This is a genomic window from Conexibacter sp. DBS9H8 (assembly GCF_023330685.1).
In the GTDB taxonomy this organism is placed as follows: Bacteria; Actinomycetota; Thermoleophilia; order Solirubrobacterales; family Solirubrobacteraceae; genus Palsa-465.
Genome location: NZ_CP097128.1, coordinates 447105 through 504775, shown reverse-complemented (window position 1 = coordinate 504775; position 57671 = coordinate 447105). Strand labels below are relative to the sequence as shown.

The 57671-nt window shown below is 70.3% G+C and carries 50 protein-coding genes (2 of these 50 cut by a window edge); 11 read left to right on the top strand and 39 right to left on the bottom strand.

The annotated features are described in order from the left end of the window. A protein-coding gene (locus M3M55_RS02425) for an NAD(P)/FAD-dependent oxidoreductase (RefSeq protein ID WP_249011234.1) crosses the window boundary here: on the bottom strand, nt 1–230 show its 5' portion. The gene continues 943 nt to the left of window position 1, outside the view; 230 of the gene's 1173 nt are visible here — the first part of the coding sequence; its start codon is at nt 228–230; the stop codon falls past the left edge of the window. 11 nt (nt 231–241) lie between these two features. Next, complete coding sequence (locus M3M55_RS02420; RefSeq protein ID WP_249011233.1) at nt 242–1270, bottom strand: BtrH N-terminal domain-containing protein; 1029 nt, start codon at nt 1268–1270, stop codon at nt 242–244. A gap of 330 nt (nt 1271–1600) precedes the next feature. On the opposite strand from M3M55_RS02420, the gene M3M55_RS02415 reads away from it, so the two are divergent. The 7 genes from M3M55_RS02415 (at nt 1601) to M3M55_RS02385 (ending at nt 7464) form a co-directional block, all read left to right on the top strand. After that, the gene (locus tag M3M55_RS02415; RefSeq protein WP_249011232.1) at nt 1601–2806 is read left to right on the top strand and encodes an acyl-CoA dehydrogenase family protein; all 1206 of its coding nucleotides are present in this window, start codon (nt 1601–1603) and stop codon (nt 2804–2806) included. Further along, complete coding sequence (locus M3M55_RS02410) at nt 2803–3930, top strand: acyl-CoA dehydrogenase family protein (protein ID WP_249011231.1); 1128 nt, start codon at nt 2803–2805, stop codon at nt 3928–3930. The genes M3M55_RS02415 and M3M55_RS02410 overlap by 4 nt, the downstream gene beginning before the upstream one ends. Continuing rightward, complete coding sequence (locus M3M55_RS02405) at nt 3927–4622, top strand: transglutaminase-like domain-containing protein (protein WP_249011230.1); 696 nt, start codon at nt 3927–3929, stop codon at nt 4620–4622. Before M3M55_RS02410 ends, M3M55_RS02405 begins: the two co-directional genes overlap by 4 nt. A gap of 153 nt (nt 4623–4775) precedes the next feature. After that, nucleotides 4776–5294 (top strand): PaaI family thioesterase, encoded by a 519-nt coding sequence (locus tag M3M55_RS02400; RefSeq protein WP_249011229.1) that lies wholly within the window; start codon nt 4776–4778, stop codon nt 5292–5294. Continuing rightward, nucleotides 5291–5467, top strand: a complete 177-nt coding sequence (locus tag M3M55_RS02395; protein WP_249011228.1) for a hypothetical protein — start codon at nt 5291–5293, stop codon at nt 5465–5467. The genes M3M55_RS02400 and M3M55_RS02395 overlap by 4 nt, the downstream gene beginning before the upstream one ends. Nucleotides 5468–5570: 103 nt before the next feature. After that, nucleotides 5571–7034 carry an MFS transporter gene (locus M3M55_RS02390; protein ID WP_249011227.1) on the top strand — a complete coding sequence of 488 codons (1464 nt, stop codon included), beginning with the start codon at nt 5571–5573 and terminating at the stop codon, nt 7032–7034. 73 nt (nt 7035–7107) lie between these two features. After that, complete coding sequence (locus M3M55_RS02385; RefSeq protein ID WP_249011226.1) at nt 7108–7464, top strand: cytochrome P450; 357 nt, start codon at nt 7108–7110, stop codon at nt 7462–7464. Between the two features lie 284 nt (nt 7465–7748). Here M3M55_RS02385 and M3M55_RS02380 read toward each other — a convergent pair whose 3' ends face one another. From M3M55_RS02380 to M3M55_RS02370, 3 genes are read right to left on the bottom strand one after another with little or no spacing between them, the layout of a single operon-like run. Further along, nucleotides 7749–8192 (bottom strand): PaaI family thioesterase, encoded by a 444-nt coding sequence (locus M3M55_RS02380; RefSeq protein ID WP_249011225.1) that lies wholly within the window; start codon nt 8190–8192, stop codon nt 7749–7751. Beyond that, nucleotides 8189–9265: an LLM class flavin-dependent oxidoreductase gene (locus M3M55_RS02375; protein ID WP_249011224.1), complete on the bottom strand. Its 1077-nt coding sequence runs from the start codon at nt 9263–9265 to the stop codon at nt 8189–8191. The genes M3M55_RS02380 and M3M55_RS02375 overlap by 4 nt, the downstream gene beginning before the upstream one ends. A 15-nt stretch (nt 9266–9280) precedes the next feature. Further along, a complete protein-coding gene (locus M3M55_RS02370; protein WP_249011223.1) occupies nt 9281–10918 on the bottom strand; it encodes an NAD(P)/FAD-dependent oxidoreductase in 1638 nt (545 codons plus the stop codon). Between the two features lie 153 nt (nt 10919–11071). Between M3M55_RS02370 and M3M55_RS02365 the strand changes: the two genes are divergently transcribed. The 3 genes from M3M55_RS02365 (at nt 11072) to M3M55_RS02355 (ending at nt 14116) form a co-directional block, all read left to right on the top strand. After that, nucleotides 11072–12454: a cytochrome P450 gene (locus M3M55_RS02365; RefSeq protein ID WP_249011222.1), complete on the top strand. Its 1383-nt coding sequence runs from the start codon at nt 11072–11074 to the stop codon at nt 12452–12454. Then, a complete protein-coding gene (locus tag M3M55_RS02360) occupies nt 12447–13322 on the top strand; it encodes a short-chain dehydrogenase/reductase (protein WP_249011221.1) in 876 nt (291 codons plus the stop codon). The genes M3M55_RS02365 and M3M55_RS02360 overlap by 8 nt, the downstream gene beginning before the upstream one ends. A 155-nt stretch (nt 13323–13477) precedes the next feature. Further along, nucleotides 13478–14116, top strand: coding sequence for a TetR/AcrR family transcriptional regulator (locus M3M55_RS02355; RefSeq protein ID WP_256469033.1), 639 nt, complete (start codon nt 13478–13480; stop codon nt 14114–14116). A 227-nt stretch (nt 14117–14343) separates the two neighbouring features. Here M3M55_RS02355 and M3M55_RS02350 read toward each other — a convergent pair whose 3' ends face one another. From M3M55_RS02350 to M3M55_RS02280, 15 genes are all read right to left on the bottom strand, one after another. Further along, a complete protein-coding gene (locus M3M55_RS02350) occupies nt 14344–15315 on the bottom strand; it encodes an alpha/beta fold hydrolase (RefSeq protein WP_249011219.1) in 972 nt (323 codons plus the stop codon). Between the two features lie 609 nt (nt 15316–15924). Then, entirely contained in the window at nt 15925–17337 is a 1413-nt protein-coding gene (locus M3M55_RS02345) for an MlaD family protein (protein ID WP_249011218.1), read from the bottom strand. Then, the gene (locus tag M3M55_RS02340) at nt 17337–18602 is read right to left on the bottom strand and encodes an MlaD family protein (protein WP_249011217.1); all 1266 of its coding nucleotides are present in this window, start codon (nt 18600–18602) and stop codon (nt 17337–17339) included. Before M3M55_RS02340 ends, M3M55_RS02345 begins: the two co-directional genes overlap by 1 nt. Next, nucleotides 18599–20404 (bottom strand): MlaD family protein, encoded by a 1806-nt coding sequence (locus M3M55_RS02335; RefSeq protein WP_249011216.1) that lies wholly within the window; start codon nt 20402–20404, stop codon nt 18599–18601. Before M3M55_RS02335 ends, M3M55_RS02340 begins: the two co-directional genes overlap by 4 nt. Continuing rightward, nucleotides 20401–21837, bottom strand: a complete 1437-nt coding sequence (locus M3M55_RS02330) for an MlaD family protein (protein ID WP_249011215.1) — start codon at nt 21835–21837, stop codon at nt 20401–20403. The genes M3M55_RS02335 and M3M55_RS02330 overlap by 4 nt, the downstream gene beginning before the upstream one ends. Next, a complete protein-coding gene (locus tag M3M55_RS02325; RefSeq protein ID WP_249011214.1) occupies nt 21837–23210 on the bottom strand; it encodes an MlaD family protein in 1374 nt (457 codons plus the stop codon). The genes M3M55_RS02330 and M3M55_RS02325 overlap by 1 nt, the downstream gene beginning before the upstream one ends. An 8-nt stretch (nt 23211–23218) precedes the next feature. Beyond that, nucleotides 23219–24526 (bottom strand): MlaD family protein, encoded by a 1308-nt coding sequence (locus M3M55_RS02320; RefSeq protein ID WP_249011213.1) that lies wholly within the window; start codon nt 24524–24526, stop codon nt 23219–23221. Between the two features lie 116 nt (nt 24527–24642). After that, nucleotides 24643–25458 (bottom strand): ABC transporter permease, encoded by an 816-nt coding sequence (locus M3M55_RS02315; RefSeq protein WP_249011212.1) that lies wholly within the window; start codon nt 25456–25458, stop codon nt 24643–24645. Further along, entirely contained in the window at nt 25455–26225 is a 771-nt protein-coding gene (locus tag M3M55_RS02310) for an ABC transporter permease (RefSeq protein ID WP_249011211.1), read from the bottom strand. The genes M3M55_RS02315 and M3M55_RS02310 overlap by 4 nt, the downstream gene beginning before the upstream one ends. 678 nt (nt 26226–26903) lie before the next feature. Continuing rightward, nucleotides 26904–27848, bottom strand: a complete 945-nt coding sequence (locus M3M55_RS02305; protein ID WP_249011210.1) for an MBL fold metallo-hydrolase — start codon at nt 27846–27848, stop codon at nt 26904–26906. Further along, on the bottom strand, nt 27838–31104 hold the full coding sequence (locus tag M3M55_RS02300; RefSeq protein ID WP_249011209.1) for an MMPL family transporter: 3267 nt from the start codon (nt 31102–31104) through the stop codon (nt 27838–27840). The genes M3M55_RS02305 and M3M55_RS02300 overlap by 11 nt, the downstream gene beginning before the upstream one ends. Before the next feature lie 684 nt (nt 31105–31788). Continuing rightward, a complete protein-coding gene (locus M3M55_RS02295) occupies nt 31789–32298 on the bottom strand; it encodes a universal stress protein (RefSeq protein ID WP_249011208.1) in 510 nt (169 codons plus the stop codon). Nucleotides 32299–32301: 3 nt separating this feature from the next. Next, the gene (locus tag M3M55_RS02290) at nt 32302–33762 is read right to left on the bottom strand and encodes an MFS transporter (RefSeq protein ID WP_249011207.1); all 1461 of its coding nucleotides are present in this window, start codon (nt 33760–33762) and stop codon (nt 32302–32304) included. Continuing rightward, nucleotides 33759–34361: a TetR/AcrR family transcriptional regulator gene (locus M3M55_RS02285; RefSeq protein ID WP_249011206.1), complete on the bottom strand. Its 603-nt coding sequence runs from the start codon at nt 34359–34361 to the stop codon at nt 33759–33761. The genes M3M55_RS02290 and M3M55_RS02285 overlap by 4 nt, the downstream gene beginning before the upstream one ends. Nucleotides 34362–35121: 760 nt before the next feature. Beyond that, complete coding sequence (locus M3M55_RS02280) at nt 35122–35679, bottom strand: TetR/AcrR family transcriptional regulator (RefSeq protein WP_249011205.1); 558 nt, start codon at nt 35677–35679, stop codon at nt 35122–35124. 142 nt (nt 35680–35821) lie between these two features. On the opposite strand from M3M55_RS02280, the gene M3M55_RS02275 reads away from it, so the two are divergent. Then, nucleotides 35822–37576 (top strand): MFS transporter, encoded by a 1755-nt coding sequence (locus M3M55_RS02275; protein ID WP_249011204.1) that lies wholly within the window; start codon nt 35822–35824, stop codon nt 37574–37576. A 15-nt stretch (nt 37577–37591) separates the two neighbouring features. Here M3M55_RS02275 and M3M55_RS02270 read toward each other — a convergent pair whose 3' ends face one another. The 19 genes from M3M55_RS02270 to M3M55_RS02180 all read right to left on the bottom strand — a co-directional run. Then, complete coding sequence (locus tag M3M55_RS02270) at nt 37592–38206, bottom strand: TetR/AcrR family transcriptional regulator (protein WP_249011203.1); 615 nt, start codon at nt 38204–38206, stop codon at nt 37592–37594. A gap of 9 nt (nt 38207–38215) precedes the next feature. Beyond that, nucleotides 38216–39823: an adenylate/guanylate cyclase domain-containing protein gene (locus M3M55_RS02265; protein ID WP_249011202.1), complete on the bottom strand. Its 1608-nt coding sequence runs from the start codon at nt 39821–39823 to the stop codon at nt 38216–38218. A gap of 1121 nt (nt 39824–40944) precedes the next feature. Continuing rightward, entirely contained in the window at nt 40945–42630 is a 1686-nt protein-coding gene (locus M3M55_RS02260) for a helicase-related protein (RefSeq protein ID WP_249011201.1), read from the bottom strand. Beyond that, the gene (locus M3M55_RS02255) at nt 42627–42992 is read right to left on the bottom strand and encodes a hypothetical protein (protein WP_249011200.1); all 366 of its coding nucleotides are present in this window, start codon (nt 42990–42992) and stop codon (nt 42627–42629) included. Before M3M55_RS02255 ends, M3M55_RS02260 begins: the two co-directional genes overlap by 4 nt. Further along, nucleotides 42989–45670: a DEAD/DEAH box helicase family protein gene (locus M3M55_RS02250; RefSeq protein WP_249011199.1), complete on the bottom strand. Its 2682-nt coding sequence runs from the start codon at nt 45668–45670 to the stop codon at nt 42989–42991. Before M3M55_RS02250 ends, M3M55_RS02255 begins: the two co-directional genes overlap by 4 nt. Nucleotides 45671–45983: 313 nt before the next feature. Next, nucleotides 45984–46334 (bottom strand): hypothetical protein, encoded by a 351-nt coding sequence (locus M3M55_RS02245; RefSeq protein WP_249011198.1) that lies wholly within the window; start codon nt 46332–46334, stop codon nt 45984–45986. A 112-nt stretch (nt 46335–46446) separates the two neighbouring features. Beyond that, nucleotides 46447–46722 (bottom strand): hypothetical protein, encoded by a 276-nt coding sequence (locus M3M55_RS02240; protein WP_249011197.1) that lies wholly within the window; start codon nt 46720–46722, stop codon nt 46447–46449. Continuing rightward, on the bottom strand, nt 46719–47426 hold the full coding sequence (locus tag M3M55_RS02235) for a response regulator transcription factor (RefSeq protein WP_249011196.1): 708 nt from the start codon (nt 47424–47426) through the stop codon (nt 46719–46721). The genes M3M55_RS02240 and M3M55_RS02235 overlap by 4 nt, the downstream gene beginning before the upstream one ends. Beyond that, nucleotides 47423–48094, bottom strand: coding sequence for a hypothetical protein (locus tag M3M55_RS02230; RefSeq protein WP_249011195.1), 672 nt, complete (start codon nt 48092–48094; stop codon nt 47423–47425). The genes M3M55_RS02235 and M3M55_RS02230 overlap by 4 nt, the downstream gene beginning before the upstream one ends. Next, a complete protein-coding gene (locus tag M3M55_RS02225) occupies nt 48091–49116 on the bottom strand; it encodes a CHC2 zinc finger domain-containing protein (protein WP_249011194.1) in 1026 nt (341 codons plus the stop codon). The genes M3M55_RS02230 and M3M55_RS02225 overlap by 4 nt, the downstream gene beginning before the upstream one ends. A 72-nt stretch (nt 49117–49188) precedes the next feature. Next, nucleotides 49189–49653 (bottom strand): single-stranded DNA-binding protein, encoded by a 465-nt coding sequence (locus tag M3M55_RS02220; RefSeq protein ID WP_249011193.1) that lies wholly within the window; start codon nt 49651–49653, stop codon nt 49189–49191. 51 nt (nt 49654–49704) lie between these two features. Next, nucleotides 49705–50535 carry a hypothetical protein gene (locus M3M55_RS02215; protein ID WP_249011192.1) on the bottom strand — a complete coding sequence of 277 codons (831 nt, stop codon included), beginning with the start codon at nt 50533–50535 and terminating at the stop codon, nt 49705–49707. After that, nucleotides 50532–51761, bottom strand: a complete 1230-nt coding sequence (locus M3M55_RS02210) for a lytic transglycosylase domain-containing protein (RefSeq protein WP_249011191.1) — start codon at nt 51759–51761, stop codon at nt 50532–50534. The genes M3M55_RS02215 and M3M55_RS02210 overlap by 4 nt, the downstream gene beginning before the upstream one ends. After that, complete coding sequence (locus tag M3M55_RS02205; RefSeq protein ID WP_249011190.1) at nt 51761–52237, bottom strand: DUF4913 domain-containing protein; 477 nt, start codon at nt 52235–52237, stop codon at nt 51761–51763. Before M3M55_RS02205 ends, M3M55_RS02210 begins: the two co-directional genes overlap by 1 nt. Nucleotides 52238–52239: 2 nt before the next feature. Continuing rightward, complete coding sequence (locus M3M55_RS02200; protein WP_249011189.1) at nt 52240–53964, bottom strand: type IV secretory system conjugative DNA transfer family protein; 1725 nt, start codon at nt 53962–53964, stop codon at nt 52240–52242. Next, nucleotides 53961–54116 carry a hypothetical protein gene (locus M3M55_RS02195; RefSeq protein ID WP_249011188.1) on the bottom strand — a complete coding sequence of 52 codons (156 nt, stop codon included), beginning with the start codon at nt 54114–54116 and terminating at the stop codon, nt 53961–53963. The genes M3M55_RS02200 and M3M55_RS02195 overlap by 4 nt, the downstream gene beginning before the upstream one ends. Next, nucleotides 54106–55701: a hypothetical protein gene (locus M3M55_RS02190; protein ID WP_249011187.1), complete on the bottom strand. Its 1596-nt coding sequence runs from the start codon at nt 55699–55701 to the stop codon at nt 54106–54108. Before M3M55_RS02190 ends, M3M55_RS02195 begins: the two co-directional genes overlap by 11 nt. 68 nt (nt 55702–55769) lie before the next feature. Next, nucleotides 55770–57269: an SCO6880 family protein gene (locus M3M55_RS02185; RefSeq protein WP_371878721.1), complete on the bottom strand. Its 1500-nt coding sequence runs from the start codon at nt 57267–57269 to the stop codon at nt 55770–55772. Then, a protein-coding gene (locus M3M55_RS02180; protein WP_249011185.1) for a hypothetical protein crosses the window boundary here: on the bottom strand, nt 57269–57671 show its 3' portion. The gene runs 1085 nt beyond the window's last position; the window shows 403 of its 1488 coding nt (coding positions 1086–1488); its start codon lies beyond the right edge, outside the window; its stop codon occupies nt 57269–57271. The genes M3M55_RS02185 and M3M55_RS02180 overlap by 1 nt, the downstream gene beginning before the upstream one ends.

Below are 57671 nucleotides of genomic sequence, written 5' to 3'. Positions count from 1 at the left end.
GGGCCGGGCGAGAAGACATGCGTCCAGTCCGACTTGAGGTCGAAGGAGTACTGGTAGAAGCGGCTTGGGACGTCGCAGGTCAGGCCTGGGTAGCGGTTGTGCCACCAGGTTCCGCCCACGCCATCGGCCTTCTCATACACCGTGAAGTCCGGCAGTCCGGCCTCCTGCAACGCGCACGCCATGTCGATGCCGGAAAACCCTGCGCCGATGATCGCGACCCGGGGATCCATCAGTGGTGAACTCAGCCGCGCGCCATCGTGGCGGAGCCGGCGCCCTCAGCGAGCCACTGCTGCATGGCCGCCACCCCCGAGCGCTCCAGGCCGGCAAGCGCCGCCGCCGCGTCGAGCCCCGCGGCATGATCGAGGCTGGCTGCAGCGTCGGCGAGAGCGACCCAGGTCGCAGACAGCTCGTCGTAGATCGCCGCGGCCCGCCGCAGCTGCCGCGTTTCGAGCAGATCGGCCATGTCGTTCAGGAACCGTGCGTGCAGCGAGCGGAACATCGCACCGCCCGTGCCTGCCTTGACGATGAACACCCCCAGGCCCATCAGCGCCTGTGGCAGCGCCTCACCGAACATGACCGGCCAGTCCCTGTAGGCCGCGGCGAAGCGCTCGATCCCGACCAGGCCGGTGGCGCCGCTCGTTCCGGCCAGCGCCGCCCCCCCGCCGAGCATGTTGCTCACCGCGCGACGCACGGCCGCCGACGCCGCAACGCGCGGATCGTCGAGGGCGTCGGGCCAGTCGTAGATGAACGTCGTGTGCGCGTTTGGGCCGGGGAACCCCTGCGAGTTGCGTGCGGCCGCCAGCGACGCCAGCGAGCACCGCTGGAGCTCGTCGCGGTCGTTGTCGGCCACCCACGCGACCTGGTCGGCGTCGTCGTAGTCGACGATCACGATCACGTGGCGGGTGTTGGTCATCCGGACCCGCAGGTACTCGAGCTCGGCGATGTCCGCCAAAACCATCGTCGGACGTCCGGCATCGATCTCCTCGCGCACCCACCCCCAGCCCTCCACCGGATCGGCGGTGCTTCGAACCTCGAGGGCGATGCCCAGATGCTCGGCGAAGTCACGCTCCATGTCCGCCGTTCGCCCGACAACGTAGACGGGCGGAGTGAACCCGGGGATCTCCATGTAGAGGAACCCCAGCCCGGCGCCCAGCCCGAACGCCATCCCCTCGCTCAATACACCAGCGCCGAAGTCCAAGTGATGGAACTCGAGCAGGTCACACAACGCGCCCGACCCGCAATGGCCGGCGAGGTGATGGGGAAAGGGCAACGCCCGTCGACCAGTCATGTGCATGCAAACACCCTAACACGACTTTTGCACCATCTGGTGCTTAATTGGCAGCGACCCACTCTGCGTCTCACGGCGTCGACAGCGACCGTCAGCCGCTTCGGCCGCGGGCCCGCGACGTCCGGCGGGCCGCATCCGATGACAGCAAAAAGTGCACCGTCCGGATCATTTCGTGTGTTATCGTCGAGCGGCGATCGTTCGGACGAACGCAGGATCGGACGGGAGCATCCCGACCTCAAACCGCGTTCCCCTCCTGAGCGAAGCACGACCGCTCATGCGAAGCTCGACGCTCCCGACAGGAGGACCAGATTCATGGATCTTGACGACACTCCGGACCAGGCTGCATGGCGCACCGAGGTGCGCCAATGGCTGGCACGGCATCAGTCTGACGCGCCGCCGGCGCGCGGCGACTTCGAGGACCCGGCATACGTCGAGGTGCGCCGGAGCTGGCAGCGCAGTCTGACCGAGGCGGGCCTAGTGGGCGTTACGTGGCCGGAAGAGCACGGCGGGCGCGGCCGCGGTCCGGTCGACCAGGTGATCATCAACCAGGAGATGGCGCGCGCCGGAGTACCAGGACACCTCGACGTGATCGGCATCGGCCTGATGGGCCCGTGCATCATCGCTCACGGAAGCGATGAGCAGCGCGCACGGTATCTCGCCCCGATGCTCCACGGCGACGAGGTGTGGTGTCAGCTGTTCTCAGAGCCGGCCGCGGGGTCTGACCTCGCAGGCGTGCAGACACGGGCGGTCGAGCAAGCCGACGGGTCCTGGCGTCTCACGGGCCAGAAGGTGTGGACGACCAGCGCTCAGTTCGCCGCGTTCGGCATGTGCCTGGCCCGCACCGACCCCGACGCGGTCAAGCACCAAGGCCTGACGATGTTCATCGTCCCGATGGACGCCCCCGGGATCACGGTACGGGGCTTGCGCCAGATCTCGGGGGAGGCCGAGTTCAACGAGGTGTTCCTGGACGACGTCACGGTTACGGACGACATGGTCGTCGGCGGCGTCCGCGGCGGTTGGAAGGCGGCATTGACGGTGCTGATGTTCGAGCGGATGATGATCGGCGCCGGAGCCGAGACGATCGGTTTCAGGCCCGATCGGGTCGCAACCGCGCTGGCGGCGGCCGGCGCCGACGATCCGCGAGTGTGCCACCGGCTCGGAGAGCTGACCGCCGAGTTGCTGGCAGTGCGCTACGGCGGCTTTCGGTCGCTGACGGCACTTTCGCGCGGTCAGATTCCCGGCCCCGAGGCTGGGCTGGCCAAGATCACGACTGTCAACGCGCTCATCGCAGCAGCCGACCTGGTGTGCGACACCCTCGGTCCCGGCGCCCTGACCGACGAGGAATGGGGCTACATGACCTCGTTCTTGCCCGGGCTCAAGTCCGCGGGAGGCACCGAGCAGATCCTGCGCACGACGATCGGCGAGCGCGTGCTCGGGCTCCCAGCCGAGCCTCGGGTCGACAAGGGCGTGCCGTTCCGCGAACTGCGCACGCGGCAGATCGCCGAGGTGGCGGCATGAACTTCGCCCTCAGCGACGAGCAGGAGTTCCTGCGCGAGGCCGCCCGCGATGCGCTCGGGCGCGTTGCCACGCTGGCCGCCGCTCGCGACGCGCTGGAGGACCCGGCGGCGATCCTGGATCTGTGGCCGGTCGCCGTCAAGGCCGGGTGGCCGGGCCTGCTCATCTCCGAGCCTGCCGGAGGCGCTGGACTTGGCACCTTCGACGCTCTGCTGGTGGCCGAACGGCTCGGCGCTGTCCTCGCCCGCGTGCCGTTCATCGGCCTCATGCCAGCGACGGCGCTGCTCGACCGCGCCGCACACCCCTGCCTCGAAGCCGTCGCGACCGGTGAACGCAGGCCGGTCTTCGTGCCGGCGCGTCCCCCCGTCTCAGGCGCCGAGTCGTGGACGGTCGAGGACGGACACGGCCGCTCGGCACCGGCGCCGCGTGTGATCCGCTCCGGTGCGCACCCGCGTCTCGACGGGCAGGCCGCATACGTCATCGATGCTCCTGATGCCGACCTGCTCGTCGTCGCGGCTACCGACGCCACGGGCAGCCCGGTTGCCGCCGTGGTTGACGCGATGCAAGTGCAACCAGTCGCCGCCTACGACGCCTCGCGGTCCGTCGGCCATGTGACGTTCGACAACGTCCCTGCGGAACTGCTCGACGTCGACTCCGCGGAGCTAACCGATGCGTGGTACCTGGTGCAGGCGTTGATCGCCGCGGAGGCGGTCGGCACCGTCGAAGCCGCGCTTGGCGTCAGCGTGTCATACGCCAAGGACCGGTATGCCTTCGGCCGGGCGATCGGCTCCTACCAAGCCGTCAAGCATGAGATCGTCGAAGTCCTCCGCCGACTGGAGAACGCTCGAGCACTGCAGTTCTACGCAGGCTGGGCACGCGACTCACGACCTGCTGAGTTCCCGCTCGCCGCATCCGCGGCGCGCAGCGTGGCCGGCAACGCGCTCGACTTCGCTGCACGCGCGATGATCAACGTGCACGGCGGCATCGGCGCCACCTGGGAGCACGACGCGCCACTGGTCTTCCGCCGGGCCCAGTTGACCCGCAGGCTCGCCGGCGGGCACGCCGACGCCACCTATCGCGTCGGCCAGGCGGTCCTGCACAATCCGCGGCTGGTGACGGCAGCGTGAGTGTCACCCCTCGCCCGGCCGTGGCGGACTGCAGCCCCACCGCGTTCATCGACAGCGACCATGACCGGGTCGGGGCGTTCGTCGCCCGTGTCATCGACGGCGCGCACGACGATCGGACGCGCGCGCAACGGCTGTTCGCGGCCGTCCGCGACGAGATCCGCTACGACCCCTACTCGCTGGCGACCGACCCTACCGAGTACCGCGCGAGCACCGTGCTCGCGCGCGGCTCGGCGTACTGCGTGCCCAAGGCGGTGCTGCTCACCGCAGCGGCTCGCGCTGCCGGGATCCCGGCCCGGCTCGGGTTCGCGGACGTGCGCAACCACCTTCAGTCCGAGCGCCTGGCGGCAGCCATGACGACCGACCTATTCGTGTACCACGGCTTCAGTGTGTTGTGGATCGACGGCACGTGGCTGAAGGCGAGCCCCGCCTTCAACACGGACCTCTGTGTGCGATTCGGCGTCGCCCCGCTCGACTTCGACGGGCGGGGCCACGCGCTGCTACATGCATTCACCGGTGACGGCCGCCGCCACATGGAATACGTGCGAGACCGCGGAACCCGCCAAGACCTCCCTCTCGGCGAGATCCTGGCGACATACGCCGAGCACTACCCCGGCGTGGCCGCCACACTTGCCAAGGGCCACGACGCCGCTAAGGCGTTCAGCGAGCGATTGGGTGCCATTCCGCGGCGCTGACAGTCCGGATCTTCTTCGGGACTGGTAAGGCTGGCGGAAGGGGACCAGCGCCAGTCGGCCATGTGTTGCAGCGCCGGCGCCTCTCGCAGCCGGGCCTTACGAAATGCACCAGTTGGAGCATTTCTTGTGGTACGGTGGTCTGGTGAACGCCGGATGAGGGTCGGCCCTGAGGGCGAGGTGCCGCCGCACCACCCGAATTGCTTCGGGTGCGGGCCGGACAATCCCGCCGGACTGGGCTTGCAGATGCGGGTCGACGGGGAAGGCATTCGCGCCAATCTGACGCTCGACGCTCGGCACGAGGGCGCGCCCGGCCTGGCCCATGGCGGGGTGGTCGCGGCGGTGTTCGACGATCTGTTCGGCGGCATGCTGGTGGTGCTCGAGGCGCCGGCGGTGACAGCGAATCTAAACGTCGACTTCCGGTCGCCGGTGCCGCTCGGCGAGCCGCTGGTCTTGCGGGCGTCGAACACCGGCGCCGACGGGCGCAAGCTGATGTTCGGCGCGACGCTGGAGGCTGACGGGCGGCTGCTGGCGGAGGCGACGGCAGTGTTCGTCCGCGTGGATCTGGCTCATTTCAAGGGCACACGCGCGCCGATCCCGGAGGCATGGCGCCGGTGGGGGACGGCGCCGAGGCCACCGATGCACGGTTCGGCCCAGGCACGAGATCGCGCATGATCGGCGCGCATCGCTCGCCCCGCGCGCCGACCGTGCTCTGTGTCGCGGTCGGCTTGGTCGCCGCGTCGCTCAACCACACCGCTCGCGAAGTCAGCACCACCCTCGGCGTGGCGTTGTTCGGCGGTCTCTTCGCCGGGATCTACAGCGACCAGATGCATCGCGTCACCGCATGATCGCGGCCGCCATCGCGTCGGCACTCTGGGCCGCGGTACGGACGGTCGTAGGACCGCTCGGACCCGCCGGGCAAAACGTCCCGATCCCGTCCGCAGCGCCGGTATGAGCGCCACCCGCGCGACCGGAATCGACATGCATGAAGATGTCCCGGCGGTGCGGGTGGGACGTGGGCGGTGGGGGACCCTCGCGGCGGTCTGCCTCGCGCAGCTCGTGCTCATGCTCGACGTCACCGTGGTGATCGTGGCGCTCCCGAGCGTCGCCGGCTACCTCGGGGGCAGCCTGAGCTCGTTGCAGCTGATCATCGACGGATACGCGCTGACGCTGGCCGCGCTGCTGCTGAACGTCGGCGCCCTCGCTGACCGCATCGGCCATCGCCGTGTGTTCCTCGCGGGGCTGGCGTGGTTCGGCGCAGCCTCGGCACTGTGCGGCGCCGCGCCGAGCGCGACCCTGCTCGTCGCCGCCAGAGCGCTCCAGGGCATCGCCGCAGCGATGCTGTTCTCGACCGGCCTCGCGATGCTCGGCGCCGCCTACACCGGCACAGACCGGGCCAAGGCACTCGGCGCGTTCGGCGCCGTGTTCGGTGCCGCCGTCGCGCTCGGCCCGCTCGTCGGCGGCGCGATCCTGGAGATCGGCAGCTGGCGCTGGATCTTCTACGCCAACCTCCCGGTGATAGCCGTTGCGATCGGCATCACCATCCGCTACGCGAGCGAGAGCACCGACCCTAATCCGCGCGGTCTCGATCTCCCCGGTCAGGTCGCCTTCACCGTCGCGATCGCCGCGCTCGTCACCGCGCTGATCAAAGGACCCGACTGGGGCTGGTCATCACCGGTCACGCTCGGACTAGCGGCCCTAGCGGTCATCTCGCTCGGTCTGTTCTGGGCGATCGAGACCCGGAGCCGGGCCCCCATGTTCGACCTCGGCCTGTTGCGAAACCGGACGTTCACCGGCGCTGCGTGCGCCGCGTTCGCGACCTCAGCGTCGCTGTTCGGCATGTTCGTGTACCTCACCGCCTGGTTCCAGCGGGTCCAACGTCTCGACGGCCTGCACGCCGGCCTGCGACTCCTCCCCGTCACGATCGTCGCGTTCGTCGCGGCCGCCCGCTCCTCGAGCCGGATCTCCCCGCGGATCGTTCTCGCGCTCGCGCTGTCAAGCAGCACCGCCGGTCTGCTCCAGATGACCACGCTGGCGCCAACCGACCAGTGGACCGTGATCCTTCCCGGCCTCGTGCTCTGCGGCCTCGGATTCGGCCTCGCAAACCCGACCGTCGCCGCCGTCACGCTGACTGTCGCGCCGCCGGACCGAGCAGCGACCGCAGTGGGCATGAACTCCACCTTCCGCCAGGTCGGCGTCGCTTCCGGCGTCGCCGCCCTCGGCGCGGTGTTCAACACGGCCCTCGACCGAGCCGGCCACGCCACGCGCGTTCCCCTCATCGGAAGCCACCCCCTCCCGGGCCTGCAGAAGGTATTCACGACCGGACTTGGTCGCGTGTTCGTAGCCGGCGCGGCGATCGCCTTTCTCGGGGCGCTCGCTGCCGGCACGCTCGTACGACGCTCCCCCGGAGACTAGGCCGGCGATGTCGTCATCAGCCAGCGACCAGTCATGCCTCCCCGAGGTTCGAGCACCGTCGTGGGTGCAGACAGTGCAGTTCCTCACGCGCCCAGATCTGTTTCTGGAGCGCAACTGGCGTCGCTACGGAGACATCTTCCGTGCGCGCATCCGGGGCTTCGGCACCGGCACGAACGTCGTCGTATCGAACCCGAGACATGTCGAGCAGCTGTTCAAAGCAAGCCCGAACGACGTGCGCCTGGGAGAGATCGCCAAACGACCGCTGGTCCCGATCGCCGGCCCAAATTCCCTGCTCGTGCTCGATCAGCCCGAGCACCTACGGCACCGCAAGCTGCTGCTGCCGCACTTCCATGGCCAGCGCATGCTGGCCTACACCGACATCGGACAACGGCCAGACAGCAGGAGGCAGCGCGGCCAAGCGGGCACGTGACGCCGCTTGGGCGGCCGCTCAAGCACACCGACGACCTCCGGGACGCCCACTGGCAGCTACACGAGATCACCCAGCAAGCGCGACGCTCGGGAAAGGGGACGCGTCGCCGGCGGCCGCACGCGTCGACCGAGGAAACGCTGCCGGCTGCGGATCCCGCGAGGCGTCGCCGGGGAGTCGCGGCGCAGGCCCGCGACTCCCGGAGACCTCGGCCGCAGCGCTCTCGCCACCGGTGCCGGAGCCGCAGGCGGCGCGACCTGGAACTCGACAACGTCATTGCCGCCGCGTCACGCGCGCGGCGTCACGATCGTGATCGTGCCCTGCGCCGCGCACACCAGCCGCTCAGCGCTGTGGAGCTCGCCGCGCACCACGGCGCTGCGCTTGGTCATCGCCAGCACGCTCGCGTGCGCCTCGACTGCGCCGGCCTGGACGGCCGTGACGTAGTTGAGCTTCAGCTCGGTAGTCGCTCCCCAGCAGCCGGGCGCCATCAGCGGATACACGACCGCTCCGGTGACGTGATCGAGGATCGCCGCAAGCGCGCCTCCATGCACGTTCCCCGAGGGCGTGATCAACTCCGGTTCGAGGTTCGCTCGCGCCCACAGCCTTCCGGGCTCGATTCGGACCAGCTCGATCCCGAGATACGCGGGCAGCCCTCCGAGGGTGCTCCCAAACTGAAGCATCTGCGCTGCGATCCGCTCGTCATAGCGCTCCCCGAACTCGGTGGCGCTCATCGCTGGCCCGAGCGCTCGAACGCGCGGATCACGGCCCGCACGCCGTCGATCCCCAAAAACGCGGGCGGCCACAGCAACGGCCGCTCATACACGCCGGCCCACCGCTCCTGAAAGCGCGCGCGCACCTCCTCCGCGGTCCCGGCCAACGCGATCGTGTCGAGCATCTCGTCGCTCACCGCCTCGACCGCGGCGCCGAAATCACCAGCGAGCCAGCGCTCGCGGATCCGCTCCGCTTCGGACTCGAATCCGTGATGGCGGTGAACGATCCGGTAGGTCTTCACCGTGCTGTTGAACGCCACGACCGCGCGTGCGGCCTGACGCGCCGCATCGCGATCCTCGGCGACGCTGCACGTGATGTAACCGGCGATCGGGACCGGGGCGTCGCGCCGCGCGATCTGGGCACCACGCTCCAAGGCCGGACGTACCACGTCACGGACGTACTCCGGCGTGAACAGCGGATGGCCGATCAACCCGTCCCCGACCGTGCCCGCCGCCTGCACCATCCGCGGGTTGACACCCGCGAGATAAATCGGCAGATCGATCCGCGGCGGCGGGCCGACCGGCGCCGTCGGACGCACGTCGACCCGGTAGAAGCGCCCCTCATGACTCACCGGCCCCTCGTGCAACCGTAAAAGCCGCCGAATCAGTGGCACGAGCTCCTCCACCCGACTGGCCGGATGCTCGCCGTCCAATCCGTGCCAATCACGCTGCATCCGCCGCGTCCCCGTGCCAAGCCCGATGATCAACCGCCCGCCCGTGAGCTCGTCAAGATCCCGCGCCTCGGCGGCCCACACCAGCGGCGTGCGCCCAAACGCGTACGCGATCGCGCTCCCCAGCGTCAAGGAAGAGGTCGCCGCGGCCATCGCCGCGAGCGAGACCGTCGCCGACCGGTCGTAGAACTCCGTCGCCCACGCCGACGCGAACCCGGCCCGCTCGGCCAGACGGGCGGACTCGGCAATGTCGGCCAGGCCGGTCCCACCCGTCACCACGAGAGAAAGGGCGTCGCCGTTCACATCCCGAAACGTACCAGACGGTGCATTTATGTCGCGGTCCGGACCCCTACCTGTCCGCATGCGTCATGCTCCAGCTCAGACAAATGTTTCGGCAGGCTCTGCCGTCGGGGCGTGTCCACGCACACGCACGTTGTAGGGCTCAAGGCTGAAGCACGCGAGCCGCCGACGCATTGCTCGCATGGTCCACGGCCACGCGAGAGCAACACGTCCTGCATGGTCGATGTAGTAGCTCGTGCAGCCACCAGCGAGGAAGACTGAGTGCTGCAGCGCCTCATCCACCTCCGCTGTGAAGTCTCGCTGGCCCTGTTCGGTCACGTCGATGCTCGCCAGGTCTCGCTCGCGCATTGCCCGCAGCGCGCCGGTGATGTAGTCGAGCTGGGCCTCGGCCATCACGAAGCCTGAGGCAGTGCCGATGTTGGGTCCGAACATCATGAACATGTTCGGAAAGCCTGAGATCACCGTCCCCAAGTAGCCGCGCGGGCTGCCATGCCAGTACTCGGCCAGCGTCTCACCGCGGCGGCCTCGGATCCGCGCGGCGACCGGGTGATCGGTGAGCACGTGGAAGCCGGTCCCAAAGATGATTGTGTCGACCTCGTGCTCGCCGCCGTCGGCGGCAACGATTGAGTTCTCGCGGACCTCGGCGGCCGGGGATGTGATCACCTCGACGTTGGGGCTCGCAAGCGCGGGGTAGTAGCTGTTGGCTAACAACGTCCGCTTGCATCCCATCACGTAGTTCGGGGTGACCTTGTGCCGCAAGATCGGATCCTTGATCGCGCGACGGATGTGCCAGCGACCGACCGGGTGGGCGAGGCGTGCGAGGCGGGGATGTCGGACGACGACCCCGACCAGTAAGTCAAGTGGCGCCCACTGCGCCCACCGCTCGACGTGCATGAGGAACGGCATCTGGCGCAGTGCCCAACGCTCGAGGCGCGTCGTGCGCCAGTCCAGCCTCGGCATCACCCATGGAGGAGTGCGCTGAAAGATCGTCAGCTTCGCGACCTCCGGCTGAATCGCGGGGACGAACTGAATCGCCGAGGCTCCGGTACCGATCACGGCCACGCGCCGCCCCGACAGCTCGAAGTCCGCAGGCCAGTTCGAGGAGTGGAACATCTCGCCGCGGAAGGTCGACAGACCCGGTAGGTCGGGGATCACCGGCTCGTGCAGCGGGCCGGCGGCAACGATGAACACCCGCGAGATCAGGCGGCCGCGGTTGGTCTGCAACTCCCAGTGCTGATCGCGCTCCTCCCAGCGAGCGTCGAGCACCTCAGTGCCAAAGCGCACGTGCGAGCGGATGTCGAAGTCATCCGCGATCCGGTTTACGTACCGTTCGAGTTCCGGCTGCTCGGCGAAGATGCGCGACCAATCCGGGTTGAGTGCGAACGAGAACGAGTAGAGGTGCGAAGGGATGTCGACCGCGCACCCGGGATAGGTGTTGTGGTGCCAGCAGCCGCCGAGGTGCTCGGCGCGCTCGAGGACGAGGAAGTCGTCGACGCCCTCGCGCTTGAGCGCGACCGCGGCACCAACCCCGCATATCCCGCCGCCGAGGATCACTGCCTCGACCTCGCGGACCTCTGCCGCGTCGTCGGGCTCACGCGGCGCGCCCGCCCCTTCGGGCAAGGCCAGCCGCGCCGCGAGCCGCTCCTCAGCGTCGCGGGACTCGCCCGGAGTAGCCGTGCCTGCCCGAACGACCTTCGTTGACAGCTGCGCAGCCACGGCGGGGCTCGCAGTCTGAGTGTTGTCGCGGTTGGCCGATGCGCTCTCGAATCGCATTTCCGGACACCTCCCTCTTCTCGTTGATGAAACCCCGGTCAAGATCGGATACGATTGTAAGTCAAACTTTACTTCAGCGTCCAGAGGAGCAGCATCGTGGCTTCCACCACCGGTCCGACGACACCGAACGCGTCGTTTGCGTCGCTTAGCGAGCAGCTATCCGTACCCAAGCTTCGAACGCCGTCGTGGGTTCAGACGGCGCAGTTCCTAACTCGGCCAGACCTGTTCCTCGAACGGAACTGGCAGCGCTACGGCGATGTCTTCCGCGCGAGCATCAAGGGTTTCGGCACCGGTCGACACGTAGTCGTATCCGACCCGCGCTACGTCGAGCAGCTGTTCAAAGCCAGCCCGAAGGACGTTCGGCTCGGCGAGGTCGCAAAGCGGCCGCTGGTCCCGATCGCCGGCCCCAGTTCCCTGCTCGTGCTCGATCAGCCAGAGCATCTGCGGCACCGCAAGCTGCTGCTCCCGCATTTCCATGGGCAGCGCATGCTTGCCTACACGGACATCGTGAGGGACGCCACCGAGCGCTCGATACGACAGTGGCCGGCCGATCAGCCGTTCGCTCTGCGCCCGCACATGGCGAACATCACGCTGGAGGTGATCCTCCGCGCGGTGTTCGGAGTGGAGCACGGCAGCCGCTACGAGGAACTGCGGCGCCAGTTGATCAGAATCATCGACGACAACCTGCCGGTGGTCCTGGCGCTCGTCTTTCCGGCCTTGCGGCGGGATTTTGGCCCGATCCGCTCATGGTCGACGCTGCAGGACGCCAAGGCGCGGGTCGATGCGATCCTCTACGACGAGATCGCCAGGCGACGCCGTCCAGATGCCCCGACAGGGCAGGCGGACATCCTCTCGATGCTGATCGACGCCCGCGACGCCGACGGCGATGGGCTGACCGACGAGGAACTGCGCGACGAGCTCATCACCATGTTGCTCGCCGGGCACGAGACGACTGGCTCATCCCTTGCCTGGACCTTCGACCTTCTCTTGCATCACCCGGCGATCTTGCATCGTCTGCGCGACGAGCTCGCCGCCGGCGAGACCGGCTATCTCGACGCCGTTGTCACCGAGGCCCTCCGCGTCCGGCCCGTGGTCGTGACCTCGCAGCGCATCCTCACGGCGCCTCAGACCTTCGACGGCTTCGAGATCGAAGCGGGTACGACCGTGCTCGCTTCCATCTGGGTCGTCAACCGTCGACCGGATCTCTACGAAGACCCCGCTGCATTCAAGCCCGAGCGGTTCCTCGGGCAACGCCCGGCGACCTATGAATGGATCCCCTTCGGCGGCGGCGTGCGCCGGTGCATCGGCGCGAACTTCGCGCCAATGGAGATGCGTGAGGTCATCAAGCACGTCGTCCTCTCCACCGAGCTGACCGCAGCCACACCTGACCTCGAGAAACCACACAATCGGATCGTTTTGGTAACCCCCCGCAACGGCACGATGGTCACCTTCGCCGGGCGGCGTCGCGAGCATGCCTGACACGCCCTGGAACGTCGCGGGACGGACCGTCCTCGTGACCGGCGCGGCTCGCGGGATCGGTGAGAATGCTGCTCGGCGCCTGCATGCCCTCGGTATGAACGTGGTGCTGGCTGGCCTTGAGCCGAACCGGCTCGCCCGAATATCGGAGGAACTCGGCTCAGGCGCACTCGGGGTCGAGTGCGATGTAACGTCGCGCGAGGCTCTCAGACACGCCGTCGCTGTCGGCATTGAGCAGTTCGGCGGCATCGATGTCGTCGTCGCGAACGCAGGGGTCAACGCCATCGGCTCAGTGGCGGGCACTCCTCCGGAGAGGTGGGAGCGTGTCTTGGAGATCGACCTGCTCGGAGTTGTGCGCACAGTTCAAGCCACGCTTCCGCATGTCATCGAGCGCCGCGGCTACGTCTTGCCCGTCGCCTCGCTCGCAGCAGCGGTGCCGATTCCGTTGAGCGCGAACTACACCGCGGCCAAGCATGGCGTCAACGGTTTTGCGCACGCGTTGCGGGCGGAGGTGCGCTCGCTCGGCGTCGACGTCGGCTGCGCCTACTTCGGCCTCATCGACACCGACCTGGTTCGACGTTCAAGTGCCGACCCCGCAACAGAGGCCATGCGCGCGGCGATGCCGTCGTTCCTCGATCGTCCGATTCCCGTGGCGCGAGCCGGGGAAGCAATCGCGGAAGGCGTCATGCGACGCCGCAAACGTGTGTATGCGCCTCGCTGGATTCTCCCGGCGCTGGTCGCACCGGGTGTTTTCATACCAATCGTCGAGCGCATCGGGACACGCAGCACGGCACAGGCGATTGCGATCGCGATGGAACGCGAGCGCCGAGGAGACCACGGGGCGGACACCATCATGGTCGCCGACGACTGATCCAGATCCGCCCGAAGCGAGCCACAACGCACAGCACTGGTCGGCTCGCTGGCGGCGTCCCAGCCCCCGGCTCCATCCAGCGGGAACCGGTGCCTTCCCGCCACGGATACACTCGCCCTTGGCGTCGTGTGTCGCGTGCGGCACCGGAAAAGACCATGCGAGATCAAGGCCACACGTCCGACCGCGGTCAAGCCCGGCGCAGACTTCCAGCGTCCGAGCGTCGTGACCAGCTAATTGCCGCCGCACGCAGGGCATTCGCGGAGGGCGGCTTCTCTGGCACCCGCGTGAGCGACATCAGCAAGGCCGCCGGTGTCAACGACGCCTTGCTATATCGGCACTTCGAGTCCAAGGAGGCACTGTTTGACGCGGCGATCGTCGAGCCCCTGCACAGGCACGTCGAGCTCCTCCTCAGCTTCGAAAGTCGAGCCGGCGAGGCCCTGTCCGGAGACCGCGACGCCTACGTGACCGACCTGCTCGTCGCAGTGCTTGAGGCGGCCAAGGATCTCGCGCCGCTTCTGGGCGTGATGCTCTACGGCGGGGGCGGGTACGCGGAGCCGTTCTACACGTCACAGATCGAGCCCGCGATCGAACGCTTCGCCGCGGCGATCGAGGCACACGACGAGGAATGGGAGCACGCCGACTTCTCGGCGCGACTGCTGGTGCAACTCGCGATCGGTGCGTGCCTGATGATCGCCGCTGAAGAGCGGCTTTCGGGAAAGGCAGCAGACGCCGAGCGGATCCGCGAACTCGCCGAGTTTCTCCAGGCGGGTCTCGCGCCGCGCGTCAGCACCTGAAACCCCGGCCGAGTCGCTCCGCATTGCGCGCCAAACGCCGTGCGCAACCGCGTAGCAACGTGACGGATCGTGCTCCGCGGCCGCGCGGCGCACCGGAGGCCGTTCTACGTCCCCCGAACCAAGTGCCACCGGCGGGGCCGCTCACCGGCCGGCCGACGAGTCCCTTCCAGGGTCGCAGTAACGCTGTCGACCCGCGCAATGCGAAGTGAGAGCGCTGCGAGTCGCGCTCAATTCGTCTGCTCTCGATCCGGCCGTTGGTCGGGGGCGGGTGGGGGCGGATCTTCACCGTGACGAGCGCCGAGGAACTCGAGCAACGTCGTGTTGAAGCGCGCGGGCCGCTCGAGCATCGGCATGTGGCCAGTGTCCTCGAAAACGACCACGCGGCTCGCGGGAATGACCCGGGCGAACTCGTAGGCGTCGCGCACTGGAACGAGCCTGTCCTGTCGTCCGTGCACGATGAGCGTTGGGGCGGCTATGGTCCGCAGTTCATGGCGGAAGTCGTGAACGATGATCGCATCCATCGCTGTCGTGAACCAGGGCGCTCCCGTCCCGTCGGAGATCTCGCTCAGCAGGTCGACCCTTAGGAGGGCGGGATGGCGCCAGATCGCACCGAACGCGAGACTCCGCGCCCGCGGCCGGCGTGCCAGGCCGCGATGCCCCAGCGGGGCTGTCGTGCCGACCGCGGCGAGCGTCCTCACGAGCAGCCGGTACCGGGACCGGGGAAGCTCGCAGGTGCTGAAGCCGGCGGCGTCGACGAGCACCAAACGCTCGACCCGAGACCGCACTGAGATCGCAAGCTGGGCGGCGATCTGACCGCCCATCGAGTTTCCCACCAGCGCAACCGGCCCCGTGTCGAGACGCTCGCAGAACGTCTCGATGGCGCGGGCGAAGGCCTCGATCGAGCAGCCATGAGCGAGGGATGCCGAGGCTCCGAAGCCAGGTAGGTCGAGCGCGATCACACGCCGGTGCCGCGCGGCCACCGCGATGTTCTCGAGCCAATGCTGCCAGCAGCCCGCGAGGCCGTGGATGAACACGATCGGCGGATCAGAGCCCGACCCGAGATCGACATAGCGTATCATGCAGCCGTCGACCTCCATCTCCTTGATCATCCGGCTCCACGTAACCGTGCGCCAGTCGGGGTGGTCGCTCAACCCGTAGTCCGCCCCGGGGTCGATGCGGTCCCTGAGCCTAAGCGCCACGCCCGGAACCCGCGAGTGCCGTAAGGGGGTCATTGCTCAGGATCGCCGCCAACGGTCGCTAACCCAGCTTCCCGTGAGCTGCGCTTGCGGGGGGCTGATCGAGCAGTCATTCGAGGCAAGCCCATGAGCATTCCTTTGGTGAGGCGGCCACGCCTGCGATCCCGCTGACAGGCCCGAACTTGCTGCCGGCAGTAGGTGAGCCGCTGGTCGCACAGGTTGGGTCTGCTGGACGCGAAGCCCATGATGTGCGCCCTGAGCATGTCTCCATCCATACCGCCCCCCAGTTGCGCTCGAGGAATACGTCGGGACAAGCCAGGAACCGAGCTGTCCGCAAGAGTGCAGGGATCTTGACAGCAGGGATATCACCCCGCAGCACGGTGAGGCGTCCAGGCCGTCGATGGGGCCGTTGACGACTGGGGGATCGTCGGCCCGTTGACGCGCGCCTGTTCGTGTTCTGGGTCATCGCCACTGCGTTGTGCTGAGGCTCGACGACCGATTCGGAGGCTGCCCTCGGTCGGGTCGCGCGCGCACGATCCGAGCGCTGAGCGACAACTCGACGTTGGGTGCGGCGGGGACTGGACGCGGCGCCGTGCCACGTCGTGATTGCGATCACGGCGGCGCGGGCTGCAGGTGCGGGTAGTAGGCCTTGACGCCGCGATAGGTCCATGGCCCCTGTGTCTTGCAGGGCGCGACTGAGCCGAACGGGGGGAGGTATTCGGGGTTGTGAATGTTGCGGCAGTCGTAGGAGGCAAGGCCGCCCGGCGATGAGATCAGCCGCAGGGCGCCTGGCTTGGGGTAGGCGTTGCCGCGATGGGTGGGCAGTCGCTTGACCCATCCGGAGATGCTCTCGTTCCAGAAGGTGATCACGCCGTTCGCGTAGTCCAGGATGCGTTGGCCGGGCCCGACGTAGGTGCCGTTGAAGATCTGCGCGACGTTCGCAAAGGTGGTGATCATCGAGCTGCTCACGGCTCCGAGCAGTTGCAGGACGGGGATCACCTGCCGCGCGGCCGGGTACAGCTGTTCGAGCGCCGGCGGCGCGGCGCGGAAGATCCGCTGGGCGGCGGGAAGGCCGCGCTCGCCGGCGCGCAGGACCGCCGGGAGTTCGGTGAGCAGCGCGCGGACCTGCGGTCCTACGGAGCTCACCTCCTGCAGCGCCGGCGCCAGCGGCCGCGCGACCGGGGCGAGCGTGACCGCCGCACGGTCGAGGTCGCCGCTCGCCGCACCAAGCGTCTGGGCGGTCGCGTGGAGCTGCGTGAGGAAGGCGGGAAAGGCGGCGATCGTGGCGGCGAGCGCGCGGTCGCGGTGTGCGGTGGTGCTCAGCAGCTGATCGCCGGCGGTGACGGCGGCGCGGAGTGTTCCTTCGCGGTCTCCGAGCGCGTTCAGCACCGCTGCTGAGCCTGCGACGAGCTGGCGCAGGTCGGCCTGTTGCCCTCCGATCGTCTGCATCACGGTGGCGAGGTTCGCGGTTGCCGGCGCGGCGTCTCCGAGTGCGGCATTCAGGGCTTGCGAGCGGTCCGCAACTGCCGCCGAGAGACCCTTGATTAGCTGGCGAAGGTGTGCCCGGGTGGTCGGAGAGAACGTTTGGAGGACGTCGTCGAGGCTCTGCTGGTGGGCGACGTGGCTGGCTGGTAGCCAGGAGCCGTCTTTCAGGAGCGGGGCATCGACGGGCCCGGGAGCCAACTCGAGGTAGGCCTCACCGAGCAGCGATTTCGTCCGCAGGATCGCCGACGCGCCGCTGCGCAGCGGCGCGTCGGCCGCGTCGAGCTGGACCGTGGCGGCGGCGGTGGCGTCGGTGCGGCGTACCCTGATGACCTTGCCGATGTCGACCCCGGCCATCTGTACGTCGGCGCCGGAGTAGAGGTTCGATGCGTCTGGCAGGGGGATCGTGATCCGGTAGCCGGCGGGCTGCAACGGCACCGAGCCGCCGAACGACAGCCAGGTGAGGATGCTCAGGATCACGCAGGCGAGCACGAATGCTCCTGGGACGAGCAGCTGGCGGGGTGTCGGTGAGTGTGTCTCCATCAGCCGGGGCAGAGGTCGTAGACGCCGAGCGCGAGCTTCAGGATCTCGCCGAGCCCGGCCAGGCCGGTGAGCTGCTCGCAGTTGACCATCACCATTGCGCGCGCAGCACCACCGTTAGCGTCCTGTTCGCTGAACGAGTCATAGTTATGAAACCACCAGTCAAGCCAGAACAGGAAGCCCTCGTCGTTTCCGGGTGGGTGGTAGGCGGTTTCGTTGAGCGCGTAGTTGGCGACCTGCATCACCGTTGCGAGGTTGGGCGATAGGCCGCTGAGCTCGCGTGCGGCGGGCCCCAGGTTGCCGAGCAGCGGCTGCGCCTCGCGCACCAGTGGTCGTATCTGCCTGGCGAGTGCCGCGGAGGCCTGCTCGGAGAACGGTTGCAGCGCAGAGAGCGTGGCGGGCAGCCGAGCGAATGCGGGCGTGAGGCTCGTCAGGGTTGGCGCTGATTGATCGGCGAGCTCCTTGGTGCGGACGAGCGTCGAGCCGATCGTCTGGAGCGTGCCGGGCAGCTTGGTCAGCGCGAGCCGCAGCGGTGCGTCCTGTGAGCTGAGCGCGTCGAGCGTCTGGTTGCCGGCGGTGACGAGGCTGGCGAGCTGCTGGTCTTGCGAGGCGGCTCGGGTGACCAGCGCGATGTTGTGCACGAGGCGCGCGATCGAAGCGTCTCTGTGTTGCAGCGCCACGGTGATCTCGCGGGCCTGGTCAGCCGTCGGGCCGAGCGCGAGCAGCGCGCGGCGGAGGTCGAGGCCTCTGCCCTGTGTCCCCTCCCCGAGGGAAGCGATCAGCGTGGTGAGAAAGGAGCGTGTGTCGGTGTCTAGTTGTGAGAGCAGATCCGACAGTGGGATAGGTGACGATGTCTGCCCGATCCCGATCGTCGCGCCGCCGGGTAGCGGCCTGCTGGGTGGGTGACCGGGGTCGAGCAGGACCTCCATGTCGCCCAGCGGCGTGATCGGCGCCAGCGTCGCGTTGGCATCGGCGTAGACGCGTGGGAGCTGATTGCGGTCGATCGTGAGCGTCACCAGCGCGTTGCCGTTGACGATTCGCGCGGCGGTGATCGTGCCGACGCCGACCCCCGCGACATCGACCGGCTGGCCGAGTCCCGGGGCGACGCCGTCGGCGGCGGAGAGCTCGACGTTGAGCTGGTAGGTATCGCGGAACGGGAGCGGCAGACGCTCGTGCACGAGCACGTACACGGCCGAGACGATTCCCGTGGCGATCAGCACGAGGAGCACGCCGGCGAACCCGAGGCGCTGCCAGCGCAGATGGCTCACTGTCCACCTCCGTGGCCGAGGCCAAGCGCTGACAGCAGTGACTGGATCGCATTGCCTGGGGTCGATCGGCCCTGCCCGGTCGTCGGGGCTTTCCCGAGAAGCGCGCCGACGGTGCTCGCCAGGCTGCCGCCGCGAGCCGGCGGGCCCGCCGCCGCGGGTGCCCCGGTGCCCGCCGGCGGCGCGGGGCGCGCCGGGGGGCTCGGTATCGGTACGCTCGGACCGATGGCGCCGGATCGCTGCGGAGCGTTTGCGGCGCGGCCGGTCGGGCTGAGCAGCATCTGCAGCAACCGCGCGCGTCCGGCGGGCCCATCTGAGAGCAGGGTCAGGATCGACGCAAGCTGCGCGCGCTGCCGCGCACTGGGCTGAGGGAGCGTGATCGCGTGCATCCCGGCAGGCGGCCCGAGGCTCGCGCGCGCCGCGAGGTTCGGCAGCGCCTGCTCGACGCACGGCGCGTCCGGGCGGAACGGGGGGATCACGCCGTACCCGAGCCAGGTCGGGTCGACGCCCTGGATCGCGCCGAGGCCGACGACCTTGCCGATACCGGGGATGAATCCCTCGAGAGCCTGGGCGGATTCTGTGAGACCGATCCGAAGGGTGCCGCCGTTGGCGTCGAATCCGGGGGAGACGCCACTCAGGCCGGCAGCCATATGCAGGAGGTCCTGCCACGCCGGTCGCCCGGTCGAGAGCCGCCCGTCCGGAACTTCCATGTCGAGCGCGGGCACGACGTTTCGACTCACGCACCGGGCGGCTGGGGTCAGCAGCGCGAACACGCCTCCCAGGCGCCGCTCGAGCACCGGCAGCGTGCTCGTCACCGGCGCCAAACGGTCCAGCAGCCGCGGCAGCTCGCCGGGCTGCACCAGCGCGTCGATCTGGCCGAGCAGCATAGCGGTCGAGCGCAGCGGCGCCGGGGCTGCGCGGAGCGCCGGGGACGCGACGCGGCTGAAGCGCGTCAGGACGGGCAGCGCCCGGTCGAGCGCCGTCAACGTGGAGGGGGCGAGCTGAAGCACGCCGTCGAGGCCGCGGACGCTCTGGGCAAGCGCCTGGTCCTGCGAGGCGAGCGCTCCGGCGACGTCGTTGAAGTGCGTGACCGCGCCCGCCAGCGCCGACGGATCGTGTGCCAGCTGGAAGGCGACGTCGCTCGAGGACCCCACCGCGCGGTGCAGGTCACCGGGGCTGGTGCCCAACGCGGCGTTGGCTACCTGCGTGAGCGGACCTAGCGCGCGGTCGAGCGCGCGGACGGCGCGCCGGAGTCCGTCCGCGCCGCTGTGCCCTGGGGGGCCGTCGAGGCTCTGTGCGAGCTGTGCGACGGTGCCGCGGAGCGCGTCGCGGGTTGGTGCGGTGAACACGTCGAGCGCCTGATCGATCTGCACGGGAATGGTTGTGCGAGCGATCGGGATCGTCGCCCCCGAGCGCAGCGGTGGCGCCGCGGGCGTGCCAGGATTGACGCGCACGTAGAAGTTGCCCTCGAAGATCAGTCGCGGCTCGATCGCCAGCGACGCGTCGGCGTGCAGACGCAGACTGGCGGGCCGGTCGATCTGCATCGTTACGACCGAGGTGTCGTGCGGCCCAGGGCCCACGCCGGTTACGTTGCCGATGTCCAGGCCCGCTTCACGGACCGGGTTGCCCGGCTCCAGATCGTTTGAGGAGGCGAACACCGCGCGCAGCTCGAACTGACTCTTGAACGGGAGCTGGCGCACAAACGCCGCGTAGGCGAGGACTGACAGCCCGAGCGCGGCCAGCACCGCGAGCGCGAGGTAGCGGCGTTCGCTCCCCCGACGTGCTGGTGTTCGCCTCGCGCTCATCGCTCGCCGGGCGCGGGATTGTCGAGCAGACCGGCCCTGCGTGCGAGCGTAAGCACGCCGGGCGGCGGGGTCGTGTGGATCGTCTGGTTGCTCAGCTCGCGGGGCGGGTTGGTGAGGATCTGATGGCCGGTGTAGGGCTCGTTACCCGCCTCGCACTCGCTGAAGTTCTCGGTAGGCGTGTTGTTGATCGCTACGTTCGACGAGGGCACCGCGTTCTGCAACATCTCTCCGGTCGCTCCGAGGTGCGTGAGCCCGACCAGGGCCATGCCGGGGCCGGTGCCGAACCCCAGGTCCCCGAAGCCCGAGGCGAAGTCACGCGCCCACAGCGGCACGATGTTGCACTGCAACTGGGCGGGAAGCAGCGCGGCGAGCGGCGCGACAAGCGCGTCGCTGAGGCCAGTCAGCTCGCGCACCGACCCGTCGGTGGCTGAGTTTAGGCTCAGTGCCCGCAACGCGCCGAGCGTGGGATCGAGGCGCGACGTGAAGCCCGGCAGCAAGCGCAGCGCCGGCACGCCGGCCGCGAGCGCCGCGTTGGCTGCGCGCAGGGCGCCGGGCAGCAGCGGGCCGGCGGGGCGCAGGTCGGCCAGCGTCGTGGCGAGGCTGTCGAGCGCCGGTTGCAGCCGCGCGAAGTTGCTGGTCACGGACTGCTCGGCCGGCGGCAGCGCCTCGATCGTCGCTCCGAGCGGGGAGCGGACCCGGGCGATCGCCGCGAACGTGACGGCACCTCCCGCGAACACCCCAGCCAGCTGACGGGCGACAGGCGCGAGCGCGTCCGCGATCGTCTCATAGCCGTGGAGAAACGCCGGTAGGCGGGTGCTCGGCGCGGCGAGCGCGCTACCGACCTCGTTCAGCGGTGGGAGGAGCAGGTCGAGCGAACCTAGCGTCGAGTTCAGCGCGGGCCCTCGCCCGGCGACCCCATAGCCGAGGTCGCCCAGAGACGCCTGTAGCGCGCGCGCCGTGGAGCGGTTGAACACGTCGAGCAGGTCGGTGAGCTGCACCGTCGGCTGGCTGTTGGCGAGTGGAAGCTCGCCGCCGTTGGGCACCGTGCGCGCGCCGGTTCCGGGCAGCAGCTCGACGTAGGTCGCGCCGAGGATCGAAGCCGACCCGACGCGCACGCGCGTGTCGAGCGGGAGCCGGATCGAGGGGTCTAGCGCCAGCTGCAACCGCGCGAACGGCTGTCCGTCCGTCCGCTGCTCCGCGGAGACCGAAGCGACCTGGCCGACGCGGACGCCGCCGATCCGGACCTCGTCGGTCGGGATCAGCCGGTCGGCGTTAGGCACAGCTACGCTGACGTCGTAAGTGCTCTGCCACGGCAGCCCGCGGTTGGAGGTGTAGGAAACGTACACCGCGAAAACGAGTACGGCGATCGCGAGCACGCCGACGATCGGGAACAGGCGGTCAGGCCGCCGGCGGGTCTTGGCAGAGAACGGCATCAGCGCAGCAGGTACCTGAGCAGGGCGTTGAGCTGCGTCGCCGAGAACCGGGGGCTGGCCGGTGCGGCGCTTGCAGCCGGAGTTCCGGTCGGCGCGGTCGCCTGACCCCACACCGATGAGCTCTGAAGCTGCGGGCCCGCGCTAGGAGCGTTGACCGGGACCGTGCCGCGCCCCGGTGCGGTGTATGCATGGCTGCAGCCGGCTGCGGGCGACAGTGGGGCTCGGAGCCAGCCCAGCAGGCAGCGCGTCTGCAAGGTGATCACGACGCCCCCCATGTGCGAGATCGGGTCGTACGCTGCTGACATTGTCGCGAGCTTGTACGCGAGGTTCAGGACCGCTTCGAAAGCGCCAGTGTCGCGCAGGTTGACCAGCAGCCTGCTCAGGTTGTGCGTCACGGGGCCGGCGTGGACGCCGAACGTCCGCAGGTGGCGGACCACCGGCTCGACAGCCGGGATTGCGCGCCGCGCAATCCCGGCGGCGTCCCGAAGCGGGCGGATAGCCGACAGGCCGGTCTGCGCGAACGCCGGGATCGTGTGCGTGGCCAGCGTCAACCCGGGCGCGGCGGCACGCAGGTCAGCGAGCAGCGGCGCGGCGGTCGCAGCCACCGTGCCCAGCGATCCCATCGCCCTGTCGGTGGCGTCGAGCATCGCCGGCAGATTCCGAACCGAGTCCGCCAGGGCCGCTCGATGGGCCGCGGTGGTGCGCAGCACGGCGGCGGCCCGGTCGACGAAGTCTCTGACGCCGCGATCCTCGCGGGCGAGCTGTGAGAGCACGACGTCGCTCTGCCCGACCGCGCGAGCGATCTCCGAGCGCTGCTGATCGAGGATCGACAGCACGCGCTGGGCTTGGGTGAGTGCCGGGTTCGCGCTCTGCAGGATCGCGTTCAGGCTCTCGCCGCGGCCGGCGGTGCCGATCCCGAGCTCGTCGATCAGGACTTTCAGGCGCTGGTCGACGGGGAGCGAGAAGATGTTCAGCACCTCCTGGAGGGAGACTGGTACCGCGGTGTGGGAGAGCGGCACCGTCGGGACCCGGTTCGGCCCGGCCGCGAGCGGAGGCTCCGTGCGCGACCCCGGGTCGCATTCCACGTAGTTCTCGCTGATGAATCCTTCGGGCAGGATCTGGCAGCTCGCGTCGGCACGGAACGGAGCAAACCGCCGGTCAATGCTCATCTGCAACAACGCGACCGGTCCAGGTTCGAGTCTGACCGCGGTGACGGTGCCGACCCGCGCGCCGGCGATCTTGACGAGCTGGCCGGAAACCATGCCGTCCGCCGTGTCGAATACCGCATCTACTACCACGCGAGAGTTTCCGCCCCAGGAGCTGAGTAAGACGAACACCGCTGCTACCGCAGCCAGCGCAGTGACCACCAGCACGGTCCACCTCATGGCTGGTTCACGCTCGCGGGGAGATCGTTCGAGGGATCGCACAGCGATCGGTCCGGGATCCACGGATTGGACCCGTCCGGCGCCGGCGGCTCGGCCCCACCCGGGCATGCGGCGCTGCTCTTGCGCGTGCTCAGGACGCCCGGGACCAGCGGGAACTTCGAAAGCACGGCCGCCGGCAGGCCAGCGAGCAACGTCTGTAGGTTCTGGACAAAAGTGAGTCGTCCGTAATGACCGTCGGCGTTGTAGTTGGAGGCGAGGATCCCGGCGAGGCCGTTCGTGAGTCCGAGGGTGAAGTCGACGCCGTAGATCCGGATCCCCGTCAGAATCGGCATCAGCCCCTTGAGCGCTGGCGTCAGTGAGCCGAGCGCGTCGACGGCGGGCCCGGCGAGCGACGCAAGCCCCGCGAGCGAGCGGCGCACGCCCGGAAGCAGCGCACGCAGCCGCGAGACCACCGGCTCGCTGGCCTGTAACGTCGGGCCCAGGCGCCGCACAAGCGTTGCCAGCGGCCCAGCAGCCGATGGAACCGCGCGCAGCGTCGGGCGCAGCGCGACGACCGTCGCGGACAGGCGCGCAAGCGTGCCCCGCGCTTGCACCAGCACCCCCGGCGCGCGGGTGAGAGCGTCAGCGAGCACGGCGCGCTCGGACGCCAACGCCTCCATCACCCGAGCGGTGTTGGCGACCGCGGCGCTTAGCGCGCCGCTGCGCGAGCTGATCGCGGAGGCCGCAACAGCCGACTCGTCGATCAGTCGCCTCAACGCATAATGGTCGTAGCTGAGCTCGCCCGCGACACCGTCAACAGCCCGGAGGGCCGGATCGAGCTTTGCGAGCACGCCGTTGAAGTAGCTCGAGCCGGAGCCGGCAAACACCTGGTCACTTCGCGCGATCAGGCTCTGGAGATCCTGGCGGGTCGGGCGATTCAGCGTGTCCAGGATCGCGTCGAGATCGACCATCCCAGTCGTCTGGCTGGTCGGCAGCACGGCCCCGTCGCGCAGCGCCGGCGCAGCCGGCGGCCCAGGCGTGAGGTCGATGAACTGGTTTGCCACTCCCGCCTGACCGACGGCCCGAATCTGGGCGCGAGTGCCGACGTGGAGCGGAACGATCTGCGAGTCGGTGATCGAGAGCCTGACATTTGCCAGCCCGTCTTTGGTCACGGTCAGGCCGGCGACGGTCCCCACGGGCCGGCCGGCGACCTCGACGAGACCGCCGGTTACGAGTTGGCCCGCGTTATAGAACCGAGCATTGATCGTGTAGGACTCGCCGCCTGCCAAGAGGATCGCCAACGTGACCGCTGCAGTGAGCAGCAAGCATCCCCAGGCGAGCGTTCCGACCGGCAGGCGACCACGCAGCCCGGATCGGTCCGCCGGACCGTGGGGTCGCCTCCAGCCCCCGCGTCGCGCCGCTGTGCTGTGCGTAGTGCTGCTCATCCGCCGATCGGCAGGCGGGCGTGACCGCCGCCCCAGAACAGTTGGCTCCCGAAGATCCCGATGATGTGGATCCCGATCAGATTCACGACCATCGCCTTCGCTGTAGCACGGCCGACTTCCACCGGGCCGCCCGACACCGTGTAGCCGAAATAGCAGCCGACGAGCACCACAAAGGTCCCCATCGCCATGCCCTTAACCCCGGAGAAGAGGTAGTCAGCAGGACTCTGGAACTTCCAGAACAGCTCCAGATAGCCGCCCGCTGAGACCTGGCCCACCTGCAGCACGACCGCGATGAACGACCCGATGAACGAGACCAGGATGCCCACCGCGTAGACGAACGGCAGGATGATCCACGACGCCAGCAGCCGCGTCGAGCACAAGTACACGACCGAGTCGAGCCCCATCACCGCAAGCGCATCGATCTCCTCGGTGATGCGCATCGTGCCGAGCTCGGCCACGAACCCCGTGCTGACCTTCGCGGCCATCATGTACCCAAACGCATACGGAGCGATCTCCCGCAGGTCGGCGATCGACGTGAACGCGCCGGCAGCTGCCGGCGCGCCGACCATCCGTGCGCCGTAGGAGCCCTCTATCCCGACCACCAACCCAAGCGCGAACACCAGCCCGAGCACGATGATCACAGAGCCCGTGATCAGAATGCCAGCCTGCCGGAGAACCTCTCCGAAATAGGGACGCACCCGCCCGTCGCCCAGTCCCCGAACGACGAGCCAGAAGAAATCGATCGCACGGCCGACCGACACCAGGGGCGGCAGCAGCCGACCCCGCACAGCTTGTGGCCCGTCAGTGATCATCGCGTCTCGGACAGGATCGGATGCGTGGCCAGCAGCAGCTGGGTGAACGTGTAGTCGATCGCGCCGATCGCCAGGAAGGCGATCACCACGGCTTGGTTGACGGCACGACCGACGCTCTCCGCGCCGCCCGAGACGTTCATGCCCTTGTAGCAGCAGACGACCGCGATCACGGTCCCATACAGCCCCGCCTTGAGAAACGACGCCCCCAGCTCAAGCGGCGTCGCATTGGCAAAGAACGTGGCGAAGAACGGACCCAGGGGAGCGTGGTTCTCCGCCACGACAAGCATCGCTCCGACCATACCGCTGACCAACGCCAAGATGTCGTAGAACACCGCGAGCGCCACGAGCGCGACCAGCCGCGGCACGACGAGGCCCTTAACCGGATCGACGCCGAGGACGCGCAGCGCGGCGGTCTCCTCCCGCACCTGACGCGCACCGAGATCCGCGCAAATGGCCGTGCCAGCCACGCCCGCCACGACGATAGCTGTCACCAGCGGCGCGAACTCGCGCACCTCGATCAACTCGTAGGCAGCGCCGAGCCGGTCCAGTGCACCGAACAAGGCAAGGAAACTCGATGCTTGGATACCCGCCGGCCCGAACGCGAGCGCGAACGAGGTCAGGATCAACGTAAACCACGAGATCCGCAGCGCAAAGCGGAACTGCGAGGCGAGCTCCGGCCCATACGACATCGGTGGGCGCACACCACGCACGAACGCGATGGCCGCCAGATGACACATACCGCCGATCTCCGCGACGAACGACGGCAACGCGGGACGCCAAGGCCCGCCCGGATCCCAACCAACACAGCGATATCTGCTTGTCTTCCTCGGCAGCACAGTCGTCTACTCCTGTAGTAAGTAAACCTTGCCTTCGCGCCACGCGCAACCTAGAACCTTCGATCCGGTCCGATCGGCCCGACGGTCCCGAAATCCGCACTAGGCCGACGCCGCCACTGACTCAGATCGTTGTCCGTGTAGACCCACCTCGGCTGTGGCCTGGCCCAGCACAGGCACGAAACCTGCCCCCGCCCCGCTCGATGCCGTATCCGAGCCGCATTTGGTGCGTCGTTGAGCCACCCGCGTGCTCTTCACGGCCAGGAACGGACCACGCGGCGCATAGCTGAACGCCGATGGCGGGATGGGAGGCGGAGGCCGATCGAGGAGACGCCCCTCTCATCGGGGCTCCCGACCGCGATGTTGGACCTCCCCCGGTTTGAGGCTGAGACTTCGAGAGGCGCGGAGCGACGAGTGCCCCGCCCATCAAAAGCGGCTTCCATGGTTCGGCGTGAGAGCGGAGGCTCCGATCCCGCGATCGGCGCCGCCAGCGGTCGCGCGACGGGCGAGCCGAAGCGGCGAGTCAAGGCAGGTCCTGGGGTCGCGAAGTCAGACGCACAGGAGCCTGATTCGGTGGGGCTCGTGGGGGGTCGGCGTTGGCAGAGCGGGCGTCTACGTGAGCGACCAGGTTCCGTGTTCGTCGACGTTGGCTTGGCGTTGTTGGCGGAGGTGTTCGAGGTGGGCGTATGTCTCCATGTGGGCGAGCATCTTGTCGGCGGGTTGGCTGTGGTCAGCCGTGAACGTGACGGTCGTCAGTTCGGCGAGCGTCCGGGGGCCGCCGCGTAGCGCGTGCCGGAGGGTGTCGAGCCGTTTGATGTGGTGGACTTTGAGTTCGTTCGCTCGTCGGCCGGCGTCGCTGTAAGGGGGGCCGTGGGCTGGTAGTACGAGGGTGATCGGGAGTGCGGCGATGCGGTCGAGGGAGGTGAGGAACTGGTCGAGCGCGTCGCTGCCGTCGAGCGCGGGTTGAATGTTGGGGGTGTAGCCGGGAAGGAGCAGGTCGCCGCAGAGCAGGATTCCGTCGCTTGCGCGGTAGAGGCAGATGTGGCCTGGGTCGTGACCGGGGGTCCAGAGCACTTCCCAGTCGCCGAGCCGGTCGCCGTCGTGGATCGGGTCGATCTCGGGGACGCCGGCGATCAGTTCTGAGAAGCCGCCGAACGCGCGCGCGAGCTCGCGCGTGTTCGGCCACCCAGCGGGCCTGCGCGCGGGTGGGCCGTGCGAGGCGAACCGCAGGCTTGAGAGCGTGCCGGGGTGCGCGAGCACGCGGTCGGTGAGAGTGGTCGCGATGCCCCAGTGGTCGATGTGCCCGTGTGTGATCAGCACCCGGCTCGGACGCGCGTCGAGGGTGGCGAGCCCGGCGTCTAGCGCGTCCTCGGAGCCGCGCGCGCCGCAGTCGATGAGCAGTGGTCCGTCGGGCGTCTGGAGCATGTGGACGTGGAGGTGATCGGGGGAGTCGATCGCGAGCGGCACCGTGAACCGCGTGATGCCGGGCGCGGCGGTGTGCGGGTTGAGCGCGACATGAGGGGTGGCGCGTCGCGCCGCTTGGGGGTCAGGCGGCATGTGGTGCGGGGCAGGGCGGCGTGGTGGTGTCGTGGTGGATGGTGGGGAGGTGGTGGTCGAGCCAGGCGGGGAAGTAGAAGGTGACGGGTCCCGCGAGCCGGATCGCGGCTGGGAGGAGGATCAGCCGTACGAGGGTGGCGTCGATCAGCACAGCGCTGGCGAGCCCGACGCCGGCCTGGCGGATGAGGCTGAGCTCGGCGAACGTGAACGCGATGAAGACGGCGCTCATGATCACGGCCGCGCCGGTGATCACCCGGCCGGTGCGGTCGATCGCGAGCGTGATCGACCGCTCGAGATCGTGCGTCTGCTGCCAGGCTTCGCGGATGCGCGTGAGAACGAATACCTGATAGTCGAGCGAGAGGCCGAACACGACGGTGAAGGTGCTGAGTAGCGAGAGGATGTCGGCGTAGCCGGGGCCGCCGAGCGGGGGGTGGTGGCCTTGGAAGAGCAGCTCGACGATCCCGAACGACGCGCCGACGGTCACAAGGTTGAGCGCGACGCTGATCGCTGCGAGCACGATCGCGCGGAGGATGATCGCGAGCAGGATCGCGGCGGCGATGCTGAGCGCGATGATCAGGATGGGTAGCGCGTCGCCGAGGGTGTGCTGGTAGTCGGCGAGTTGCGCAGCGACTCCGCCGAGATAGGTGTTCGCGCCGGTCGCGCTGGCGAGTGCGGGGAGTTGCTGTCGTAGGCGCGCGCGTAGCGCACGGGTGGCGGGGTCGTTCGGTCCGCTGTTAGGGATGATCGTGATCCGGGCGGCCTGCCCGCCGCCCTTGAGATTGACGGTGTATCCCGCCTGTGTCCGCGCGCTCTGGTCAGCGCCGTCGAGCGCGGCGAGGACGAAGTAGCCGGAGCTCAGCAGCCGCGGAGAGCGACTCTGGAGCTGTGAAAGCTGTTGGGCTTGGTTTCCGCCTGTGGCGGCCTGTGTGGTCTGCCGGCTCGCGTTGTCAAGCCCGGCTTGCAGCGTCTGCGTCTGGCCGGCGCCGGACGCAAGCCCGTTGGCCAGCTGCCCGCTGCCGACTTTCAGTCGGGCGAGGCCACCGGCGAGCCGGGCCGCGCCGTTTTGGAGTGCTGCGAGGCCGGCGGGCAGCGCGCTGCTGCGCTGAGAGAGTTGCGCGAGCCCCTGCTCGAGGGTGCTCGCGCCACCGGCGAGTGTCGCGATCCCGGCTGACAGCCGGCTGGCACCGGCGGTGAGGCGGCCCAGGCCGTTGGCGAGCGTGATCGCTGCGGCGTTCAGTTGCGCGGCGCCGGCGGCGGCCTGAGAGAGCCGGGTTTCGGCGGTTGCGAGCGCGGGGCTGAGCCCGAGGTAGCCGGGCTCGACGGGGCTACCGGTCCGTGGGTCGCGACCGGTCGTGAACGCGTCCAGCTCCCCCGCGGCTCGCAGCGCCTGCTGGTAGCGGGGGTCGAGCTTCCCGACGGTCATGCCTTCAAGCGCGGACAGGAGTGTCGCGGCGTCGCCGGTGGCGGTGTCGGAGGCCGTCTTGAGCTGCGCGAGCTGACCCTGGCCGGCGGCCAGCCCGGAGGCGAGCTGGCCGGCGCCGGTCGCGAGCCGGCTCGAGCCGGCCGCGGCCCGCGCAAGCGCTCCCGTCAGCTGCCGTGAGCCGCCGTGCGCCGAGCTGATAGCGCCGGTGAGCCGGCCGGCGCCCGCGGCGGCCTGGGCGAGCGCCCGGCGCAGCGTCTCGGCACCGGCGTGCGCCTGGGCGAGCGCCGCCGAGAGGCGCGTCGCCGCGTCGCTCGCTTGAGCGCCGCCGGTCCCGAGTGCGGACGCGGCGGACCGGGCTTGGAGCAGCCCGCTGCGGAGCTGCCCGACCCCGGAGCTGGCGCGCGCGAGCCCAGCGGATAATTGCCGTGCCTGGCCGCCGCTGTCAGATAGCGAGCGTCTGACCTGCTCGGCGGTCCCGGCCGCGTGCAGCAGCGTCGGGTCGCGCGCGGCGATCTCGCCGGGGCCGATCACGGTCCGCACGTCGCTCATCCGCGCGATCCGCTCTTGCCAGCGCTCGATCGCGCGCAACCGGCGAGGCGTCGTCACCGGGCCGTTCGGGTCAGCGACATACACCTCATACGGCGCCGACCAGCCAGGCCCAAGAACCTGCGCCACGCGCTCTGACTGCACTCGCGTCTGACTTGCCGGCGGCAGGTCGCGCACGTCGGGCGGCCCGGTCGTCAGCGCAAACGCCTGCGTGCCAACCGCGACGAGCGGGACCAGCGCCGCTGCGGCCGTCAGCAGTGGACGGCGCTGCACCGCACGGGCGAGGCTGGCCCAGCGGCCATCCTCCCGGGGCGGGCGCCCGATCCGCCACCGGTCGATCCGCGCTCCGAGCAGCGCCAGCACCGCCGGCACCGCAAGGTATGCGCCGCCCATGCTGATCGCCGCGACCACCGCGACGCTCGCGGCCGCCGAGAGCAGGAAGTTCCCCGGCGAGAGAGCGATCGCGACGATCATCGCGACGATCAGCGCGAACCCCGCGAACAGCACCGGCCCACCGGCAGCCGCCTGTGCGCCCGCGGCCGCCGATCGTGGATCGCGGCCGTGGGCGAGCTCCTCCCGGAACCGGGAGACGAGCAGCAGCGAGTAGTCGACCCCGAGCGCCAGCCCCATCATCGACGTCAGCGCAGTCGCAACGTCCGAGATCTGTAGCCGGGTCGCGAGTAGTCCGACCGCACCGAACCCGGCCTGCACCGCGGCGACCCCGAACACCGCCGGGATCAACGCGGCGATCGGGGAGCGGAAAACGAGCAGCAGCACCAGCAACAGCACCGGGATCGCGACCATCTCCGCGTTATGGGTGGCGGTCAACGCGTCCGCCTTCAGCGCGCCGCCGATCACCGAGAACCCGCTCACCGAGACCCTGACCGGCGAACGGGTGAACCGCTGCGCCAGCGACCGGACCGCCTCCCCCGAACTCCCGACCAGCAGATTCTTGGTCTTCACCAGCACGAGCACGACGGCCGCGTCGCGCGCGGGACGCAGCTCCGGGATCGCGGCCCCTTGATCCCACGGCGAGAGCACCGTGTAGCCGGGATGCGAGCGCAACCTCGCGACCAGCGCGCGACCCTGCGAGTCGACCGCGCGGCGCGGACCCTGCAACAGCACCGGAATCTCGGCTTGCAGCCCGAAATATCTCGCCTCGACCTGCTCAGCCCGGTAGCTCGCCGACCCCGGCACATTGAGCGAGCTCGGCGCTATCCGCGATCCAAAACTCAGCCCCTCGACCGCTAGGACGCCGATCACCAGAGCCCACACGAGCAGCGTCAACCTGGGTCGCTCAAGCGAGAAACGCGCCGCGCGGGTCACGACGAGAAGGCTTCCTGCCCGTCCACCCCTTGAAGGTACCAAACGGTGCAGTTTGCTGCACCGAGCGGTGCGACTTGGTGCTCAGCCCTGGAGATCCCGCTGCTGGGTGCCGCCCAGGAACGTCTCGGACAGCAGCTCCGCGCGCTCCCGCAGCGGATTACGATACAAGCTCATCCGATGCCTCGAGGGTGTGACGTTCGAGTCGGCGGCCTCGGTGCAGCAGGGAAAGGCATGCGAGCAACAGCGCTGCGATTACGGCGGCGGTGACCCCGACGGTGACGCTCGGGTCGTCGGAGATCGCTCGGGCGCCCAGCGCCAGCAGCACCGCGCCCAGCGCTCGTGCCAGCAGCTGGAGCCCGCGCATCGCTCGTTCCCACACGGCTCGGTCGAGCACGGGGCCGGGAGTCGGTGAGGACGGCGGCTTGTGATTGCGTGCGCCCGGTGCAGAAGTCCTGCGAGCGGTGCTCCTGCGGGCTGGCGCCGCCGGGTCGACGCGTTGGGGTTCTTGCCCTGATCTCTTGCCGCTGGAGTGCCCGGCACTGCGGCTGCCAGCGCGGCGGCGGTTCGATTTGCGTTGATCAGCGGTTGACAGATCTTCTCCCTCTATTGCAATTGGAGCCAGGTCGGGGGAAGGGCCCGGGGCGTTCAGACTGGCCGTACCGCGGTGCCGCCCGCGGGAGGCACTGTCTTGCTCTGAGAGGTCGCAGGGTGGCCGGGGCGGCGCGGTTGAGCACTCCGCACGACGATGACCGGCGCGTGGGCGTGCCGGCGCAGGTAGCCCGCGACGCCGCCGGTGAGGCGGCTGGTGATGCCGCATCGTGAGCCGATGAGGATCGCGTCGGCGCAGATCCGGTTGGCTTCTTGCGCGAGCCCGGGTCCGGCCGGGCCGAGCACGAGATGTGAGATGACCGAGATGTCAGATGGGAGCTCGGCGACAGCAGAGCGCAGCGTGTCGTTGGCGTCGCGCTCGATCTCGTGTAGCGGCAGCGTCGCGCCGGTGAGCACGCAGGTGCCGACGAGCCGCGGGACGTCGATCGCTAGCACGACGGTGAGGCTGGCGTGATCGCTCCCGGCGATTCGCGCCGCGCGTCGCAGCGCGACCCGGGCTGGCAGCGAGCCGTCGAAGCCGACAAGCAGCTGGCGTGTCGCGGACATCGCTCACGCCGCCACGGGCTCTTCCGGCCCGGGTGCTGGGGCGCGCGAGCGGGCGACCGCGCGTCGGGTTGGGACCAGCAGGCTGGCGAGGAACGCGACGAGTACCCCGACCGCTGACATCGCGAACGCGACGGTGTAACCGCTCTCGGTCGAGATCCCGGTGCGTGGGTTGAGGTGTCCGGCGACGATCGACGCGGCGATCTGTGCGCCGAGCGCGCCGCCGATGCTGCGCATGATCGTGTTGATCCCGGTCGCCTCACCGGTATGTGTCTGTGGTACGGCCTCGACGATCAGGTTCGCCATCGACGCGAACGCGAACCCGACACCGATCCCGAGCAGCAGGCCGGCGAGATAGATCTCCCACCGCTCGCTGTGCGCCACGCTGAGCAGCACGAACGCGCCGGTCGCGATCAGCGTGCCGAGCATCAGCGGCAGCTTCGACCCGAAGCGGTTGCCGAGCCAGCTGGCCAGCGGCGCGGCGACCAGCATCACCCCGGCCGAGGGCAGCAGGAACACGCCGGCCTGGATCACGCTTGAGCCAAATCCGTAACCGGCGTGCGGCGGGGTCTCGACGAACTGCGGGATCAGGACGAAGGACCCGAACATCCCGAAGCCGATCAGCAGGCCCGCGAGGTTGGTGGTCCACACTCCGCGTAAGCGCATCAGGCCGATGTTGATCAGCGGCGCGCGGACACGGCGCTCGACGATCGTGAACAAGGCAAGGATCACCACGGCGGCGACGAACAGAGCCACGACGCGTGCCGACCCCCATCCCCACGTGGGTCCTTCGCTGACGGCTAACAGCAGGCACACCAGCCCGGCGGACATCAACACGGTCCCGGCCCAGTCGATCTTCGCTGGGCTCTTGACCGGCGACTCGGGAACGAACAGGCGCGTCGCGACGAGCGCAATGACCGTGACGATCAGCCCGAACCAGAAGATCCATTCGTAGGAGAGGTGATCGACGATCACGCCGCTTAGCACCAGCCCCGCGCCGCCGCCGATCCCGAACGTTGCGGAGATCAGGCCGATCCCGGTCGCGACCCGTTCCTTTGGGAACTCGTCGCGGATCACCCCGAACGCGAGCGGGAACACCGCGCCGGCGACACCCTGGATCGTGCGGCCGACGATCAGCAACACCAGCGAATGCGACAGCGCGGAGACGAGCAGTCCGGCCGCAAAGACCGCCAGGACCGCGAGCAACGAGTGCTCCTTGCCGAACATGTCACCGAGGCGGCCGAGCACAGGCGTGGCCACGGAGGCGCTCAACAGGTACACGGTCAGCACCCAGGTCACCGACGTCGTCGAGGCGTGCAGCTTGTGCTGGATCGTCGGCAGCGCCGGCACGACCATCGTCTGCAACAGCGCATACGCCAGTGCGGAGACGGCGAGCACGGCCAGTGTCACGCGGTAGTGCTGACGATGCGCGTTGGCCGTCAGTTGCGGTTGCGCGTCGCCGGTCACCGTTGTCCCCCTCGGGTCGGTGGAGCGAGAGCGGCGGGGCCCTCGAGCCGGTCGAGCACGAACGTCGTCGACGCGAGCGCGGTCTCGTCCCGACCACGCATCGCGTCCACGATCAGCATCGCATAACGTCGCCAAAGCACTACATCACCGCGCTCGGGCTCACTCAGCGCTCGTCCCACTCCCCCGAACAGCACCCACACCTCTCGGCTTTGAGCGTCCGCGCGCATCGCGCCCTGCCGCTTGGCGCGGTCCATCAGTCGTTGCAGCGCAGCGGCGGCCGCGGCGCGCGCGTCCTGTACGTCGGGTCTGTCGTTGAGGCTGTCCATACTGGCGACGATCGCGCGATTGCCCGCCTGCGCGTCGGCTGCCTGCAGCATCAGCTCGACGAACGCCCCCCACGGATCACCGCTCGCGAGCGCCTCGTCGGCGAGCCCCTCAAACCAGCGCAGCTGCCCGCACGCGACCGCTGCCATCAGGTGCTCCTTGCTCGGGAAGTTCCGGTACACGGTCGTACGGCCGACCCCGGCGCGAACAGCGACATCCTCCACGCACGCGTCCAGACCCTGCTCGGCGAACACCTCATATGCAGCGCGGACCACCCGCGCGTGATTGCGGACTGCATCCGCTCGCCTGCAGGACGGCGCCGGGCGGTGCTGGGCAACGTCGATCACCAACCCAGCCGCCCGCCCGATCCCACGCTCACGACCGCACACCAGTCACTGAGCTGACCTCGCTGAAACCGGAGACGGCCGCCCGTCAGACGGCCCCGCCGAAGGCCGAGAGGGGCTGATTGGCTAACCGGTGCTGAGCGCATCACCACTGTCCTTGAGGCAGGATAACACCAAACGGACGCATGCGTCCGTTTCTGCGCCACGGCTTACTCGTCCCGGCGACTACTGCTCACACCAACGAGCGTGGACACGACGGCGCGGGCGCGGCCACAGCCGCCGGCGACGGCTGTCGGATACGCAGGTCCGCGGCGCGGCACAGCCCGAGGTCCTCGCGCTGCGCCCAACACGTCCCGGATTCGTCGTTCAAAACGGCCGGTTGCTCGAGGCTCGCGAGGCGACGGCGTAGCTTCTGGCGCTTGATGGTGAGCTCGTGCTCGAAGCGGTCGAACTCGACGCGGCGTTCGCGTACGAAGGTGAGCTCGCGCTCAACGTGTCGAGCGCGTCAGTCACGATCTCGCGCTGCTCGGCGGGATCATCGGTGCGGCGGAAGCGCTCGCGGAGCAGCTCGCGGGCATCCTCAGCCTCGAGAGGCCGCCGACCGCGTCACGACGAGAAGGCTTCCTGCCCGTCCACCCCAGAAAAGTACCAAACGGTGCAGTTGGCTGCACCGATCGGTGCGACTTGGTGCTCAGCCCTGGAGATCCCGCTGCTGGGTGCCGCCCAGGAACGTCTCGGACAGCAGCTCCGCGGCGTGTGCCGGTGAGCGGGCGATGCCGCGCTTGTTCTCGATCAGATCGACCGCGAGCGCCGTGAACGCGCTCGAAAGCCAGCCGGGCGCGAGATCGGAGCGCAGCACTCCGGCGCGCTGGTAGCGACGGAAGAGCCGGGTGAGCCCGATCGGGTCGGGGCCGAGATCGGCCTCGTGGTAATGGTGCTCAAGGAACGCGTAGCGCGAGCCGTGGGTGAGGATCTCGACGCACATTGTCCTCAGCGATTGGAGGTCTGTGGGCTGCGTCGCCGCGCGCGCGACGATCGCGGACGCCTCGACACGGGCGCGCTCGAGCAGCGCATCGACGAGCGCCTCTCGGGTCGGGAAGCGGCGGTAGATCGTCGAGCGGTGGATCTCCGTTGCCGCGGCGATCTGATCCATGCTCGCGCCGGGATTCTCGCCGAGCACCGCGATCGCCGCGTCGAGCAGCCGACGGCTCGTGCGCCGCGCATCAGACCGTCGTTCCGGATCGCCCATCTCCCCGGATCCTACGGTGGCGACGGCGTCATCGCACCAGGCATCGCGTTGCGCCGGCTGTCCGCGTGTTGCTACGATACCGTCGCAGATGCGACATGACTGTCGCCAGTCGCGACGAGCGGCGGGGGTTGCGGATGGCGCCTTGAGCGTTGCGCGGGCCGTGCTGGAGGGGGTTCTCGTGAGCGCGCTGACCTGGGGCTTCGCTCGGGCGCGCCGGTTCCTCGTGCAGCGCGTCGGCACGAGCGAGGTGCTGGTCGGCTCTGTTTCTGAGGAAGGGGGCGCCGGCGAGCTGCCGGGCCCTGCTTCGGTGCCGACGGGAGGCGTCTCGGCCACGGGCGTGCTTCGCGCGGTGTCGTTCGATGGTCGCGGGCGGGTGCTGGTTGGCCTTGCGCTCGGGATCGCGATGGTCGGGATCGACGCCAGCATCGTCAGCGTCGCGAACGCGACGATCGGCCGCGATCTGCACGCTTCGCTCGCCGGGCTGCAATGGGTCACCAACGCGTATCTGCTGGCGCTCTGCATCTTGCTTTTGACCGGCGGGCGGCTCGCCGACCGCGTCGGGCGCCGCGCGGTGTTCCTGGCCGGCGTGAGCGGGTTCGCGCTGGCATCCGCCGGGTGCGCGCTCGCCGGCTCGGTCGAGATGTTGATCGCGTTCCGGGCGGCGCAGGGCGCCGCCGGCGCGCTGTTGATGCCGAGCTCGCTCGCGATCGTCCGCGCGACCTTCCCAGACGAGCAGCTCGATCGGGCGATCAGCGTCTGGGGGGCCGCCGCGACGCTCAGCCTGATCGCCGGCCCGATCATCGGCGGGCTGCTGGTCGAGCATGTCTCCTGGCAGGCCGTGTTCCTGCTCAACGTCCCGGTCGCGATACTCGCGGTCTCAGGCACGCTGCGGTTCGCGACCGAGTCGCGCGACCCGAGCGCCACCGCAAGCTATGACCTTCGCGGGATCGCCACGGCGAGCACCGGGCTGTTCGTCGTCGTCTTCGCAATGGTCAAAGCGCAGGCACACGGGTGGGGATCCACGTACACGCTCAGCCTGCTGGCGACCGGACTCGCGCTGCTCGGCCTGTTCGTGATCCTCGAGCTGCGAGCGAGCGACCCGATGCTCCCGCTCGGGCTGTTCCGGTCGCGAACGATCAGCACGGCGGCCGTGGCGACGATCGTCATGTACTTCTGCCTGTTCGCGGTCCTGTTCTTCTGGACGCTGTACCTGCAAAGGATCCACGGCGACTCGCCTGCCCGGTCAGGCGTTCACCTGCTGCCGCTGACCGTCGCGTTCGTCGTCGCCGCGGCCGTCATGGGGCTTGGTGCCGGCCGGATCCACCCACGGATCGCGATGTCCGGCGGCCTGCTGCTGCTCGCGGTCGGCCTCATGCTGCTCGCTCGCGCGACCGCTACCAGCACGATCGCGGCCCTGGCGCTCCCGCTCGCGGTCGCCGGCGCCGGGTTCGGCGTCGTCGGGGTCACATCGATCCAGGCGATTCTCGGGAACGCGCCGGTGAGCTACTCGGGCAGCGCCAGCGCGATCGTCTCCACGCTCGTCCAGCTCGGGGGCGTGCTCGGCACCTCGATCCTCGGCTCGGTTCTCGTGACCCACGCCGACGGCGAGCTTGCCACCCGGCTCGCGCACGTCCAACTCCACGGGGACACGCTCGCCGCAACGCTGGCCGCGCACCTCGCGCACCAGGCGACGACCGCGATCGCGCAAGGCAACCTCCACGCCGCCGGCGCCCTCCCCGCGGCACTGGCCGCTCAGATCGCCCGCAGCGGCCCGGCGGCGTTCGTCTCCGGGCTTCAAACCGCGACCCGCCTCGCGGCGCTGATCGCAGCGATCAGCGCACCGCTCGGGCTGCTCGTCAGACGTGGCCGTAACGTGAGCGGCTTTCACCTCGCGTGATCGCCTGGCGTGCGATCAGCTTGTCGGTGGCAGCGAGGCCGCCTCGAGCAGGCGCTGCAACGACTCGATCGCCGAAGTCAGCTCCGGACCATCGCCGCGCTCGACGTACTCAAGCACGAGCCCTTGGATCGACGCGAAGATCAGCACCTCGAGCGCGTCCCGGTCAACCAGCAGCCGCCTCCCGCGACCGAGCGCGTCGTCGATCACGGCGCTGAGCAGCTCACGGAAGCGGTCACCCATCCAGGCCGCCGTCGCGCGTAGCGCGGGGTTGGTGATCGCCTCGGTCCGCAGACCGAGCCACGCGACCAGCAGCGTGCGGTCGTTCGTGAGCCCATTCCACAGCTGATCGAACCCGCGCGAGATGATGTCCGCCGGCTCGACCAAGCCCGCGACAGCGTCCGCGACGCGCTCGAGCAACCGCCCGCCGACGTGATGAACGACAGCGTCAAACAGCTGCTCGCGGGAGCCGTAGTAATAGATCACGTTGCGCTTGCTGACCCCCGCCTCGTCCGCCACCCGCTGCAACGAGGTCGCAGCGTACCCATCGCGGCCCAGGCAGCGCATCGCCGCCTCCAGGATCTCGTCCGCGCGTCGCTCGCCCTTCCGCGATCGCTCAACCGACGCACTCATCACCCCACCCTAATGCGGCGCGCCGACCGCACCGGCGAGCGGGGCGTAGACAGCGACCGGGTCGCGCTTGCCGCGCACGCACAGGTTCCCGAGCGCCACCAGCCCGCGCTGTTTCGGGTCCGCGAGCCGCTCCCGAGTCTCGCCGGTCACCAGCACCGGCTCTCCCAGCTCTCGTGTCGCGCGCTCGACGCGCGATGCGACGTTCACGGCATCGCCGATCACCGTGAACTCGTACCGATCCCCGGCACCGATCGTGCCCGCCAGCACCCGGCCGGAATTGACGCCCACCCCAGCACGCCATCCACCACGGTCCGGGTCAGACAAGCACGCGATCTCGCACGCGGCCGCCAGCCCGCGCTCGGCGTGATCGCTGACCCGCTCGGGCGCGCCGAACACCGCCAGCAGGCCATCGCCGATGAACTTGTCCACATAACCGCCATGCCGCGAGATCACCGGCACCACCTCCGCCAGAAACGCATTCACGCGCGCGACCGCGCTAGCCGCGTCGACCCGATCGGCGAACGACGTAAACCCGACCATGTCGACGAACACGACCGTGACATCGAACTCCTCGCCCGCGAGCGTCAGACCCTCCCGCACAACCCGCTCCGCCAGCTGGGGGTGCACATAGCTGCTCAGCGCATCACGAAGCACCGCCCGCTCGGACAACCCGGCGACCATCTCGTTGAACATATCCCCGAGCTGGCCGAACTCGTCCGTCGATGACACCGAAACCCGCCAGGACAGATCCCCTTCGCGGACCCTGCGGGTCGCGGTCGCGAGCTCGCCGACGGCGCCGAGGATCGCGCCGCCCACAACCGCGGTCAGCAAAAACGCGATCGATAACGCGATCCCACCCGCCAGCAGCACTGTCACCCCGAGATCGCCCAGGGAACGGTGCGCGCCCGGCACCAGCGCGGCGACCGCGACACCACTGATCAGATTAATCAAAGGAAGCGCCAGCAGCAGCTTCCACCGCAGCGACAGATTCCTGCGGCCCGTCACGAACGACGGCGGCAGCTCCCGCGCGATGTCGCGCACCACCGGACGTAGCGCCAACTCCAGCGCGAACACGTTCAACACAAGCCCATACGCCAGCGCAATCCCAGCAACCGCCAACACGATCGGGAGATCCCCCACCGGCAAACCGAGCACCAGCATCGCCACCACCACGCTCGGCACCAGGCCGGCCAGCAAGCTCCCCGCGCCCGCGCGCGTGACGAGCGCCAGCGGGAGATCAACCATGCCGCGCCACGCATCCTCAATCCCCGCCTTGTCCCGCAAGTCCACCCACGTCACCACCGGCCGGACCATCGGCCAGGCACGCCGCAGCACCACCGACAACATCACCAACGTGAACACCGAACCAGCCCCCGCGACCAGCACGAAGTCGACAAACGACATCGGCCGGTACCGAGACAGCCACCCCACCGCCCCTGTCCAGATCGCGACCCCCGAAACAGCCTCCGCAACCGCAACAAGCAGCAGATAGCGCACCCCGAGCCACCCGTACAGCCACTCGAGCACACCCGTGATCAAACGCGCGACCCAGTCCGCCGCCGCATCGACCACCCGGCCGAACGAAACACCCGCTACAGGACCATCCACCTGCCGCACCACAAGAACGTACCAACGGTGCAATGCAGGCCAGGGTTCCGTCGTACTACCCCGTATCTCTCGTGGTGCCGGCGACACGGCGCGAAGCGGTCTGCGCTGGAAAGCGCGACCGCGATCAGCGACCCGCGTCACCCCCGGCAGACTTGCCTGCCGGCCTGTCGACCGCCCTCAGCGCGCCACCGCAGCGCGCGCCCGCTGCGGTGCAGAAGCAGCCCGCGCCGTGGTCGGGCTCCTTGAGGCGTGGAAAAGCAACGAAGGCGCTCGCGACAGCTGCCGTGGACGTGCCTTCGCTCTCGAACAGGCATCTACAGTAACTCGCGACATCACCTCGCCTTGCGCGGGAAGCGGCGACGACCGCGTGGTCGACATGCGTTCACGAGGCTGCTGCTCGCGGACGACACCAACCACGACATCTGCGGCGGGCGGCGGGTACCTGACTGCCTCCCTCACCGAGCGGTCGTCCGACGCTGATATGGCGCGTGGTGGGGCCGGCGGCGTGGGACAACCATGGCGGCTCGCGAAGTGGGGGAGTCCGTGCAGCTCGCCCCTGCGCCTCGCGCGCCGTGCCTCCCGGCAGAGGTTCTCCGCGCGAGCGCGCCGGACGAAGGCAACCTCCCGTCGGCGACACAGGCCGAATCTGCGTCGGCCGGCCTGTACGGCTCCGAGCCGCCGTCGCGCGCGCTCAGCCAGTTCGTCAAGCCTGCGATCGCGCGCATGGAGAGCATCAGCCGCGGGTGGCGTCTCACGAACAACAGCATCGTCCCGGCCGCGACGGCCACCACCAGTCCGGTGCCAAGGCCGTGTACGTGCCGGGGGTGGGGCATCGCCGCGACGCCCACCGGGACGATCCACGGCGTGAGCAGCGCAGAGGTGGTATCGCTACGACGCAGCATGGCGATGCGAGCGCGGGTCTCGGGAAGCGCAGCTCCATGCCGACGCGTCCATGCGAACAGGAGCAGCGCGCCGACTAGGACCCACAGGCCCGCTACCTCAGTGGCAGCTTGCGGAGTGCTGCGGTTGGCGATGTAGTCCGCAGCGGCGCCGCTGAGCAGCCAAGGGCGGATTCGCCACCAGCTCGATCATCGTGTGGTCTGTCGCATCGCCCTCGTCTCTCAGTTCGCTCACCGTTCTGCTCCCCGCGCAGGCGTTTGCCGGGTGCGGTGGTCGAGGTGGCGGGCGGCCTGCGGGTCGGGCACGGGCGGCGAGAGTGCCGGCGGCCGGGGTCTCGGCGGATAGCGGACTTGCATGGTGGGCCCGGGCGACGTGTCGCGCGGATCCCGGGCGGGCGACGTGTCTCCCGTCGACGTGCCGGCCGGCGGCGACAGGTCCCCTCCTCCGGGCATCTCGCTTGAGGCGTTCTGCATCCGCTCGGTGATCTCGTGCAGCTGTCGGCGGGCGTCCTGGAGGTCGTCTGTGTGCTTGAACGGCCGCTCGAGTGCTTCCCGCGCTCGCTCGGCTTCCTGCGTGGCCTCCTGCTGCCTGGCCGTCGTCCGGGCTTTGAGGGCGTCGAGGTCCTGGACGCGGTGCTCGAGCTGGCGGACGAGCCCGAGCGGGTTCTCGCTCAGGTGTCTCAGGGTGGCGTGCGCCGGCTCGCAGGGAACGCCCACGAGCGTGATGACAGCCTCGCGGGCGCTGTCGGTGTAGTCGAGGCGGATCGTGCCGGCGACTTCGAGCCCGCCGAGCGTGCCGAGTGGCTTCGCGGCGCCGAAGGAGGCGGTGGCGGCCCAGCGGGCGAGGGCGTCGGCTGCGGCGCGGCGCTCGGTGTGGGTGACCGCGCCGATCGTGAAGGAGAAGCGGTCGCCGCGCGTGTCGGTTCGGCGGGCGAGCGCCAGGTCGATCAGCTCCAGGTCGCCGCCGCGGGCCTTGGTGCGCTCGACGGCCGCGGCGAGGACGTGGCGGAGGTTCTGCTGGTTGCGGCCCCAGGCGCGTTCGAGGCGCTCGAGGCGTGTGAGCTGCTGGCTGGCGCGGGCGTGGTCGAGGATCAGTGGGTCTCCGGAGGCGAGCGCTTTGACCTCGGTGTAGCTGAGGGCGCTGTCGCCGACGTCGTCGACGGTGCGGACGTCGAGTCGGCCGCGGGTGACTTGGCTGATGAACTTGGCTTTGCGCTCGACGGTCTGCCAGCTGTAGGCGTCGAAGGATCGCTCGACGACGTAGCGGTAGATCGCAACCTCGGGGTTCTGATTTCCCTGCCTCATCAGCCTGCCCTCGCGTTGCTCGATGTCGGCCGGCCGCCACGGGCAGTCGAGGTGATGCAAGGCGATCGCGCGTGCCTGGATGTTGGTGCCGACGCCCATTTTCTCGGTCGAGCCGATCAGCACCGCGACGTGCCCGGCGCGGCAGGAGGCGAACAGTCGGCCCTTCTCGGCGTCGTTGCGGGCCTCGTGGATGAAGCGGATCTGGTGCTCGGGCAGCCCTTCGGCGACGAGCAGGCTGCGGAGCTCGTCGTAGGCGTTCCAGCCCTCGCTGGGGGTGGAGAGGTCGCAAAACACGATCTGGAGGGCACCGGGGATCGGCGAGGGCTCGTCGCTGTCGGGGTCGGCGTAGGTCAGCTCGCGGGTGGCGCGCCAGACCGTTCCGATCGCGCGGGCCGCGCGCTCGAGCTTGCACTCGCCCTGGGTCTGCTCGCCGGTGATCAGTCGCATGTCGAGCGCGGCCTTGCGGCCGTCGCTTGAGATCTTGAGCATGTTGTCCTCCTCCGGCAGGACCGCTCGGGAGCGGACCTTCTCGGCGCGGTCGGCGAGGTGGAGCAGGTAGTCGGTGATCTCGGGGCCGGCGGGGATCACGATCGTCCGCGGCCCGGTCTTCACACTGCCGTCCTGGTCGCGTACGGCCGCAGCGACGGGACCGGCAGGTTCAGATCCTCGCCGGTCTTGACGTCTGCGAACACGTGCCACATCCGGAGCATCTCGGGGACGTTGGCGAAGCGGCTGAACCTGGTTTGGAGGCGGTAGTTGCCGCCGCCGGTCGGTGCCATCTCGATCTCGGTGATCGCCTCGCCGAACGTGGCCGCCCACTGGTCGAAGTGCTCGACGCCGGCGGCCTGGAGGAGGTCGGGGCGCAGGTAACGCTGCATCACGTGCGCCTCGGTAACGCTGTTGGCGATCGGGGTGGCGGTCGCCATCGTCACGACCCGGCGGCCGTGGCGCTCGCGGAGCCACGTGACCTTCATGTGCAGGTCGCGCGGTTGGATCCGTCGATTGCGGCGTCGCGGATGTTCGAGACGGTGCGCAGGTTCTTGTACCCGTGGGCCTCGTCGACGACGATGTAGTCGATCCCGCACTGCTCGAAGCTGATCCCCGGGTCCTTGACGGTGTCCAGGCGCTTTTTCAGCTGCTCCTCGGCGCTCAGAACCATCTTCTCCAACCGCTTGACGGTCAAGCTCCCGCCCTTGAGCCCGCGCGCGCTGGTGAGCATCTCGCGCAGCTCGGCGACCTCGCGCTCGAGGTAGCGCTGCTGGGTCTCGACGCTGACGGGGATCCGCTCGAACGCCGAGCGCGTCATCAGGACCCCATCCCAATCGTTGGATGCGGCGCGGGCGACGAACTGGCGGCGGCGATCGCCTTGGAGGTCCTGGCTGCTGGTGGCGAGCACGCGCGCCTGTGGGTAGAGCTGCAGCCATTCGCGGGTGAACTGCTCGAGCATGTGGTTGGGGACCACGATCACCGGCTTGCGGGCCATCCCCAGGCGGCGCAGCTCGGTCGCGCCGATGATCATCTCGGCCGTCTTGCCGGCGCCAACCTGATGGAACAGGCCGACGGCGGGCTCGGAGATCATCCGCGCGACCGCCGCCCGCTGGTGGGGCATCGGCTCGAACGTGCGGACGAGTCCGGGGAGCGAGAGGCGCTCGCCGTCGGCGGTGTAGTCGCGCAGCACGATCGAGTTGAACCGGCGGTTGTACTCGCCGAGCAGCCGGCCGGCGCGGTCGGGGTCCTCCCAGCACCACTCGGCGAACCGGTCGCGAAGCGCCTGGGCCTTCTCCTGGGCGGCGGCGGTCTCGACGGGGTTGATCACGCGGCGGCCGTCGTCGAGCTCGTCGGTGACCTGCACGGCGCGCTGCTCGAGCAGCGCCTTGACGATCGCCGGCGCGCGCATCCGCTCGGTCCCCCACTCCGAGCGCGCCAGCAGGCTCGCGTTGTTGCCCTTCACGCCCCACACGCCGCCGCCAGCGCTCTCGACCTCGATCCCGGGGTCGTCGAGGATCTCGGACAGGAACGCCCGGTGGTCGTCGACCTCGATCCACGCCGCGCCGAGCTGCGGGTGAACCTCGTCGGTCCCGAGGTCGATCGGCAGCACACGCTCGAGCGCCGCAGCGCTGACGGCGAGGTCGGGCCGGTCGACGGCCGCCTCGCGCGCCTGGCCGAGCTTCGCGCGGACGTTGCCCGACAGGTACTCGGCCGCGGGGAGCAGATCGCCGTCCGGGGTGTCGTAGACGAGTTCGCCGAGCGCTCGGCGAGCGTCGGGCTCGGTCGCGCCGAGCAGGGTCGCGATCTCGACCAGGTCGACGTGCCCGCGGGTGTCCAGGCAGACCGCCAGCGCGTCCTGCGGAGTGTCGGCACCGCGGATCGGCGCGCGCGGCGCGACGACCCGCTGGCGCAGCAAAGTCGCCGGCGTCGCCAGGCGTGTCTCCTCGTCGAACACCTCGAGGCTCAGGACCAGTGGCGCGAAGGGATCGGCGCGCAGGAACCGGATCGCCGGCGGCGTCACGCGCGCCATCCGCTCCTCCCCCGTCTTCGGATCGCTGCGGCCGGTGCGGCGCTCGCTGAACCGGTTGATCGCCCCAAACCGCTTGACGTACTCGTCGTAGTCGCCGCGCAGCCGGGCGCGGCGCTCGGCGATCGCCGGCGTGTCCTCCAGGCTCTGCGCCTCGGCGGCGAGCAGCTGCCGGGCGCCGTCACGCAGCCCCAGCAGCGCGCGAAGCTCGGCGCGGATCGTACGCGCGGGCTCGATCGCGACCTGCAGCCCGTGCTGAACCTGAGCGAAGCCGCCGTCGGGGAGTGCGAGCAGATGGCCGTCCCACAGCCCCTCCGGCGCCTCAACGACGGCCGGAGTCGGCTCCGCGATGCGTGCCGCTTCGACGGGCGCCACGGCAGGCTGGCGCTCGGCGAGCTCGCGGCCCCACGCGCGGATCCGCTCGGCCAGCGCGGGGTCGTCGGCGAGCTGCTCGACGACGAGTTCGTCGTCGCCGTAGAGGCCGCGGGCGAGTTTCAGCCTGCCGAGCACCTGGTCGCGGTGCGTCGCGTAGTAGCTGTTGATCCGGGCGCGGCCGCCGTTGACGTCGACCTCCTCGGTCCGCACCCAGCTGTCGTCCGCCGGCTGAACGCCGGCCGCGCGGCGGCGGAACACGAGCAGGTCGGTGATCGCCTCGGTGCCGGCGACGCGCCGGTGCGCGCCGCTCGGCAGCCGCACGGCGCCGACCAGGTCGGCCAGCTCGCTCATCTCCCGCCGCGGCGCCGGGTTGCCCGCGTCCAGCGTGTAGCGGCTCGTCAGCAGCACGGCCAGGCCGCCGGGGCGGGTCAGCGCGAGGCTCTTGACGATGAAGTGGTTGTGGATCGCGTGCCCGGAGCGGTTGTGCTCGGGGTCGTATAGCGTGATCTTCCCGAACGGCACGTTCCCGATCGCCAGATCGAAGCTGCCGTCGCGCAGCGTGCGGGAGCGATCGGCGAACGAGCGGTTGATGACCCGCGCGTGCGGATACAGCTCCTGCGCGATCCGGGCCGTCGTCTGATCCAGCTCCACCCCGACCAGCTCCGCGGCCGCGGGGGCAAGGCCGATGAACACGCCGGCGCCGCAGCCGGGCTCGATCACCCGTCCGCCCGCGAACCCGAGCTGCTCGGCGAGCGCCCACATCGCCTGCGCGAGCTCGGGGTGGGTGTAGTGGGCGTTCAGCGTCGTGCGTCGCGCCGCCGCGTATCCCTCCTCCCCGACCAGCCCTTGCAGCTCGGCCCGCTCGGGCTCCCACTCCTCGCGCTGTTCGTCGAACAGCTCCGAGCACGCGCCCCAGCCCGACCAGCGGGCCAGGATCTGCTGCTCCTCGGGGGTGGCCGATCGCTCACGTTCGTCCAGTTCGGCGAGGATCCGGATGACCGCGAGGTTCTCGCGGGCGCGGCCGCGCGCGCCCGACGGGGTAGCTGCTCCTCGCCCGTGCCGGGGCGGAAGCGGTCTAGTCCTCCGGGTCCTCCAGGTCCCCCGTGTACGCCGGACCCCACGCCTCCGGGTCCAGCGGCGTGTCCACGTCCCCCGGATCCGGGGCCATCGTTTCGCGGATCAGGTCGCTCTCCGCGTTGAACCTCGCCGTCTGCAGGCGTGCGAGCTTCTGCTCGTAGGTCTCCTCTGGCCGGTCTGGGCCCGCCAGAGCGCTCGCCAGCGTCTGGACCTCCCGCTCCAGCTCCAGCCCCTTCTCGGTGAAGAACGCCTCCGGGTCCGGGATCCGCTGAAACCGCTCCGGGTCCGCCTGCTGCCACTGGCGCATCAGCCGCGCCCCGTACTCGTTCACCTGCTGCTCCTTCCTCACGGGCCCACAGGAAGTCGTCGAACGACAGCTGCCCGCCGTCCTGGCCACCACTGTGACTACGCCTGGGCATGATCCGCGGCTGCGCATCGCCTCACGGTACTCCCGCAGGTGGTCATCGCTCACGGCCTCGCGGCACCGCGCGCGCCGCTTGGCGGAACCCGGCCGCGCGCGAGGCGTACGCGAGCGCCCGCGTCTCGGTGTACGGGCCTTCGGTCTCACCGGCCTGAATCTCGATCGCGAACAGGCACATCGCCTTGACCGTCGCGGCGTCTCGCTCGTCCAGGTCCTCGGAGATCAGCGCATCCCCGTCGGCGACCACGGCCACCAGGCTGCGGTTGAGGGTGATCGGCTGGATGGTTGGCATCGGTACTCGGACGCTGGCGGTCATCGTTGGCTCCCTTCGTTCAGCTTGTAGCCCTGCCCCCATACGTTCTGAATCAGCGCGCGCTGCGCGCCCGCGCCTCGCAGCTTGCTCGCCATCCGATGCGCGGTCGTATCGATCGCTCGCGAGCCCTGCAGGTGCCGCTGCCCCCACACTTCGCGCGAGAGCTCCTCGCGGGTGAACACCCGCCCGGGCGCCTTGGCGAGCGTGTCGAGGAGATCGAACTCGCGGGCGGTCAGCTTCACCGCCCGCCCGTCGATCTGTGCGGTGCGACCGGCGCGGTCGACCTCGAGGGCGCCGAGGCGCACCACGTCCACGGTCGGCCAGCTGCGGCGTGCGAGCGCGGCGATGCTGGCCGACAGGAGCGTTCCCGACACCGCTCGGGGGAGTGTCATGTCGGCGCCGGCCTGGTAGGCGCTCAGGATCTGCGGTTCGCTGTCGGCCAGCGCGATCGCTCGCAGCCGCTGGTTGACGCGCTCGATCCGCCCGGCGCGCACGTCACGGAGCATTGCCAGGGACGCGGCGGCCGATCCCTGCAGGTCGCCGAGGACGACGAGCTCGATGTCGGCGAGCCGCTCGCGCGCGACGCTCTCCCGGGTCAGCGACTCGGCGTCGAAGCCGTCGAGCAGTAGCTGCCGGACACGGCCCAGACCTCGCTCGGGGTCTCCGTCGAGGACCAGGACACGCGTCGAGACCTCGGTGCCGCTCATCGGCCGCGCTCCCGCTCGGCGCCGAGCTGCGGGCCGCCGCGGCCGCGGCGGGCGCGCGGGGGGCGCTGCGGAGCGCCCTGGCGGACGGTGTCGGCGACCGTCGCCTGCCCGGCGGCCTCGCCGAGGCGCCGGCTTTCGCGCAGCTCGGCGAGCGTCGCCTGAAGCTCTCGGCCGCGCTCGCCGACCGGGCCGGGCTGCTCGACCTCGGCATCCCACGAGCGCACCTCCTCCGCCGTCACGTCGTGGGCTGCGTAGTGGCCGGTGTCGGGAGGGTCAGAAGCCGTCTGCGGCTCCTCCCCGACTCGCAGCGGGTCGACGCCGAAGCGCTCGATCATCTCGGCGCGCATGTGGGTCGAGGCGCGGTCGGCGAGTGGGTCGTGCTCGCGCCACTGCTGAGCGGTGCCCCAGGCGTCGACGATCTCCCGGGCGCTGGCGTGCTCCCACCAGTGCTCGTGTTCGACGCCGGCGAGCTGCGCCCGAGCGGCCTGGCGCTCGGCCTCGAACCGCGCCTGTGCCTCGCGGGTTCGCTGCTCGCTCTCCCTAGCGCGCTCGTGCAGCTCCTGCGCACGGCGCAGCGCCCGGTTGCGGGCGACCTCAGCGGCGGCCTGACCGCCGCGCTGCAGCAGCTGCTCCACCTCCTCGGCGACACCGTCGGGCTCATGCATCATCTCGCCTCCTCCTCCTCCTCCTTCATCGAATGTGCGCGCGGCAGGCGCCGGACGCCTCGCGCCTCCATCTCCGCCCGCCCGCTCGCCGGCCGGGCGCCGAGCAGCTCCTCAGCGAGCCGGTCGCGGACGCGCAGGAAGTCGGGGCCTTTGGTGCCAAGTCCCCAGATGCCGGCCGCGAAGTCCACGATCGTCCCGCCCCGGCCGCACCCGAAACAGCACCAGCTGCCGTCCGGGTAGAGCTGCAGCGAGGGGGTGCGCTCCTCGTGAAAGACGCAGCGCACCTTCCCTTCGCGGTTCGGCTCCCGGCCCGTCAGCGCGCGCACGTACTCCGCTGCCGGAAGCTCTCTCAGCCGCTCATACACCGACTCGTCGCCCTCCTGCCTGGCCCGCCGAGGCCAGGCAGGGACCACGTCCCGGCGGACGTCGGTCGGCGCCGGTGGGCTCGGGGCGTGCAGCCCGTCGGTCAGCTCGGCAGGGTCGTAGGCGCGGCTGGGGTCGATGTCGAGCAGGCGCACCGCTCGCGGCGGCGCATGCTTGTGATTCAGGGAGGTGGGCGGTCTGAGGATCGTGTGCGGCTTTGTGACCACGCCAGCGTCGGCGCCGAGCGCGAGCGCGAGCGTGCGGTTGAGCCGCTCGAGCCCGGGCAGGTCGACCGGCGCGCGCAACAACCAGTAGGCGTGGCGGTGATCCTCGCTCCCGGACGCGACCAGCATCGTCGGCGGGCAGCGCAGCGACGCGAGCGTGCGGGTGGAGGCGTGGGTGTCGCAGTCGACCCACGCGACGGTGGCGAACGGTGCGATGTCGTCGAGGCGGCCGCGTGGGCGCACGCGCGGGAGCACACCCACGAACGTGTCGCTGCCCGACGCCAGCGCCCGGATCGTGCGGGCGGCCGCCCGTACCTCGCAGGCCTGAACGAACCGGCGGCCCATGCCCTCGGGGATCCTGTAGCGGATCTCCAGCAGCTCACCGGCGCGGGCCCGGCCGCCGAGCAGCTGCAGGTAGCGCTCGAGCTCGTCAGCCATCAGTGTCAACACTCGTCCGCGAAGCGGTACGGGCGCCCGGCAGCATCATGTGCCGGGCGCCCAACCGGTCTCTCACCAGTCGACGCCCACCCCGGCCGCCGCGGCCGTGGTCGCAGCCAGCCGCTCTGCCCGCAGCGCGAAGCCAGGCTCAGACGGCGACGGTCTCTCGCCCTCCTTCGCGGTCTCGGTCTCGGCCTGCGTCTCCTGCGCTACCTCCTGCTCGCGTCCGCTGGCGCGCGGCGCGGCGAGGAACTCGACGTTCCCGACGACCGCGTAGCTGGTGCGTCGCTCGTCGTTCTTCTCCCAGGCGTGCTGCTCCAGGCGGCCGTCGACGGCGACCAGCCACCCCTTCGTAAGGGTCCGGGCTGCGGCTTCGCCTGAGGCGCCGAACGTCGAGACGTTGATGTACCCGGTCTCGCGGCCGGGTGCCATCCCGTCGACGGCGAGCCGCAGGTGGCAGACGGAGTTGCCGTTGGCCAGCGCTTTGAGTTCCGGGTCGGCGGTCAACCGGCCGATCAGATGGATGTGATTGCTCACTGCTCCCCTCCTTGAGGGTGTGATTGGGGCCACCGCGCGGCGGCCCGGGGTTCACAGGAACGCGGCGCACAGCCACCCTCCTGTCTGCTTGCGCAGCTGCATGAGGAGCGAGAAGCGCTCCGCGGTCGCGCCGAAGCGCACGGTCGCGGTGGCAGCGAACTCGTCCTCGTTCAGAGGCCCGTAGGACACGGACACAAGCCGCGGGCGCATCGCCGGGAGCCGCACTCCGGCCAGCGTGTCCTCGCGGCTCCTGATCGCCGCGACGGCGGCGGCGGTCATCCCCGCCGGCAGCGGCGCGACGCCGGCGCGGTAGGCGGCGTACGCGATCGCGAAGCGACGCGTCGCCTCCTGCGCGGCGCTCGGCATGTTGACCCCGGCGACGGGCTTGACCGTTTCGTCGATCGTCAGGTCCGGCGGCTGAAGCTGCGCCACCTGCCAGCCGTGCTGCTCGTGCAGCAGCTGCACGACGAGCGGGTAGCGCTCCTCCCGGTTGGCCAGCACGAGCTGCGCCCGCGCGGAGAACGGGCTCGAGGAACCCGACACGGCAGCGACTCGCAGCGTCCCGTCACGGAACGCGGCCGGGATCCGGCCGCCGGAGCGCGCCTGCGCGCGGGCGGTGAGGCTCGCGTCGTGCAGCACGCCGATCGCCGCGCCATCGAGGTACAGGGCGTAGCTTGCGGCGAACGCCCGCTCGACCTGGCTCAGGGTCAGCTGCTGCGCTGCTGTCCCCGCGGGCGGACGCGCCGGAAGGGGAGCGGCCACGGCGGCCGGGCGCCTCGGCGCGTGGGTTAGCGCGCGGTCCAGGAGCACCGCCCCGGCGGCGGCGATCGCGCAAAGGGTGGTGAGCAGCGCTCCGCCGGGGATGAGTCCGGGTGATCTCACAGGCCCGGCGGGTGTCGAGGGACGTAGCCCGTCCGGGTGAGCGAGTCCAGCGTGTTGCCGGTCGACCACCGCGGGCCGGTCGCGCTCGGGGCGGCTGGCGGTTGCGGCGGCGAGTGCAGCCACGGGCCGTTCTCGGTGTTCAGCCAGATGCCGGCGACCTCGATGTAGACGTGCCCGGCGTTCGCCATCCACGTCACCCACCGCCCAACTCCCGCAGCGCCGATCCCGGCAAGCGCCCCGGAGGTCTGCGGCTGCTCACCGAGCAGGGCTGCCTGGCCGCCGCCCCACAAGACGTAGCTGGTCGAGCTGGAGCAGTCATAGCCGGGGCCGCCGTTCTCCTGCGAGCCCGGGCACGCCTGCGGGTCGGGCTGCTGCTGGTTCATCGCCGCGACGCAGTGCCCGCCGCCCCAGCTGTAGGGGAAGTCGACGATCCGATCGCCGGCCGCGACCATCGCCTGCACCGCCACCGGCGCGTCCGCGGGCGGGCGCGCGAGGCCGTTGGGCATGATCACCGCCACCCGGCCGGGCACGGGCGCGACATCGATCGGCCCCACACCGGAGCAGCCGACCGCCGATCTTGCTGCCGCTGCGCTCGTGCCCGAGGTGCTGGTGGTCGGGTGGTAGCTGGCCAGCACCGTCGTGCCAGCCGTGGCGGGGATCGCCGGCTGCTGGCCGCCCCAGACCGCCGCGATGTCCTGAGCGAGCAGCCGCAGCCCGGCGGGGCCGCTGTAGCGCAGCGCGTAGGACTGCACCTCGGCGACGTACCAGCCGGCGTGGTTGTACGCGAAGATCGCCGCCGGCCAGTTGCCGGGCGCGCCGCTCGCTGCCAGATAGCGGGCGGCGGTGTAGATCGCGTCCTGTGGATCGCCGGGGTCTGCCGGCGCCGAGGGGTCGGTGACAGACACCGCGTACCGCGCCCACGTCCCCGGCTCGAACTGCATCCAGCCGATCGCCCCGGCGCTCGACACCGCCAGGTCGGTCCCGAACTTCGTCTCGACCTCGTTGATCGCGCCCAGGTACGCGTACCCGTCCGGCCCCAGGCTGTAGCGGGCCGCGGCGTCGATGTAGTACTGAATCAGCGGCGGCTCCCCGTCCGCGCTCGGCCCCGACGCCTGACAGCCGCCGCTCGCCTCGCCGCTGATCGCGGCGACCAGCACCGCCAGCCCGAGCAGCAGGCCGAGCAAGGTGAGCAAGCCGGCGGCGAGCGCGATCGCCAGGACCCGCATCAGCCCCCCTGCCCGCCGGCCGGCCGGGTTGGATCGGGGGTGTCGGCGGGGATCGGGGTGCTCGGCAGCGGTTGCAGCGGGCGGCGGGCGTGCTCGTCGGGCTTGCAGCCGCGGAACGGGCCGTCGGCCGACAGCAGCATCGCCATGTGCGGGTCGGCGTGGTCGCGCAGCCACACCGACATGCCCGTCGCCGGATCGAGCCGCAGGTACTCCCACGCCCGCCAGATCGAATCGAGGCGCACCCACGCCTCGGGGTGGCGCCACCACTCCGCGCACCAGGTCGCCCCGTTCCCCGACACCGGACGCCGATACAGCGGCAGCAGGTACTCGGACACGAACTGCTCAAGCGACCCGTACACCGGCTCGGGCACGTTCTCCCCGCCCGCCGGTGCGGGTCGCTCGCCGTCGTCGAACTCGGGGGCGGCGTCGAACCCGGGCGCCGGCTCGTAGCCCTCGTAGAGGTCCTCGGCGCCCACCGTCACGCCACCCCTTCGCGGGCGTCGTTCACCGGGTCGTGCGCCTGAAGCGACGCTCTCACCTTCGCGGCGTCGGTCCCGGCCATCCACGGGATCGGGGTCGCGAGCGTCGGCCGGGTGCCGGAGGCGATCACGACGATCCGCCCCTGCGGCATCGACGCGAGGTCGGCTACGTCGAGGATCCGCGCCGGGCGCACCTGCCTGTTGCTTGAGCGGCCCTGCCGGTAGGAGCGAGTGTCCGACCGGTTCAGCTGGTCGTACTCGCCGACCAGCTTGGAGAGCTCCTCGAGGAACTCGACCTCGGTCACCCCACCGCCGTACACCTTCACGGTCGCGGCGCTCCACAGCTTGCGCATCCCGTCGCGCCCCCATGCCTCCACGCCCTGCGAGAAGGACTGAAGGATCGTCATCAGCAGGATCCCCCGCGACCCGTAATGGGAGTACAGGTCGGGCAGCTTGCGCCAGCGGCATACGTTCGCCGCCTCGTCGAGCACCGCCACCATCGGCACCGGCAGCCGTCCGCCGCGGCAGGTCTTCGCGAGGTCCTCGGCCGCCTCGCAGACCGCCAGCGTCAGCCCGGTGACGAGCGGGCCGGCACCGGCCTTGCCCTCCTTCGAGAGGCTGTAGAGCGTGTCCGTCGAGGAGGCGAACGCCCGCGGGTCGAACTGCGGTCGGTGATCGCGCGGCGGAGTGACCCACGCCATCGCGTCGCGGTTGGTCATGAACGCGCACATCTCCCGCGCGGTGCCGAACACGCCGCCGCGCTGCTTCTCCGGCGCGTTGATCTGCGCCTGCAGCGCGCCGGCGATCACCTGGTAGCCGTGCTCGGTCAGGATCTGGACCGGCTCGTCGTCGGTCTCCGCGCTCAGCCACAGATACACCTGCGTCAGCTCGCGACGGTCAAGCGCCGCGGCGAGCAGCAGTTGGGCGACGAGGTTCTGTCCGGCGGTGTCGAAGAACGCATCGGTCCTGGCGCCGACCTCCCGGCTGGCCAGGGCGAACACGTCGGCCATCTCGATCGCGCGGACCTCGTCGGTCACGTAGCTGATCGGGTTCCACCACCAGGACGGCCGCTCCCCGGCGATCCCCTGTGGGTCGAACACCCACACCCGCCCGCGCTCGGCGCGCACGTCCCGGCTAGCGTCCACCAGGTCGCGCTTGTTCGACGTCGCCAGCACTGCGCCCGGCGCGGCGAGGATCGACGGGATCGCGCGGCTCGTCGTCTTCCCCGTCCGCGGGCCCCACACGTCGACCGCGACGTCCTCCCAGCCCATGTAGAGCATCCGGCCACCCCCGCCCGCCCGCCCGATCGGCAGCCCGGGCTGTTCGACCCCGAGCCGCTGTGCGGTCGCCGCGGCGCGCCGGGCGGTCAGGCGCTCGACGTCGGTGCCGCGGCCCATCCACCGCGCCGCCCGGTCGACGTGCCGGCGCTGGGAGCGCTGCCAGCGCCACGCGACCGCCGTGACGGTGGCGAGCAGCAGGCCGGCGAGGGCGGCGGCGATCGCGGTCGCGTCCGCTGGCCACCGCGACCTGCCGCGGGCCAGGTCGATCGCCAGCGCGACCGGATTGGCGGGCAGCCGCTCGCGGCTGCCGTCGAGGAGCATCGCCAGGTGAGTGGCGCCGACGAGGACCAGCACGGTCCCGAACACGACCGTGATCGCGCCCCACAGCAGCATGATCTCGGCGTCGAGGGGCGGGCCGCCCGAGCGCGGGGACGTGCTGCTCATCCCCGTCCTCCGTCGCGCTCCTCGCGGCGCAGCGCGTGGTGGCGCTGCGAGATCTGGTGCGGGGAGCCGATCAGCTCCCCCACCAGCAGCGGGGACACGCCCTCGCCGAAGTACGACTCGACCACCGGGATCGACCGGTTCTCAGCGCTCACTGTCCGCCTCCCTCTCGCCTGCTCTCGATTGCGCGGCCCGCCACGGACGGGCCGTCGACAGCGCCGACCCCGCCTGGAGTTGCGCTCCGGTCTCCAGGACGCTGGTCCTGTCGGGCCGCTCGGTTCGGGCGGGCTGGTCGAACTCGGCGGCGGCCTGCACGCGGCTGTGCTCGTGCCAGAGGCGGTTGGTGTCGTGCAGCGCGCGCTCGGAGCTGGTCAGCCCGACGTGGATCGGGATCCCGGGCCGACCGCCGACCTTGACCAGGAAGTTCCCGCGGCCGGGCGGCGTCGCGCCGGCGCCTGTCGTCGTCCATGCCGGCGGGTCCTGCCAGCTGGCCAGCAGCTGCTGCTCTGCGTCCGACAGCGGCACGACCGCTGTCAGCATCGGCATCTCGGCCGCCGGCAGCCCGGCGAGCGCGACCATCCCCGAGCGCTCGACGAACCCGCGCGCCTTCTGGCGGTCCTCCTCGGAGGCGAGCGCCTGCAGATCGCTCATCGTGTGGCTGCACATCACCACCCCAACCCCGCGCTGACGGTTCAACCGCGTCAGCACGTCGACGCGGTCCACGATCCCGCGCCCCGACCGAAGCGCGCGCCACAGCTCGTCGAGGACCACGAAGTAGTGCCGGCGCGGCTCAAGACCGGCGTCGGCGAGCGCGTTGGCGATGTTGACCGCCCCGAACCCGGTCGACCAGCACGCCATCAGCGCCGCGCCCTGCAGCGCGGTCTCGCCGTCGTCGATCGCCGAGACGTCGAACACGACCGGCACGTCGCGGCGCATCGGGGTCGTCGACTGCTGGCTGAAGATCTCTCCCAGCCGCCCCTGGCCAAGCAGCCCTCGCAGGCTCACGAGCAGCGGCTCGGTGATGTCGTCGTAGCGGACCCGGTCACCGCGGTCCATCGCGACATCGCGCAGCTCGCCAGGGGCCTCGGCGATCACGCCGACCAGATCGCTCAGCACCGGGATACCGTCGTGGCGGTCGTCAAGGACGCGCAGCGCCCGGTCGAGGATCATCTCCTCCCGATCTGACGGGACTGACGCGCGCGCGAGCGTGATCAGCGTCGCGATCATCGTGTGCCGGCGCGCGAGCGCGTCCGCCAGCACCTCGCTACGCGCCTTGCCCGTCAGCCGCTCCGCCGCCGCGCGCGCCTCCCCCGGATCCAGCACGTTCAAGAAGCCGCGGCCGCGGCCCAAGCGGATCACCTGCCCGCCGAGCGCCTGCACGAGGTCGACGTAGTCAGGCTTCAGGTCACCCAGCACCAGCGGCGCGACGCCGAACCCCGCCAGCCCGAGCGCCATCCGGCGCAGCAGCGAGCTCTTGCCCAGGCCGGGGCGGCCAAGCACGAACACGCTCGGGTTCGAGATCAGGTTCGCGTCCTGAAACCAGCTGATCGGATCCGCGCACAGCGTCGCCCCCGAGATCAGGCTGCGGCCGATCGGCACGCCGATCATCGGCGTCCCCGTCCCCGTCGAGAACGGCCACAGCCCGCACACCTGCACCGAGGTGCCGCGCCACTGTGTCGGCGCCTGCACCAGCAGCGAGGAGCCCGCGCCCGCCGCGCTCCAGCCACGGGAGCCCGGCATCCCCAGCCGGCTGCCCGCGGGAGTGGTCGCCGCGGGCGGTGGTGTGTCGTGCTGTCGGCGGGCGCGTCTCACAGGGCACTCCTGATCTCCTGCGGCACCTTCAGATGCCGAGCGAGCACCAGCCCGAGCGGGAGCCCGGCAGCGAACGCCGAGTCCTGCGAGCCGTACACCCGGCGCAGGTTGATCCGGGCGGTCGCCGCGAGGTTCTCGACCGTCGCCTCCGCAGCCGCGAGCTGATCAACGGCCGCGTGCTCGACCGTGGCGGTGACGATCACGCCGAAGTCGACCAGCCCGGCGCCGCGCGCCTCCTCCTGCGCGGTCGCCAGCGCCGCGCGCTGCTCGCGCAACGAGTGCTCGCTCGGCCGCGTCGCGGAGTGCACGCGGAAGTCCGCGTTGCGCTTGTCCGCCTCGACGATCCGCGCCGCGACCCCCGGGTCGAGCACGCGATAGACGAGCGTCACGCGCTTGCGTCCGACCTCGCGATGCGGGGCCAGCAGCTTCCACAGGATGCTCGAGTGCACCTCCCCGCGTGGGGCGGCGCTCATCATCCACGACACCGACGTCGCGCCGTCGTGGCGGTAGGCACCCCACGACGCCTCCGCGCCGGCCGGGCCGACATCGCTCCAGCGCAGCGTCGGCGTGGCGCCCTGGGCGTGCGCTTCCTCGATCGTCCGTGCCGCCGCCGGGTCATACGCGCCGCGGACGACCTCGCACAGCTCCTGCGCGGTCATCGGTCGCGCGCCGCCTGCGCCGGTGCCCTGCAACCGCTGGGTTAGGCCCGGCAGCCGCGCCGCGAGATCGCGGGCGAACTCGTCACCGTCGCGGCGCCGGCCGCGGGTCGCGGCCATAAACACCAGAGCGATCCACACCCGGATCGAAGCCGAACCCGCGGGCGCGGACTCGACGACCTCACGCAGCACGCTCTGCGCGAGCGGCGGAGCGTTCGGATCGAGTTTCGCCTCCACAACCTGCCGCAGCCGCCGGCCCGTGTCCGGCGCTGTCTCGACCGTCACCGCCGCGGCGATAAGACCCGGCTCGTCGCCGAGCGCGGCCAGCCAATCGCCCCACCGCGCGACCCAGATGTCGATCTGCTCCTGGTCGACCAGTGACGCGCCCTCCGGTTCGGTCGCCAGCACCACGCTGAAGTGCCCCATGCTCGGCAGCTCGATCAGCGCGAACGGCCTGCCCCACGAGTCCTGCGCCTCCGACAGTCGCGATTGCGCCAGCAGCCCCGGCAGCTGACAGGTCCCCCACGGCGTGCGCCCCAACGGCCCCGACCGGTACAGGTGAGTGCCGCGCGAGCGCGCCCGCCACCACCCCACCCGCACCCCGACCAGCTCGATCCCCGTCCTGCCGTGACGGTCGCGGACCATCAGCGAGGTCAGCCCGAGCGCGAGCAGCACCAGCTCACCGACCGCCGGCACCAGGCCCACCGTCGCGACGGTGACGATCACCACGATGATCCCCGCCATCAGCATCGCGGTACCAAGCAGGCCGAGGTTCCACAGGCCGGCGGAGCGCGGCTGTCGCCAGTTGCCGTAGGTCCGTTCCCGAACGCTCTCGCCCATCACGCCATCCCCTCACTCGGCGCCTCACCCGCACCGGACGGCTCAACCGCCGAGCCCGCGCCCGACGCGACGGCGCCTGCTGCCCCTGCTGTACCGCCGAGCACCGTGCCGACCCCTCCACCACCCTGCGCCGTTCCGGCCGCCCCAGCCGGCCCGGCCGGCCCCGGCTGCCCGGCACATCCCGGCGTACCGGGCGCAGCGGGCTCGCCCTGAACGCCCTGAGCGCCCGGATGCGACGTGCCGGTGCGGTCTCCCGCGCCGGAGGCCACCCCTGACGCCCTGCTGCCGGTCGCCGCGGCCACGCCCGTAACAGCACCGACGCCGGCACCCGCCACAACGCCCGCCGCGGCGCTCGTCGCTCCGTTGCCTGCGGCACCCGATCCGCTGCCCATAGCCCCGCCG

Excerpts from the sequence above, each read along its gene's own strand:
- M3M55_RS02415 (WP_249011232.1), top strand. The coding sequence starts at position 1,601 with ATGGATCTTGACGACACTCCGGACCAGGCTGCATGGCGCACCGAGGTG.
- M3M55_RS02410 (WP_249011231.1), top strand. The coding sequence starts at position 2,803 with ATGAACTTCGCCCTCAGCGACGAGCAGGAGTTCCTGCGCGAGGCCGCC.
- M3M55_RS02400 (WP_249011229.1), top strand. The coding sequence starts at position 4,776 with ATGAGGGTCGGCCCTGAGGGCGAGGTGCCGCCGCACCACCCGAATTGC.
- M3M55_RS02395 (WP_249011228.1), top strand. The coding sequence starts at position 5,291 with ATGATCGGCGCGCATCGCTCGCCCCGCGCGCCGACCGTGCTCTGTGTC.
- M3M55_RS02390 (WP_249011227.1), top strand. The coding sequence starts at position 5,571 with ATGAGCGCCACCCGCGCGACCGGAATCGACATGCATGAAGATGTCCCG.
- M3M55_RS02380 (WP_249011225.1), bottom strand. The coding sequence starts at position 8,192 with ATGAGCGCCACCGAGTTCGGGGAGCGCTATGACGAGCGGATCGCAGCG.
- M3M55_RS02375 (WP_249011224.1), bottom strand. The coding sequence starts at position 9,265 with ATGCGGACAGGTAGGGGTCCGGACCGCGACATAAATGCACCGTCTGGT.
- M3M55_RS02360 (WP_249011221.1), top strand. The coding sequence starts at position 12,447 with ATGCCTGACACGCCCTGGAACGTCGCGGGACGGACCGTCCTCGTGACC.
- M3M55_RS02355 (WP_256469033.1), top strand. The coding sequence starts at position 13,478 with ATGCGAGATCAAGGCCACACGTCCGACCGCGGTCAAGCCCGGCGCAGA.
- M3M55_RS02345 (WP_249011218.1), bottom strand. The coding sequence starts at position 17,337 with ATGGAGACACACTCACCGACACCCCGCCAGCTGCTCGTCCCAGGAGCA.
- M3M55_RS02335 (WP_249011216.1), bottom strand. The coding sequence starts at position 20,404 with ATGAGCGCGAGGCGAACACCAGCACGTCGGGGGAGCGAACGCCGCTAC.
- M3M55_RS02330 (WP_249011215.1), bottom strand. The coding sequence starts at position 21,837 with ATGCCGTTCTCTGCCAAGACCCGCCGGCGGCCTGACCGCCTGTTCCCG.
- M3M55_RS02315 (WP_249011212.1), bottom strand. The coding sequence starts at position 25,458 with ATGATCACTGACGGGCCACAAGCTGTGCGGGGTCGGCTGCTGCCGCCC.
- M3M55_RS02305 (WP_249011210.1), bottom strand. The coding sequence starts at position 27,848 with ATGCCGCCTGACCCCCAAGCGGCGCGACGCGCCACCCCTCATGTCGCG.
- M3M55_RS02295 (WP_249011208.1), bottom strand. The coding sequence starts at position 32,298 with ATGTCCGCGACACGCCAGCTGCTTGTCGGCTTCGACGGCTCGCTGCCA.
- M3M55_RS02280 (WP_249011205.1), bottom strand. The coding sequence starts at position 35,679 with ATGGGCGATCCGGAACGACGGTCTGATGCGCGGCGCACGAGCCGTCGG.
- M3M55_RS02270 (WP_249011203.1), bottom strand. The coding sequence starts at position 38,206 with ATGAGTGCGTCGGTTGAGCGATCGCGGAAGGGCGAGCGACGCGCGGAC.
- M3M55_RS02255 (WP_249011200.1), bottom strand. The coding sequence starts at position 42,992 with ATGAAGGTCACGTGGCTCCGCGAGCGCCACGGCCGCCGGGTCGTGACG.
- M3M55_RS02250 (WP_249011199.1), bottom strand. The coding sequence starts at position 45,670 with ATGTGGGCGCTCGCCGAGCAGCTCGGGTTCGCGGGCGGACGGGTGATC.
- M3M55_RS02240 (WP_249011197.1), bottom strand. The coding sequence starts at position 46,722 with ATGACCGCCAGCGTCCGAGTACCGATGCCAACCATCCAGCCGATCACC.
- M3M55_RS02235 (WP_249011196.1), bottom strand. The coding sequence starts at position 47,426 with ATGAGCGGCACCGAGGTCTCGACGCGTGTCCTGGTCCTCGACGGAGAC.
- M3M55_RS02230 (WP_249011195.1), bottom strand. The coding sequence starts at position 48,094 with ATGATGCATGAGCCCGACGGTGTCGCCGAGGAGGTGGAGCAGCTGCTG.
- M3M55_RS02225 (WP_249011194.1), bottom strand. The coding sequence starts at position 49,116 with ATGGCTGACGAGCTCGAGCGCTACCTGCAGCTGCTCGGCGGCCGGGCC.
- M3M55_RS02210 (WP_249011191.1), bottom strand. The coding sequence starts at position 51,761 with ATGCGGGTCCTGGCGATCGCGCTCGCCGCCGGCTTGCTCACCTTGCTC.
- M3M55_RS02200 (WP_249011189.1), bottom strand. The coding sequence starts at position 53,964 with ATGAGCAGCACGTCCCCGCGCTCGGGCGGCCCGCCCCTCGACGCCGAG.
- M3M55_RS02190 (WP_249011187.1), bottom strand. The coding sequence starts at position 55,701 with ATGCCGGGCTCCCGTGGCTGGAGCGCGGCGGGCGCGGGCTCCTCGCTG.
- M3M55_RS02185 (WP_371878721.1), bottom strand. The coding sequence starts at position 57,269 with ATGGGCGAGAGCGTTCGGGAACGGACCTACGGCAACTGGCGACAGCCG.